General features: G+C 57.5%; 47 protein-coding genes, 1 tRNA gene and 1 pseudogene. 26 read left to right on the plus strand and 23 right to left on the minus strand.

Annotated features, from left to right (window positions below; genetic code table 11):
- The 6 genes from ACIOWE_RS23340 to ACIOWE_RS23365 all read left to right on the plus strand — a co-directional run.
- Positions 1-647, plus strand: a 647-nt coding sequence (locus ACIOWE_RS23340) for an ATP-binding cassette domain-containing protein (protein ID WP_401396367.1), incomplete at its 5' end; no start/stop codon positions are given.
- 13 nt (positions 648-660) lie between these two features.
- Entirely contained in the window at positions 661-1,407 is a 747-nt protein-coding gene (locus tag ACIOWE_RS23345) for an ABC transporter substrate-binding protein (protein ID WP_401396370.1), read from the plus strand.
- Positions 1,408-1,485: 78 nt separating this feature from the next.
- Positions 1,486-2,178 (plus strand): ABC transporter permease, encoded by a 693-nt coding sequence (locus ACIOWE_RS23350; protein WP_166218433.1) that lies wholly within the window; start codon positions 1,486-1,488, stop codon positions 2,176-2,178.
- Positions 2,178-2,867, plus strand: a complete 690-nt coding sequence (locus ACIOWE_RS23355) for an ABC transporter permease (RefSeq protein ID WP_401396373.1) — start codon at positions 2,178-2,180, stop codon at positions 2,865-2,867. The genes ACIOWE_RS23350 and ACIOWE_RS23355 overlap by 1 nt, the downstream gene beginning before the upstream one ends.
- Positions 2,848-4,083, plus strand: coding sequence for a methyltransferase (locus ACIOWE_RS23360; protein ID WP_401396376.1), 1,236 nt, complete (start codon positions 2,848-2,850; stop codon positions 4,081-4,083). Before ACIOWE_RS23355 ends, ACIOWE_RS23360 begins: the two co-directional genes overlap by 20 nt.
- A 419-nt stretch (positions 4,084-4,502) precedes the next feature.
- Positions 4,503-4,578, plus strand: a tRNA-Thr gene (locus tag ACIOWE_RS23365).
- 581 nt (positions 4,579-5,159) lie between these two features.
- Here the strand turns inward: ACIOWE_RS23365 and ACIOWE_RS23370 are convergent.
- From ACIOWE_RS23370 to ACIOWE_RS23380, 3 genes and pseudogenes are all read right to left on the minus strand, one after another.
- Positions 5,160-5,333 (minus strand): annotated as a pseudogene (locus tag ACIOWE_RS23370) (transcriptional regulator); the annotation flags it as partial.
- A 284-nt stretch (positions 5,334-5,617) separates the two neighbouring features.
- The gene (locus tag ACIOWE_RS23375; RefSeq protein WP_016986316.1) at positions 5,618-5,902 is read right to left on the minus strand and encodes a DNA-binding transcriptional regulator; all 285 of its coding nucleotides are present in this window, start codon (positions 5,900-5,902) and stop codon (positions 5,618-5,620) included.
- A complete protein-coding gene (locus ACIOWE_RS23380; protein WP_401396380.1) occupies positions 5,892-6,209 on the minus strand; it encodes a transcriptional regulator in 318 nt (105 codons plus the stop codon). Before ACIOWE_RS23380 ends, ACIOWE_RS23375 begins: the two co-directional genes overlap by 11 nt.
- Before the next feature lie 487 nt (positions 6,210-6,696).
- On the opposite strand from ACIOWE_RS23380, the gene ACIOWE_RS23385 reads away from it, so the two are divergent.
- Entirely contained in the window at positions 6,697-6,972 is a 276-nt protein-coding gene (locus tag ACIOWE_RS23385) for a DUF3077 domain-containing protein (protein WP_401396383.1), read from the plus strand.
- Positions 6,973-7,023: 51 nt separating this feature from the next.
- Here ACIOWE_RS23385 and ACIOWE_RS23390 read toward each other — a convergent pair whose 3' ends face one another.
- Complete coding sequence (locus tag ACIOWE_RS23390) at positions 7,024-7,704, minus strand: RES family NAD+ phosphorylase (protein WP_401396386.1); 681 nt, start codon at positions 7,702-7,704, stop codon at positions 7,024-7,026.
- A complete protein-coding gene (locus tag ACIOWE_RS23395; RefSeq protein ID WP_401396389.1) occupies positions 7,701-8,111 on the minus strand; it encodes an antitoxin Xre-like helix-turn-helix domain-containing protein in 411 nt (136 codons plus the stop codon). Before ACIOWE_RS23395 ends, ACIOWE_RS23390 begins: the two co-directional genes overlap by 4 nt.
- A gap of 333 nt (positions 8,112-8,444) precedes the next feature.
- On the opposite strand from ACIOWE_RS23395, the gene ACIOWE_RS23400 reads away from it, so the two are divergent.
- Positions 8,445-9,371 (plus strand): LysR family transcriptional regulator, encoded by a 927-nt coding sequence (locus tag ACIOWE_RS23400; RefSeq protein WP_201235955.1) that lies wholly within the window; start codon positions 8,445-8,447, stop codon positions 9,369-9,371.
- Here the strand turns inward: ACIOWE_RS23400 and ACIOWE_RS23405 are convergent.
- The 6 genes from ACIOWE_RS23405 to ACIOWE_RS23430 form a co-directional block, all read right to left on the minus strand.
- Entirely contained in the window at positions 9,288-9,605 is a 318-nt protein-coding gene (locus ACIOWE_RS23405; protein WP_007952614.1) for an AzlD domain-containing protein, read from the minus strand. The genes ACIOWE_RS23400 and ACIOWE_RS23405 overlap by 84 nt on opposite strands.
- Entirely contained in the window at positions 9,584-10,300 is a 717-nt protein-coding gene (locus tag ACIOWE_RS23410) for an AzlC family ABC transporter permease (RefSeq protein ID WP_103304170.1), read from the minus strand. The genes ACIOWE_RS23405 and ACIOWE_RS23410 overlap by 22 nt, the downstream gene beginning before the upstream one ends.
- Positions 10,297-10,674 (minus strand): GNAT family N-acetyltransferase, encoded by a 378-nt coding sequence (locus ACIOWE_RS23415; protein ID WP_016986309.1) that lies wholly within the window; start codon positions 10,672-10,674, stop codon positions 10,297-10,299. Before ACIOWE_RS23415 ends, ACIOWE_RS23410 begins: the two co-directional genes overlap by 4 nt.
- Positions 10,675-10,753: 79 nt before the next feature.
- The gene (locus ACIOWE_RS23420; RefSeq protein ID WP_166218415.1) at positions 10,754-11,500 is read right to left on the minus strand and encodes a 2OG-Fe dioxygenase family protein; all 747 of its coding nucleotides are present in this window, start codon (positions 11,498-11,500) and stop codon (positions 10,754-10,756) included.
- Positions 11,501-11,732: 232 nt separating this feature from the next.
- Positions 11,733-13,019, minus strand: a complete 1,287-nt coding sequence (locus tag ACIOWE_RS23425) for an OprD family porin (RefSeq protein ID WP_401396393.1) — start codon at positions 13,017-13,019, stop codon at positions 11,733-11,735.
- A 297-nt stretch (positions 13,020-13,316) separates the two neighbouring features.
- A complete protein-coding gene (locus ACIOWE_RS23430; RefSeq protein WP_401396396.1) occupies positions 13,317-13,985 on the minus strand; it encodes a DsbA family protein in 669 nt (222 codons plus the stop codon).
- Positions 13,986-14,241: 256 nt separating this feature from the next.
- Between ACIOWE_RS23430 and ACIOWE_RS23435 the strand changes: the two genes are divergently transcribed.
- Positions 14,242-16,341, plus strand: coding sequence for a TonB-dependent receptor (locus tag ACIOWE_RS23435; protein WP_401396399.1), 2,100 nt, complete (start codon positions 14,242-14,244; stop codon positions 16,339-16,341).
- A gap of 185 nt (positions 16,342-16,526) precedes the next feature.
- Here the strand turns inward: ACIOWE_RS23435 and ACIOWE_RS23440 are convergent, their stop codons facing one another.
- The 4 genes from ACIOWE_RS23440 to ACIOWE_RS23455 form a co-directional block, all read right to left on the minus strand.
- Entirely contained in the window at positions 16,527-16,739 is a 213-nt protein-coding gene (locus ACIOWE_RS23440) for a hypothetical protein (RefSeq protein WP_103304166.1), read from the minus strand.
- A gap of 245 nt (positions 16,740-16,984) precedes the next feature.
- A complete protein-coding gene (gene aguA / locus ACIOWE_RS23445) occupies positions 16,985-18,091 on the minus strand; it encodes an agmatine deiminase (RefSeq protein ID WP_401396402.1) in 1,107 nt (368 codons plus the stop codon).
- Positions 18,092-18,096: 5 nt separating this feature from the next.
- Entirely contained in the window at positions 18,097-18,975 is an 879-nt protein-coding gene (gene aguB, locus ACIOWE_RS23450) for an N-carbamoylputrescine amidase (RefSeq protein ID WP_401396405.1), read from the minus strand.
- A gap of 285 nt (positions 18,976-19,260) precedes the next feature.
- A complete protein-coding gene (locus ACIOWE_RS23455) occupies positions 19,261-22,173 on the minus strand; it encodes an aminotransferase (protein WP_401396408.1) in 2,913 nt (970 codons plus the stop codon).
- A 147-nt stretch (positions 22,174-22,320) separates the two neighbouring features.
- On the opposite strand from ACIOWE_RS23455, the gene rfbC reads away from it, so the two are divergent.
- The 4 genes from rfbC to ACIOWE_RS23475 are packed head-to-tail and all read left to right on the plus strand — an operon-like array spanning position 22,321 to position 26,542.
- A complete protein-coding gene (gene rfbC, locus ACIOWE_RS23460) occupies positions 22,321-22,866 on the plus strand; it encodes a dTDP-4-dehydrorhamnose 3,5-epimerase (RefSeq protein WP_127925462.1) in 546 nt (181 codons plus the stop codon).
- 39 nt (positions 22,867-22,905) lie between these two features.
- Entirely contained in the window at positions 22,906-24,714 is a 1,809-nt protein-coding gene (locus ACIOWE_RS23465; RefSeq protein ID WP_401396412.1) for an ATP-binding protein, read from the plus strand.
- Entirely contained in the window at positions 24,711-26,090 is a 1,380-nt protein-coding gene (locus ACIOWE_RS23470; protein WP_401396415.1) for a sigma-54-dependent transcriptional regulator, read from the plus strand. Before ACIOWE_RS23465 ends, ACIOWE_RS23470 begins: the two co-directional genes overlap by 4 nt.
- Entirely contained in the window at positions 26,087-26,542 is a 456-nt protein-coding gene (locus ACIOWE_RS23475; protein WP_401396418.1) for a YiiD C-terminal domain-containing protein, read from the plus strand. The genes ACIOWE_RS23470 and ACIOWE_RS23475 overlap by 4 nt, the downstream gene beginning before the upstream one ends.
- Before the next feature lie 88 nt (positions 26,543-26,630).
- On the opposite strand, the gene cysQ is transcribed toward ACIOWE_RS23475, so the two are convergent.
- Both cysQ and nudE read right to left on the minus strand, forming a co-directional pair.
- Complete coding sequence (gene cysQ / locus ACIOWE_RS23480; RefSeq protein ID WP_401396421.1) at positions 26,631-27,458, minus strand: 3'(2'),5'-bisphosphate nucleotidase CysQ; 828 nt, start codon at positions 27,456-27,458, stop codon at positions 26,631-26,633.
- 7 nt (positions 27,459-27,465) lie between these two features.
- Entirely contained in the window at positions 27,466-28,035 is a 570-nt protein-coding gene (nudE, locus tag ACIOWE_RS23485; RefSeq protein WP_401396423.1) for an ADP compounds hydrolase NudE, read from the minus strand.
- Positions 28,036-28,123: 88 nt separating this feature from the next.
- Here nudE and yrfG point away from each other — a divergent pair, with 88 nt between their 5' ends.
- A complete protein-coding gene (gene yrfG, locus ACIOWE_RS23490) occupies positions 28,124-28,786 on the plus strand; it encodes a GMP/IMP nucleotidase (RefSeq protein ID WP_201235967.1) in 663 nt (220 codons plus the stop codon).
- A gap of 154 nt (positions 28,787-28,940) precedes the next feature.
- On the opposite strand, the gene lysM is transcribed toward yrfG, so the two are convergent.
- Positions 28,941-29,381 carry a peptidoglycan-binding protein LysM gene (lysM, locus tag ACIOWE_RS23495; RefSeq protein WP_401396428.1) on the minus strand — a complete coding sequence of 147 codons (441 nt, stop codon included), beginning with the start codon at positions 29,379-29,381 and terminating at the stop codon, positions 28,941-28,943.
- 135 nt (positions 29,382-29,516) lie between these two features.
- Here lysM and ACIOWE_RS23500 point away from each other — a divergent pair, with 135 nt between their 5' ends.
- The 4 genes from ACIOWE_RS23500 to ACIOWE_RS23515 all read left to right on the plus strand — a co-directional run bounded on the left by ACIOWE_RS23500 (position 29,517) and on the right by ACIOWE_RS23515 (position 34,509).
- The gene (locus ACIOWE_RS23500) at positions 29,517-30,404 is read left to right on the plus strand and encodes a LysR family transcriptional regulator (protein ID WP_401396431.1); all 888 of its coding nucleotides are present in this window, start codon (positions 29,517-29,519) and stop codon (positions 30,402-30,404) included.
- Positions 30,405-30,496: 92 nt separating this feature from the next.
- The gene (gene fdhD, locus ACIOWE_RS23505) at positions 30,497-31,336 is read left to right on the plus strand and encodes a formate dehydrogenase accessory sulfurtransferase FdhD (RefSeq protein WP_401396433.1); all 840 of its coding nucleotides are present in this window, start codon (positions 30,497-30,499) and stop codon (positions 31,334-31,336) included.
- On the plus strand, positions 31,333-33,681 hold the full coding sequence (locus ACIOWE_RS23510) for an FdhF/YdeP family oxidoreductase (RefSeq protein WP_401396436.1): 2,349 nt from the start codon (positions 31,333-31,335) through the stop codon (positions 33,679-33,681). Before fdhD ends, ACIOWE_RS23510 begins: the two co-directional genes overlap by 4 nt.
- 345 nt (positions 33,682-34,026) lie before the next feature.
- On the plus strand, positions 34,027-34,509 hold the full coding sequence (locus tag ACIOWE_RS23515; protein ID WP_401396439.1) for a glycine zipper domain-containing protein: 483 nt from the start codon (positions 34,027-34,029) through the stop codon (positions 34,507-34,509).
- Between the two features lie 54 nt (positions 34,510-34,563).
- Here ACIOWE_RS23515 and ACIOWE_RS23520 read toward each other — a convergent pair whose 3' ends face one another.
- The 4 genes from ACIOWE_RS23520 to ACIOWE_RS23535 form a co-directional block, all read right to left on the minus strand.
- A complete protein-coding gene (locus ACIOWE_RS23520) occupies positions 34,564-34,983 on the minus strand; it encodes an acyl-CoA thioesterase (RefSeq protein ID WP_401396472.1) in 420 nt (139 codons plus the stop codon).
- Positions 34,984-35,138: 155 nt separating this feature from the next.
- On the minus strand, positions 35,139-36,362 hold the full coding sequence (locus ACIOWE_RS23525; RefSeq protein WP_401396441.1) for a 3-hydroxyacyl-CoA dehydrogenase NAD-binding domain-containing protein: 1,224 nt from the start codon (positions 36,360-36,362) through the stop codon (positions 35,139-35,141).
- Between the two features lie 107 nt (positions 36,363-36,469).
- Entirely contained in the window at positions 36,470-38,398 is a 1,929-nt protein-coding gene (locus ACIOWE_RS23530; protein WP_401396444.1) for an ATP-dependent DNA helicase RecQ, read from the minus strand.
- A 179-nt stretch (positions 38,399-38,577) separates the two neighbouring features.
- Positions 38,578-39,081, minus strand: coding sequence for a polysaccharide deacetylase (locus ACIOWE_RS23535; RefSeq protein WP_401396447.1), 504 nt, complete (start codon positions 39,079-39,081; stop codon positions 38,578-38,580).
- A 291-nt stretch (positions 39,082-39,372) separates the two neighbouring features.
- Between ACIOWE_RS23535 and ACIOWE_RS23540 the strand changes: the two genes are divergently transcribed.
- The 8 genes from ACIOWE_RS23540 to ACIOWE_RS23575 all read left to right on the plus strand — a co-directional run bounded on the left by ACIOWE_RS23540 (position 39,373) and on the right by ACIOWE_RS23575 (position 44,693).
- Positions 39,373-39,660 (plus strand): hypothetical protein, encoded by a 288-nt coding sequence (locus ACIOWE_RS23540; RefSeq protein WP_401396450.1) that lies wholly within the window; start codon positions 39,373-39,375, stop codon positions 39,658-39,660.
- 97 nt (positions 39,661-39,757) lie between these two features.
- Positions 39,758-40,900: a hypothetical protein gene (locus ACIOWE_RS23545; protein ID WP_401396453.1), complete on the plus strand. Its 1,143-nt coding sequence runs from the start codon at positions 39,758-39,760 to the stop codon at positions 40,898-40,900.
- Positions 40,901-40,945: 45 nt separating this feature from the next.
- Complete coding sequence (locus ACIOWE_RS23550) at positions 40,946-41,128, plus strand: hypothetical protein (RefSeq protein ID WP_401396456.1); 183 nt, start codon at positions 40,946-40,948, stop codon at positions 41,126-41,128.
- 319 nt (positions 41,129-41,447) lie between these two features.
- Positions 41,448-41,747 (plus strand): hypothetical protein, encoded by a 300-nt coding sequence (locus ACIOWE_RS23555; protein WP_401396458.1) that lies wholly within the window; start codon positions 41,448-41,450, stop codon positions 41,745-41,747.
- A gap of 177 nt (positions 41,748-41,924) precedes the next feature.
- Positions 41,925-42,086: a YhfG family protein gene (locus ACIOWE_RS23560; RefSeq protein WP_401396474.1), complete on the plus strand. Its 162-nt coding sequence runs from the start codon at positions 41,925-41,927 to the stop codon at positions 42,084-42,086.
- A 171-nt stretch (positions 42,087-42,257) separates the two neighbouring features.
- Positions 42,258-42,752 carry a helix-turn-helix domain-containing protein gene (locus tag ACIOWE_RS23565; RefSeq protein ID WP_401396461.1) on the plus strand — a complete coding sequence of 165 codons (495 nt, stop codon included), beginning with the start codon at positions 42,258-42,260 and terminating at the stop codon, positions 42,750-42,752.
- 156 nt (positions 42,753-42,908) lie between these two features.
- Positions 42,909-43,562 carry a hypothetical protein gene (locus ACIOWE_RS23570; RefSeq protein WP_401396464.1) on the plus strand — a complete coding sequence of 218 codons (654 nt, stop codon included), beginning with the start codon at positions 42,909-42,911 and terminating at the stop codon, positions 43,560-43,562.
- On the plus strand, positions 43,563-44,693 hold the full coding sequence (locus tag ACIOWE_RS23575; RefSeq protein WP_401396467.1) for a DUF262 domain-containing protein: 1,131 nt from the start codon (positions 43,563-43,565) through the stop codon (positions 44,691-44,693).
- Positions 44,694-44,757: 64 nt separating this feature from the next.
- On the opposite strand, the gene ACIOWE_RS23580 is transcribed toward ACIOWE_RS23575, so the two are convergent.
- Positions 44,758-45,220, minus strand: a 463-nt coding sequence (locus ACIOWE_RS23580) for a phosphoenolpyruvate carboxykinase (ATP) (protein ID WP_401396469.1), incomplete at its 5' end; no start/stop codon positions are given.

The following is a 45,220-nucleotide window of genomic DNA, read 5'->3' on the forward strand; positions in this document are numbered from 1 at the left end:
GTTCCGGCACGTCCACGGTCCTGCGGTGCATCAACCTGTGGGAAAACCCGCACCAGGGCCAGATCCTGGTCGCCGGGGAAGAACTCAAGCTCAAGGCCGCCAAAAATGGCGAACTGGTTGCCGCTGACGGCAAGCAGATCAATCGCCTGCGCTCCGAGATTGGTTTTGTGTTTCAAAACTTTAATCTGTGGCCGCACATGAGCGTCCTCGACAACATCATCGAAGCGCCGCGTCGCGTACTCGGCCAGAGCAAGGCCGAAGCCATTGAAGTCGCCGAAGCGCTGCTGGCCAAGGTCGGTATCGCCGACAAGCGTCACGCCTACCCGGCGCAATTGTCCGGTGGCCAGCAACAACGTGCGGCGATTGCCCGCACGCTGGCGATGCAACCGAAAGTAATCCTGTTCGACGAGCCCACCTCCGCGCTTGACCCGGAAATGGTTCAGGAAGTACTTAGTGTCATCCGCGCATTGGCCGAAGAAGGCCGCACCATGCTGCTCGTGACCCACGAAATGGGCTTCGCCCGTCAGGTCTCCAGCGAAGTGGTGTTCCTTCACCAGGGGCTGGTAGAAGAGCAAGGATCGCCACAGCAGGTGTTCGAAAACCCGCTTTCGGCGCGCTGCAAACAATTCATGTCCAGCAACCGCTAACGGAGCAACATGCATGCAGAACTATAAAAAGGTCTTCCTGGCTGCGGCCGTCACCCTGGCGTTCAGCGCCGGTGCCATGGCCGAAACCCTGAAGATGGGCATCGAAGCGGCTTACCCGCCGTTCAACAACAAAGATGCCAGCGGCAACGTTGTCGGCTTCGACAAAGACATCGGCGACGCGCTGTGCGCCAAGATGAAAGTCGAGTGCAGCGTAGTGACCTCCGATTGGGACGGCATCATTCCCGCCCTGAACGCCAAGAAGTTCGACTTCCTGATCTCCTCGATGTCGATCACCGACGAACGCAAGGGCGCGGTGGACTTCACCGACCCGTACTACTCCAACAAGCTGCAATTCATCGCGCCGAAAGATAAAGAGTTCAAGACCGACAAGGACTCCCTCAAAGGCAAAGTGATCGGCGCCCAGCGCGCAACCCTGGCCGGTACCTTCATGGAAGACAACATGCCGGGCGTTGAAGTGAAGCTCTACGACACCCAGGAAAACGCTTATCTCGACCTGACTTCCGGTCGTCTGGACGGCATCCTCGCGGACAAATACGTCAACTACGAGTGGCTGAAAAGCGACGCCGGCAAAGCCTACGAATTCAAGGGCGACCCGGTGGAAGAAAGCGACAAGATCGGTATCGCTGTACGCAAAGGCGACCCGATCCGCGCGAAGCTGAACGCCGCGCTGAAGGAAATCGTCGCTGACGGTACCTACAAGAAGATCAACGACAAGTACTTCCCGTTCAGCATCTACTGATTCTGACCTGCCGGATCGGCGCCGCTCTCCAGCGGTGCCGATCCCCGGCCTTGCCTGCCGCGATTTGAAAAGAAATCCATGATTATCGACCTCTACGGATTCGGCCCGGCGCTCGCCGCCGGCGCGCTGATGACCGTCAAACTGGCACTCTCGGCCCTGTGCCTGGGGCTAGTGCTCGGTCTGCTCGGCGCCTTGGCCAAGACTTCCCCGTACAAGCCGCTGCAATGGCTTGGCGGCTTTTATTCAACCCTGGTGCGTGGCATCCCGGAATTGCTCTGGGTGCTGTTGATCTACTTCGGTACGGTCAACCTGATGCGCGCGCTCGGTGAGTTCTTCGGCAATCCCGATCTGGAACTCAGTGCCTTTGCCGCCGGTGTCATCGCACTGGGCCTGTGCTTCGGCGCCTACGCCACGGAAGTGTTTCGTGGCGCGATCCTCGCCATTCCCAAAGGCCATCGTGAGGCCGGTGTGGCCCTGGGCCTGTCGAAATGGCGGATCTTCACCAGACTCATCATGCCGCAGATGTGGCGAATCGCCCTGCCGGGCCTTGGCAACCTGTTCATGATCCTGATGAAGGACACGGCACTGGTGTCAGTGATCGGTCTGGAAGAAATCATGCGTCACGCACAAATCGGTGTGACTGTGTCGAAACAGCCGTTCACCTTCTATATGGTCGCCGCGCTCATGTACCTCGGCCTGACCGTGCTGGCCATGACTGGCATGCATTTCCTGGAAAAACGCGCCGCCCGCGGCTTTGCGAGGAGCGCTTAATGAACTGGGAAGTCATCATCAAGTGGCTGCCGAAACTGGCGCAGGGCGCGACCCTGACTCTGGAACTGGTGGCCATTGCCGTGATCGCAGGTCTGCTGCTGGCGATTCCGCTGGGCATCGCCCGCTCTTCGAAGCTGTGGTACGTGCACGCTTTGCCCTACGCATACATCTTCTTTTTCCGTGGCACGCCGTTGCTGGTTCAACTGTTTTTGGTCTACTACGGCCTGGCACAGTTCGACGTGGTCAGGAACAGCTCGATGTGGCCGTACCTGCGCGATCCGTTCTGGTGCGCCACCGCGACCATGACCCTGCACACGGCGGCTTACATCGCCGAAATTCTGCGCGGTGCGATCCAGGCCATTCCACCGGGCGAAATCGAAGCCGCGCGGGCCTTGGGCATGTCCAAACCAAAAGCGATGTTCTACATCATCCTGCCGCGTGCCGCGCGCATCGGCCTGCCGGCCTACAGCAACGAAGTGATCCTGATGCTCAAGGCCAGCGCCCTGGCCAGCACGGTGACGCTGCTGGAACTGACCGGCATGGCCCGCACGATCATCGCCCGCACCTACCTGCCAGTAGAGATCTTCTTCGCGGCCGGTGTGTTCTATCTGCTGATGTCCTACGTGCTGGTGCGCGGCTTCAAGCTGCTGGAGCGCTGGCTGCGCGTCGATGCCTGCCAAGGGCGTTGATTCTTCCCACGTGCTGACGGGCGAGGACCTACTCGCCCGCTTCACCGCGCTGGATGCTTTTCTGACAAAGCATCAGGCGCTGTGGAAACCCCGTCCCTTCACTCATCTTTCGCTTGCTTGGGAAGCGTCCTACCCGGAGTTGGCCTCATGGCTACGGGGGCGATCGCTTGAGGATGCAGAAAACGCGCATAACCAACCTGCCGGCCTTGCCGATGCACCGGAGCCGTTTGCTTCATTGGCGGCGTTGTCGGCTGAGCTGAGCGCGGTAGGTGAGTTGCCAGGGCATGCGCTGGAAGCGGCAGGTCATCGCTTGAATGTCGATGTGCCGGGGCGCAAGTGGCAGCAGATCGAGGCGTTCGCCAGTCGTTTGTCCTTTGCATCGCAACCGACGCATTGGCTCGACTGGTGTTCCGGCAAGGGCCATTTGGGCCGACGTCTGTTGGGCGCCGGGCAACAATTGACCTGCGTTGAATACGATCCGGCGCTGGTTGTCAGTGGTCAGGCGTTGAATCAACGTCATCATCTGCATGCCTTGCATGTCGAGCAGGATGTGCTGGCGGCGAATGCTTCAGATGTATTGAGTGGCAACCACACGCCTGTCGCCCTCCATGCCTGTGGCGATTTGCATGTGCGACTGATGCAACTGGCCAGTGCTGCCGGCTGCCAACAACTGGCGATCGCCCCGTGCTGTTACAACCGCACAAGTCGCACGGAATATCAGGCGTTATCTGCCGCCGGACTGGAATCGCTCCTACGATTGTCTCTAGAAGATCTGGCGCTACCGATGAGCGAAACCGTCACCGCCGGTGCACGGGTCCGACGCCAGCGCGACACCTCGATGGCCCGACGCCTCGCTTTCGACTTGTTGCAACGAAGACTGCGCGGTATCGACGAATACCTGCCAACACCCTCGCTACCCAGCGCCTGGCTGGACAAACCGTTCGCCGATTACTGCCATGATCTGGCTGCCCTCAAAGAGTTATCCACAATAGGCTCGCAAGATTGGCCGGCGCTCGAAGCTGCCGGATGGCAGCGGTTGTCCGAAGTTCGCAACCTGGAATTACTGCGAGGATTGTTCCGACGACCGCTGGAGCTTTGGCTGAATCTGGATCGAGCACTTTTCCTCGTCGAACAGGGATACGTCGTACGCCTGGGTACCTTCTGCGATGCGCCGCTCACGCCACGTAATTTCATGTTGTTGGCCGAACGCGTTTAAAACCTGAACAGCCTGTGGATAACTCTGTTGATGGAATTCCCATGGATCCAATATCCATGCCTGTTTCGAGGCTTTAACACTGTTGGTCATTTTTTGTTCACATAGATAAAAAACCTGTAAAACAGGGATTTGCGAACAAAATGAGAACGCCTCCACAAAATCATGCCAATGTGCACAATCCAGTCGATCCGTTGTGCATAAGCTTCCAATCAAAACGACATAAACCGGCAAGTCACGACGAATTTTTTCAAGAAAAACGCAGCCTCCACCCTCCTGCGCCAAACCGTTCAGGCTCCTGTTTTCAAGGGCCGAACGGCAGGAACAGCGCCTTCGTCGAACCTGATCGAGCACTCGCGTAAAAATAGTCTGAATTCAGGGGTTTACAGAACCAACCCAGTCGCTATAATCGTCGCCCACACGCCGGTATAGCTCAGTTGGTAGAGCAACTGACTTGTAATCAGTAGGTCCCGGGTTCGACTCCTGGTGCCGGCACCATACAAAACGAAGCCCCTGCAGAAATGCAGGGGCTTCGTTGTTTCTGGCGTTGGAATATAAAAGCGCAACAGTTGAGTGGTCATGACTTTGACCCTTAGGTTATGAGCGCTCACCCTACCTAAAAGATCTTTGCTGTGGATCGGCAATCCACACAAGACCACCTGACTTCATCATTACAAAAGGCCTGCCCATAGAGCAAAGCCAACAATCTTCAGACATGCCATTCAGCACCTTGTCAGCAGTTGAGATATCGAACTCCCCCACCGACAAAATTCAAATAAACGAGCGCTGCAGGCCCGTCACAAATTGATACGCGAAGTTGATTTTGACGCAGAGCTATGCGCCTAAACTCGCCGCCGACAACATGGAACAGGGAGTCAACTGATGTCCACATGCAAAAACACCTTGGAAATCTGCGAAGCATTTGAGGAGGCCGGAAACGCACTCTCGTTATTCATCGATCTGTGCACATCGGATGTTCAACTCACCCAACGCAGCATATTGGCCTTGTCGGCTTATGGCAGAACCTCCATGAACACCTATGAGGAGGCCGAAAGTTGGTTGCGCAGTCAAGACGAGGCACGTGCCACTACGGAGCTCAGGTTGGCGAAAACGCTTTGAGAAGCGCCGGCCTTCCTTGGTTCTTCAGTGGCCGACGAGAGCGGCACCCGCGTTACGCGCGCGGCCTTTCCAGCCTTCATCTGACGCACAGATTCCAGCAAGTCCGTCTGAAATCGCTCTAGTTCATCTGCCATGCCTTTCTTCGCCTTCAGCTACTTTCTCCAACGCTCGCTTGCTGAATTTATGCAGCTTGAACCGAAAGCGAGATCCGTCTTCCAAGTTGCTGCAACGCACGCTCAACATTCTCGATTTTGGAGAACAGAATTGGGGGACAGGCCACGTTTTTTAATTAATAGAGAGTCAGCCTGAATTCTTTTTTACGATTTTAGTGCCTATGCCATACAAACGAAGCCCCTGCAGAAATGTAGGGGCTTCGTTGTTTCCGTAGCAGAAGTCAGCCCAAAGGCTTGTAGCGGAATCAAGCAGGATGCAAATCCCGCAACGCCTCTGGATGCTGACTGGCAACCCGCAAGAGAGTTTGCGCTGCACCCGTCGGCTGCCGGCGACCCTGCTCCCAATCCTGCAAAGTCCGCAGACTCACACCGATCAATTTGGCAAACGCACTTTGAGAAACGCCTACCTTGGCGCGTGCTTCTGCTGCCGCAGAGAGCGGCACCTGCGTTACGCGCGCGGCCTTTCCGGCCTTCATCTGACGTACAGATTCCAGCAAGTCCTGCTGGAATTGCTCCAGTTCATCGACCATCGCTGATTTCCTCCTTCAGTTGCTTAAGGAAGGCTACGGGCAAGTTGTCGAGCTTTGCCTTGGTGTAGGCAATGAGCAACCAAATCGAGCCTTCAACAAGCGTGTTGTAATAAATGACACGTGTACCGCCCCGCTTACCCATGCCGCTGCGAGTCCACCGCACCTTACGCAAACCTCCACTGCCAGGCACGACATCACCAGCCAGAGGATTTGCAGCAAGCCAATTTATGAATTCATGGCGCTCACCATCGACCCATATGGCGTCTGCATAGCGCTTGAACATTTCCGTTTCGATGATTGTATACATGAACCGAACTATACGGCTACGCCGTATAAACAAACCATAAACGCTTATGGGGGCAGATCGACGAAATGCATGGCGGGAAGAATTGTGAAATCTGTTGTAACGAGAAGCCACTACTAGCCACCGTTGCTCATTCGCTTCTCGCAAAGCTACCGTTTAGCTCGTCGCTGCCAATTCAGCGACCGGGCCTGAGAACCCGCGTAAGATACAGGCGCACCAGCGCCCCAACCCACGATTGCCGGCGCTTTTTTTGTGTCCGCATTCACGTGTAATGGCGGCTGTGCGTGGGAGACCTCCGGGTCTGCCGGGTTCCTGTATCTCCGGTTTCTCAGCCTGCGCATAGCTGCCACCCTTTCGCCTGAGAACGAATTGGCAGCTCTCATTTGATACAGGGAGTTCACAAATGAATGCCATTGATCCATCCGTAATCCGCCGCGCAGCTGCACCGGTCACCTCACTCCACTTCCTCACATACGGCAGGTGAAGCGAAATGACCGACTACCTCGATTTGAAAACCCCAGGCCTTACGCACTTTTCCTTCCAGGCCAATCAAGCGATGTTCCGCACCAATCGCGGTGTTCCAGTGATAGCCGCCCTCTCACACGCCTCACACTTGCTTCACATCTCCAAGCTACTGACTGCCGACTCCACAGTCTCCCGCGACCCTGACCTTCACGCTTATGCCTCCCAGTATCTACAGGAGTTAAGCAAGGCACTGATCGACGATGTGGTGAAAGTGCTGGATGCGCCAACAGGAAGCCATTGACGTAAACCGCCAATACGAAGCCTTCGCCTTACGGCGGGGGCTTTTTGCGATTCAAACCTGACTGATCTCAAACACAAACGAAATCCTGCGCTGGCTCGCACTCCACACATAACGCAGATGCTTGCCCTGCTTCGGAATCGATACCGCCGGCGGCCGGAACGCGGCGACACATTCATGCCCCGGCAGGCGGACGCTGTTGTAGAGCAGGCCCCAGGATTCAGACTCGCGCAGTTGTCGGGCAAATGCTTGAGATGGGGCATAGGCCTGCGGATTGGGTTGATGTAAATCGGGAAAGTCGTGACGAACATCATGCAGCGGCTTAACTACGCGATTGACGTAGGTACGCATGGTCAATTCAAGATCCGCTTCGTTGGTGGCCGCGAGAAAGCGTTCCTGGTGGTAGCACGTCTCGGCAATGGCGGCCGCTTGGCTACTCGCGGCGTAATAAACACCGAAGGTGCCGTCGCAAAAGCGGCTGGTTTTACCGATGTGGGTAAACGCAGCCATTACCGGAGTCGAACCCGGGCCGGAGAGTCGATCTTCGGGACGCACTCGAGCGAGGACGCCGGCCTGTTCGATCAGGCGATCATTGGTCAGCGCCTCGATGGCGTAGGCGACTTCCAGATCCTCGGGGTCGAGCACGTCTTCGAACAGCGCAATGGGCGGGAAGCTGCTGTTGACGATCCGGTAAGCCTTGGACCATTGCGGCTCGGCCAGCGGCGGGGCCTTCAACCGCGCACCCCGTCGAGGTAGCGGCGCACATCGGCGATATCGACCACGCGCCCGGCCAGCATGTAATCCAGCGCTGTTTGGCCATTGAACGGCGCCGCCGTGTTCGGACTGCTGACCCACGTATAAGCGCGCTCGCGACTGTTGCTGAAGATAATGCTCAACGCCTTGTGAATCCCCATTAGATAGGAGATGCGTTCAAGGGTGTCATGCGGCAGGCGAATGTTCGGCGGCAGATGTTTGTACTTGTAGAACGTTGTGTTGCCGACGCCCCCTAGCAGCGTGCGTTGCTGCTCGGCGTTGCAGCCCCAACGCTCCATGAGGTTGAAGAAGAACTTCAGTGCAACACGCCCGGCTTCGGGGACATCGAGTTGTTCACGCGGGCTAAGGGCTGGGGATGAGGTAGGCACGGTGGCCTCCTGTGCTGAGTGACATACTTTCAAGCCTAGTACAAATACGAATACTTGTTTTCTTTTAATCCGCTTGCGAACCAGCTTGCCCCCTAAACAAGAATGTTAAAAACACAGAAAATTGTTATTTTCCGTGCGTATTTTTTGACCCCAATCACCCCCACGTCACCAAAAAACCCGATCCTGTGTCAGCCTCCAACCATCGGCGGGGACATCAATTCGCTACTAAACCCGCGACAACTATGCTCAGGTGCAGGAATATAGCCGGCATATGGCGCCGTATCGGCAGTCTCGTAAACAACAATACCCAGCCCACTTCAGAGGGCATTACCCATGGATAGCAGAACCTTACGCAACCTCATGCGCATCGTGCAGACCGGCTCGTTGTCGGCCGCAGCCGAGCATTCGTGCCTGACCGTGCAGGCCCTGGCCGCGCAGTTGAACAAGGTCGAAGAGCAGTTCGGTTTCCGCTTGTTTCGTCGTTCCAACAAAGGGTTGACGCTGACGCCGCAAGGCACCGAGCTCACCCCGTATATGGACCGAGTGCTGATTGCCACACGACAGATGGAAGAGAAAGTCGAGGCGCTGAAAGTGCCAGGGCAACGCACTTTGAAGGTCGCGTTGAACAACACGTTATCGCCCGACTTCAATCGGCGAATGATCGGACGCCTGATCGAGGTGTTTCCCGATTATCAGATGGAATTCAGCTACGCCGAGTCGATGGAAAACCTCAGCAAGCTGAAGAACGAAGACTTTGACCTCGCGGTGCTGATCGGCCCACAGCGGCCGGGCTTGCCGAGCATTGTCCTGCCGGATGTGCAGGTGCAGGTGGTCGGCGCGCATTGCGGCCAGGAGAACGACCCGCTGACGTTGTTGGGCAACAAGTTTCAGGTACGTCCTGCGGAAGATTGTCCGTATTCCCACAGCTTTTTGCGTTTTCTCGACGCCGGGCTGGGCAATCACGAGAACGGCCAGCGCATGGTCTATTCGTGCAGCGAAACCCTGACGCTGTCACTCATCACACAGATGGACGCGGTCGGCATGGTCTCTCGCGAGGCCGCGCAAAAGAACGGCCTGACGATTTTCCCCGGCTTCGAGGATTTCCTCGAAGTGCGCCTGGCGGTGAACAATCCTGATTTATCGAATCAGGCGCTGAGCGACGTCGTCGATCTGCCGTTACATGAACGAGCCGAGCGCAATGTACGCAGCCGTCCCAACCGCCACACTGAGAAAGAGGTTTTTGCTGAAATACGCACATAACAACGTCGGAATCGCTGCATAGAATTCCGGGCGATCGAGCTGTATGTGCTGATCCTTGATCAACAAGGGAGTCAGGCTGATCGCAGCGACGATCGCCACCGGCAAGTACTCCAGCGCCCGCGCCACGAATGGCGGCCAGTGCTCGGTGTTGACTTGCAGTGGCAAGGCGCGTGGCAGGAAGGTCACGGCCATCATCAGCGCGACCACCAGAATCAGGAACGTTTGGTCAGGCATACACCCACTCCGCAGCCCACAAACGTGGCGATAAACACATTAAACGGCGAGCTGCCGACCAGGCTCAACGCGCCCATGCAAATCACTGCTGCAGCGGCTGCAATCAGTTTGTTGCGGGTATTACACAGCGACACCAGCACATAGAGCATCATCGCCGTCAGCGCGTAATCGAGCTGGTATTTGATCAAGTGCGCGGCGTACTGCGCGCAGACAGCGCCGAGCAGGCCGCCAAGCACCCATGACGTGTGGCAGAAAAGGTTGAAGCCAATCAGATAACGCACGTTTACCGGTGCGCCGGTGCCGAGTTTTACGCTGTGGAAAGCGAAGGATTCGTCGGTCAGACCGCCGGCGTAACACCAGCGCTCCATGCGACTGAGGCCCAAGGCGCGCAGGGCTTTGGCCATGTACACCGACATCAGCATGTGCCGCGCATTGATCAGGAAAGTGGTCAACACGATGGTGGTCAGCGACGCGCCACTGGAGATCAACGCCAGTGCCGCAAATTGTGAAGCGCCGGCGTACACGAACAGACACATCGCCACGGGCAACCACATGGGCAGCCCGGCGTTGACGGCCATCAACCCGAATACAAATGACACCGTGAAGTACCCGGCCACCACCGGGCTGGCTTCGGCAAACGTGCGCGATGGCTGATGGTTGACCATCAGCGGCGCACTGCCGGACGTTTCATTCATAGATCCCTCTCAAATGTCCGTTCGCCATGAGGCTCGCAAAAACCCTGGGCAGCCCAGAATCGTTTGCCCGCGAGGTTAGCATCGTCGACGAACAGAAACATCCGCAACACACCCACCCTTTTCATGTCCGACGACGCTGCTTCAACCAGACGTTGACCGACGCCCTGGCTGCGATAGCGCGGGCTGACGGCCAGATGGTTGATCGTGCCACGGCTGCCGAGCATGCCGCCGAGCACCGCGCCGACAATTTCGCCGGCCACGTCGAACGCCAGATAGGCGGTAGTGGTTTTCTGGATCAGCACGCCGCGCAGGCACTTGGCGTCTTGCCATTCGCAGAACGACACTTCGTCGAACTGGCGAAAAAAACGCTCCATGCGCTGCGCATCCTTGGCCGTGGCGCGGCGCAGCACCACCGGCGTCGAGCACTCGACGCCGTCGATTGGGGTGATCTGATTAGCGAACAATGTCGAAAGCGGTCCCGGGCCGCGAGAAGGAAATCGCCAGAATCTGCCGGTACGCCATGGCATGGGTGTGAGTATTACGCGCCGGAGTCACGTAGTGGCGCATGTCGCGATCGAGGAAGTACGTGGTATCGAGGATTTCCTGGTAGGTGGTCGACGCCAGTTGATGCTCGTGGATGTCGTACAAACGACTCTCGGCACCCTCGACATTGTTGCGGCCCCAGAAGTGCACACCGCTGAACGGATAGCCGTCGCAGTGAATCCCTTCCGGGGTGATTTCAAGTTGTTTGCCGGGTTTGATCTCGATGCGGATCTGATGAATCTGGCATTGCCAGATTTCATCGTGCAGCTCTTCCGGCAAGACGCTTTTGTACACTTCAAAATCGGTATCGATCAGGCTGCGCATGACTGGCGATTCGATGACTTCATCGGAGAAGTCCTGGAAGTGCCGTACAAGGCCGCCCACATAGGCGTTGTTTTCTTTGGACTGCACGTACGCGCGATGCTCAAGTTGTTTCAGTTCGCGTGTCTTGGGGTTGTACTCAAAGTCGCTGTAACGACGGTAACGCATGCCGGCTTCGGCCTGACCGTAGTAGCTGTCAGGCTCCATGTTTTCCCAACTTTTGGTCAGTCTGACGAAGTCGGCAAAATGACCGTAGAGATTGAAGTCACCACCCTGGACGTTGACATATTTGTCGCGCCGTAGCGATTCGCCCACTTCTCTGTTCAAAACGATCATTACCAAATTCTCCGCTGCGTTGAGCGGCCTAATCTATTAGGTGGAGAATTTGCGTCCATGAGAAAGAATTTCAGGCATTTAAAGCCCTGTTTGAAACGGCGTTTGAAGCACCCTGAAAACAACTTTTACATGACAAAAACACGGGTTTTTTCTGGTTTTCATCGAAAAACCGTCGAAAAAAAACCCCGAGCCGGTCGGGGTTTTTCTCATGTTTCTTACACTTGATCAGGCATCAGAAGATGTTGATCGGGTAATCCACGAACACACGCAGCTCGTTGCCGCTGCTGTTGTAGTCGGCGGATTTCTGCGAAACGCGCAGAATCGAGCTACGCAACTTCACGCTGAGGTCTTTGGCCGGACCACTTTGCACAACGTATTTGATCTGGTTGAAGATCTCACGCTCGGTACCACCGGTGGTGGTCGCGGTGGTGATATTGTCGCCACGCACGTAAGCGACGTTGTAGCTCAGACCCGGTACGCCGAATGCGCCGAAGTCCAGACCGTAGCCCAGCTGCCAGCTGCGCTCGTCTTCAGCGTTGAAGTCCGACCAGTAGGAGTTGGCCAGGTAGATGGTGTTGCCACCGTCGCCGACACGACCCTGGTCTTTCTGGTAGCCGCCGTAGGCGTAGCCCAGGTTGCTATCGCCAGTGGAACGCTGATGCGCCACGGTGAACGAGTGCGGGCCGGTCGCGAACGTCGCTGCCAGGCTCCAGATCTTGTTGTCGTCACCGGTAGCACCAGTCTGACGGACGTAGGAGTCGTCCAGCTTGGTGCGATAGCCGTTGAAGTCCAGAGTCAGGGATTGATCCTTGTTGATCGGGAACACGTAGTTAGCGTTCACGTATTGCTTCTTCAGCACGTCTTCAACATCGGAAGCGTACAGCGCAGCCTTGAACTGTTCGGTGAACTGGTAGCTACCGCCCAACACGTTGATCGACTTGAGACCACCACTGTCACGGCCTTCAGCGCTCTTGCGCGATTCAGCGGTGAAGCGACCGGCGTTCAGCTCCAGGCCTTTGATCTCTTTGGAAGTGATCAAAGTACCGGTGTAGCTTTCTGGCAGCAGGCGCGAGTTGTCGTAGTTCAGCACCGGCAGTGCCGGCATCTGGTCGCCGTAGGTCAGCGTGGTGCTGGACAGACGGAATTTGACCGCCGCGCCACCCTTGGACAGGTCGTTGGCCGGGTGGCCACTGTCGCCCTTCTTGAAGAAGTCGATACCTTGGGCGCCGCTACGATCTTCGCTGCGCTCCAGGTTCAGTGCGTACAGACCGAAGGCATCCACACCGACACCCACGGTGCCCTGGGTGAAACCGGACGAGAACGTACCGATGGCCGCTTGGCCCCACTCGGATTTATCTTTGTTGCCGTCTTTGTAATCACGATTGATGTAGGCATTGCGCAGCAGCACTTTCAGGCTGCTGTCTTCTTGAAACCCCTTGGACTCGGCCTGGTCGTTAGCCATGGCCGAAGTGGCGCTCAACATCCCCAATGCGATCAGACTGATCCGCTTGTTCAACATTTTGTTTTCCTTATTACGGGTTGAAACGCGCTGTGTCGAACGGCTGAAACGGCGCTTATTGCACTCTTTTATTCACCCCGAAACAAAAAGACCCGCACACGACAATGTCATGGCGGGCCTGCTCCTTATTTTGAGTCATGGCGGTTGGCCACAGGCGTTGGGCCGAATCGTAGCTGCGCCCTGAACTATGTGTCAATTTCAAGAATCGTCTTTAAATAGGCAAAAATCGTCTAAGAAACGTAAATTTTGCGCTGACTCCTTGCTCTGAAATGCCGCCAGCCAGTGAATCAAGGCGTATCACGCACAGCCATCAAGACCGCAGAAAGCTGATGATTCACCTGCCTCTTCGACCTCAACGGTTTGTCCTAACCACTCGGCGAAGGCTTGTGGCTTGCCCAGCCAGGGGCTGATATCGATCAACGTGAACTGGCCGTCCCGTTCTAGCGCGAACGTCGGAAATCCCTGGCCGCCAAGCTGAGCCAGCAGTGCACGACTGGCTTTTATATGTTGTTCGGTATCCACGGATTTGAACGCCGTGTGAAACGCTTCACCGGCATAGCCCATCTGACCGGCGAGTTCGAGAAGTACGGATTCATCGGCAAGCCGCCGCCCTTCCAGGTAATGCGCCGTCTGCAAACGTCCGAGCAGTTCAAGACCCCGACCGTCGACTGCCTCTGCCGCCATGACGGCGGCGATCGGTGGCGTCGAATCGAAAACCGCCGTGTCATCGCGCAGCAAGCCTTCGAAGTAGGCCTCGCCAAAGGGTTGTCCGGTGTATTCGGCAATACGTCGATCATGGGGCATGACGTAATTGCGCAATTGCGGCGAGACGCGCTGGCGGTTGGCGCCACTCATCATCCCGCCCGCATGCGCGATCACTCGCAGTACTGGCTGTGCCGCCTGGACCAAGGGTTTGGCGCCGTAGCACCAGCCGCACAGCGGATCGTAAATGTAGTGAAGGATCATCAGTAAGCTCCGGCAGGAAAGTGGGAAACATCGATGCCGGCAGATTAGTCCTCAACTTGTTGCGGAAAAACGCCGGAATGGCTTTCAGTCTGTTTCGGGAATCGGACGAATTGTCCGAACGGTCAGATTGTGTCCGGTAAGACACAAATTGAAACAATCGAGCGAAGGAACTTTTCACGAATAATTAACAGAAGTAAATGCAAAGCATTACCATTCGCGCCCTCGACTTCCTCCACCCTTTCGGATGCGCTTTTCAATGCCTGCCCCGTTCCGTCTTACGCCCGTCACCCTTGGGCTTTCTGCCTTTCTGTCCAGTGGTTTTGCCTATTCGGCGACTGAGTTGCCAGCCACCGCCATCAGCGCCCAAGCACAAGAGGAGGCCGATGACCCGCGCGTAAAAGTCAGCAACACCGCAACCCGCACATCGACTCCGGTGCGCTATGTGCCGCAGGCCATTGATTCGATCAAGACGTCGAACGTTGCCAACTACGGCACCAACGACATCGGCGATGCTTTGAGCGGCATGCCCAACGTCAGCAGCAGCGCCGACACCCGCTTCGACAGCTTGCGCATCCGCGGCTTCGATGCCAGTAACGACTTCTATCTGGACGGCATCCGCGACGACAGCCAATACAAGCGCGACCTGCACAACATCGAACGCGTTGAAGTGCTCAAAGGTCCGGCCGCCGTGTTGTACGGTCGTGGCAGTCAGGGCGGGATCGTCAACCGCGTCAGCAAGGCGCCTGAAGCGGGCCGCCGTTCAACCATCGAAGCCCAGGGCGGCAGCGAAGACTTGCGCAGTCTGTACGCCGACCTCAGCACCGACCCGAGCGAAAACATCAGCCTGCGCCTGAACATGGGCAACATGGATGAAAACAGCTTCCGCGACGGCGTCAGCGGCAACCGCCAACTGTTCGCACCGTCGATGAGCTGGCAACTGACACCCGACCTGAACTGGCTGGTGCAGTACGAATACAGCCGCTACAACCGCACGCCGGATCGCGGCATTCCGGGGGTTAACGGACGGCCGGCCGATGTCGGCCGCGACACAACCTATGGCAACGATCACGACTTCATCGACGACAAGTCGCAATCGCTGCGTTCGAAACTCACCTACGAAATCAACGATAACTGGCAACTGCGCCAGACCCTCGGTGTGTTCAAGCTCGACAGCGATTTCGATAACACCTACCTGACCGGTTACACCCCGTCGACCAACAAGGTGACACGCCAGCACTGGCAGCAGGATCTGACCACCCGCAACGTCTACAACAACCTTGAGCTGGAAGGCGGTTTCGACACGTTTGGCCTGGAGCATCGCCTGTTGACCGGTGTCGAGATCGGTAGCCAGCGCCGCGATCCGAAGTTGTATAACGCCGCGACCGGCAAGACTCCGGGGGCGCAGCCTGTGCCGTCACTTGACCTGTTCAACCCCAACCGCGAGCTGCGCCACACGGGCAGCATGCAAGTATTCAGTGACAGCCACACCGAAGTCGAAAGCCGTGCGGTGTACGTGCAGGATCAACTGCGCCTGAACGATCAATGGCAGTTGCTCGGCGGCCTGCGCTACGACACGTTTGATATCGAGTCGACCAATAAGCTCAAGAACATTTCCGAAGACCGCGACAGCCACAGCACCAGTCCACGCGTGGGCCTGGTCTGGACGCCACTGCAAAATCACTCGTTCTACGCTTCCTGGTCGAAGACCTTCTCGCCGGTGGGCGGCGGTTTGATCGGCATCACCCCGGGTGCGGCCGGCAACACCAACGACCTGAGCCCCGAGCTGACCAAGCAAAAAGAAATCGGCGTGAAGAGTGACTGGCTCAATGACCGTTTGAGCACCACGCTGGCGATCTATGACCTCGAGCTCTACAACCGCCGCACCAGCGATCCAAATGATCCGACGCTGACGGTGATGTCCGGCCTGCAACGTTCACGCGGGATCGAACTGACCGCCACCGGTAACATCGTCGGTAACTGGTACATGCGCGGTGGTATCGGCATGCAGGATGCGAAAATTGAAAAGGACAACAACGGTCTGGAAGGCAAACGCATCAACAACGTCGCCAAGCACAACGGCAGCCTGTTCCTGACCTGGAAACCGGAAATGGGCTGGTACGGTGAGACCGGTTTGACCCTGGTCGGCCAACGTTATGCCGATAACGCCAATACCACGGTACTGCCGGGTTATGGCCGTTGGGATGCGCTGGTCGGTTATCGCTTCAAGGACTGGGATCTGCGCACGGCACTCAACAACATCACCGATCGCGAGTATTACGCGTCGGCAACCAGCCAATATCAAATCCAGCCGGGCGCACCGCGCAGCGTGGTGATGACCGGTACCTACAGTTTCTGATTTCACACAAATCCTGTGGGAGCGAGCCTGCTCGCGAAAGCGTCGGGTCAGTCGGCATCGTCGTTACCTGACCCGGCACATTCGCGAGCAGGCTCGCTCCCACATTGAATGGTGTGTACAAAATAACCGTGCATAAAAAAGCGCCGCCATCCCGGCAGCGCTTTCAGTAATCCCTGTTGTTTTTCTTATCCTTCCATCACAGCCCATAACGCTTCCAGTTCGGCCTCGCTGAACAGGCCAGCGGGGTAGCGCTCGATCATCATCCGGCGCGGATCAGCTTCCCTGATCTGACGCGTTCCATTGGACTTCAAAAAGTGCGCGACAATCTGGAGCGATTCGCCGTTTACGGCCATGGGATGCAACGTCCGCTCGCTGACTACGTTCACTTCGGCGTTCATTTCAGCGCTCTCTCCCCGTTCGTGAGCGGCTACGTTATCCAAGGTTTATGACAGAACTGTTGAAGTTCCTCCCTCTCCCTAGTGCCCCTGGACCGATACAAGAGCTATGCCAAGGTTTCCGATTTGTCGACAAGCGGATACAACGAAGCCCGCAGTCCTTGCGGGCTGCGGGCTTGATCACTTACATAGCGAGCTAATTATTGCCCTGCTGATTTGTTAATCAACTCAAGCTGTTACGACTCAACTCACTCTTTGTGCGGCGCTGGCTGCTGTTGGGTCAGGCAGTGAATATTGCCGCCACCCAGTAACAGTTCACGGCCCGGCACCATCACCACTTCGTGTTGCGGGAACAGGTTCTGCAGGATTTCCCGGGCCGGAGCATCCATCGGATCATCAAAGCTCGGGGCGATGATGCCGCCGTTGACGATCAGGAAGTTCACGTAGGAACCGGCCAGGCGCACGGACGGATTACGCTCCTGCGTACCGTCCACCGGATCAACACCGGCGCACTCTTCTTCAGTGGCGAACAGCGGCCCCGGAATCGGCATCTTGTGCACCGTGAATGGGCGGCCCTTGGCGTCAGTGCTGCTTTCCAGCACTTTCATCGCCGCCTGGCAGCGCGGGTAATTCGGATCCTGTGGATCATCGGTCCACGCCAGCAACACTTCGCCCGGACGCACGTAGCAGCAGAAGTTATCCACATGACCGTCGGTTTCGTCGTTGAACAAACCGTCCGGCAGCCAGATGATTTTATCCACAGACAGATTGGCGCTGAGCACCGCTTCGATTTCTTCGCGGCCCAGGTGCGGGTTGCGATTGCGGTTGAGCAGGCATTCTTCGGTGGTAATCAGCGTGCCTTCGCCGTCGACGTGAATCGAGCCGCCCTCAAGCACAAAACCTTCGGTGCGATAACGCGGGCTGCGCTCGATTTCGAGGATCTTGCCGCCGACCTGCGAATCACGATTCCACGGCGAATAGAGACCGCCGTCGAAACCGCCCCAGGCGTTGAAGTCCCAGTTCACACCGCGCACTTCGCCGCTGTTGTTGATGACGAAGGTCGGGCCGCTGTCGCGTACCCAGGCGTCATCGCTGGACATTTCGACCACGCGAATATTCGGCACGTCGAGACGTGCGCGGGCGTTTTCGTACTGGCCGGCGGACACCGCCACGGTCACCGGTTCGAAACGAGCGATGGCCTTGGCCACTGCCGCGTGGGCGGCTTGCGCCGGCTTGCCGCCCAGACGCCAGTTGTCCGGGCGCTCGGGCCAGATCATCCAGGTCTGGGTTTGTGCGGCCCACTCGGCCGGCATGTAGAAGCCGTCGGCGCGCGGGGTACTTTTCAATGTGGTCATCGGGATCAGGACTCCAGGGAACCGTCGAGGGTTTTCAACGCGCCGTACAGGTTCGGCCGGCGGTCACGGAATGAACCCCACGCGCTGCGAATATGTTCGAGCTCGTCGAGGTTGAAAGTGTGCACAAGAATACCTTCTTCGGTTTTATTCAGCTCCTGCACTTTTTCACCGAACTGGTTGGCGATGAACGACGAGCCGTAGAACGTGATGTCGTAGCCGTCCTGTTCTTCGTTGCCGATGCGGTTGCTGGCGATCAACGGCATCAGGTTGGCGCCGGCATGGCCCTGCTGCACGCGCTGCCAGTGATCGCGCGACGAGATGGTCTTGTCGTGCGGCTCGCTGCCGATTGCAGTTGGATAGAACAGGATTTCCGCACCTTGCAGCGCCATCGCACGCGCCGCTTCCGGGAACCACTGATCCCAGCAGATGCCGACGCCGATTTTCGCGTAACGGGTGTTCCACACTTTGAAACCGGTGTCGCCCGGGTTGAAGTAGTACTTCTCGTGGTAGCCCGGGCCATCCGGAATGTGGCTTTTACGATAAATCCCGAGGTTGCTGCCATCGGCATCGATGATCGCGATGCTGTTGAAACGCGCACGGCCGGCCAGTTCGTAGAAGCTGATCGGCAGCACCACTTGCAGCTCTTTGGCGATTTTCTGGAAATGCTTGATCGCGACGTTTTCTTCCACCGTCGTCGCCAGTTGCAGATAGTCCGGGTTCGGCTTCTGGCAGAAGTACGGCGCCTCGAACAACTCCTGGATCAGGATGATCTGCGCACCTTTGGCGGCGGCTTCACGCACCAGCCTTTCTGCGATTTCGAGGTTGGCTTGCAGATTCCAGGAACAGGCCATCTGAGTGGCGGCGACGGTAACGATACGGCTCATGAATCATCTCCGGGCAAGTGCTTTGACGGTCGAGAATTCGACCGAAAAGAAAAAACGCGCGCACCGGACAGATATCGCCATGCCGGAGCAATGGCGACTTTATAGCCGATAAATATCGGCTTTAGAAGCTACTATTCAACCCTCCATCTAAAAATATTCAAAAATAACCGATATAAATCTGCCTTATGTAGGAGCTGCCGAAGGCTGCGATCTTTTGATTTTGCCTTTGAAAAGCCAGATCAAAAGATCGCAGCCTTCGGCAGCTCCTACAAGGGGAGCGGCGATTTACAGGCCTTCGGTGAGCACCCGGTCAAGCATGTCGACAAAGAAGTCCACGCTGCGGCGCGACGTCACCATCGGCGGTTTGATCTTGAGAATGTTCAAGTCATCACCGGTCGGCTGCATGAAGATCCCCAGCTCCCGCAGGCGATCGCAGAGCAACGCAGTCTCCTCGGTCGCCGGCTCCAGCGTCTGGCGATGGCGGATCAATTCAAGCCCGAGATAGAACCCGGAACCGTGCACCGCGCCCACCAGCGGATGTTTATCGATCAACGCTTCGAGTCGCGCCTTGAAGTGGCCACCGACCACTTGCGCGTTTTCCCAGAGCTTTTCTTCTTCCATGACATCCAGCACCGCCATGCCAATCTGGCAGCTCACCGGACTGCCGCCAGCCGAGGAGAAGAAATAGCCTTCCGCCTCCAGCGCTTCGGCGATGTCCCGGCGGGTGATGACCGCCCCCAGTGGCTGGCCGTTACCCATGCCTTTGGCCATGGTGATGATGTCCGGGACCACGCCTTGCTCTTCGAAGCCCCAGAAAAAATGGCCCATGCGCCCGTAACCGACCTGCACTTCATCGGCAATACACACGCCGCCCTGCGCGCGGACCTTCGCATAGACCGCTTGCAGATAACCCGGAGGCAGCGAGATACCACCGGCATTGCCGTACACCGGTTCGCAGATGAACCCGGCCAGTTGACGTTTCTGTTCGGCGATTTTCTCCAGATGATGCTCGACGCTGCGCACATACTCCGGCGCCGAATCGAGGCCACGGAATTCACCGCGATAGATATTCGGTGCGGTCACCGGATGCACCCAGTCCGGGCGACTTTCGAGGGCTTTCGGGTTGTCGGCAATCGACGTCGATACCGCATCGGCGCCGACCGTCCAGCCGTGATAGGCCTCCAGCACGCTGATCATGTCGCGCCCGCCGCTGTAGGCCCACGCCAGACGAATCGCCAGATCATTGGCCTCGCTGCCGCTGTTGACCAGAAACACCCGGTCCATGCCTTGCGGTGCAAGCTTCAGCAAACGCTCGGAAAACTCGGCGACCGCCGCATAGTTGAACCGCGAGTTGGTGTTGAGCAGTGACCACTGGCGGGTCGCGACCGCTGCCATACGCGGGTGGCCGTGACCGAGCACCGCGACGTTGTTGAGCATGTCGAGATAGGAGCGGCCCTGCATGTCGATCAGGTGATTGCGCCAGCCGCGCTCGATGCGCGGCGGGTCGACGTAATAGTGTTTTTGCGTGCGGGCGAAACTGGCATCGCGGCGTTCGAGCAGGGTTTTCGCGTCCAGCTCCGGCTCGGCATCGCAGGCCAGCCCTAACAACGCGGCGGGCGATGGGCACAGTGCCTGCCACGCCGGGGCATGGGAAGGCGTGCAGAACAGCGGCGCGTGCAGTTGCGCGCCTCGGCTCAACTGCACGATCAATGGCCCGCTGACCGTGCCCAGCACCTGACCTTTGACCAGTGCCGCGCCGCTGTGCAGCGAAGGCGCCACGCCCCACAGACGCACACTGAGCTGCGGGCCATCGAGTTGCAGCACGCCGTCCGCCGCTTGATGCAGCACACCGGCAAACGGCGCTTCGACCGCTGTGCCGGTGGGCACGCGCAATTCAACGTGCAACGGGAAGGTCTCCGGTTCCTCGGCGCTGTCCGGCCGGGTGCGTGACAAACGGTACTGACCGTAACGGCTCGCCGCCAGGCCATGGGCCGCCGCCGCTTCGGTCAGCAGACGCTGATCAATGCCTGCCTGTTCCCAGTTGCCAGCCTCGAAATGTGGACTCAGAACGCCAAGGTCGATCAGCGCAAATTCGCGCCCGACCAGACTCGGGAGTAGCGGTGCAAAACCTTCGCCGTTGATCGCCGACAAGGTTTGCCCCACCGCCGTCAGGATCGCCGCTTCCATCAGCGCCAACGGCACCGATGTCGCGACACGGAAAATCTCCCACTCGTGAGTGAGATTGTCGCGGCTATAGGCATTGCCTGGGTCGATGCTGACCTGCTGCTCACCACTGAGCACCAGCACCGCTGCACGCGCGACGATCAATGGCCACACCGCTTGCAGTTCTTCGCGTTGCAGCGGATTGACCGAGTGATAAGCCTGAACCGCCGGCAAAATCACGAATGGATCACCGCCGGCGTGATGCAGCAATGCCGCGCAAGTCACTGACAGATCGGTGATGCGCCACGTGCGTATCAGATCGCCAAAATCGATGACACCCTGCAATTGCCAGTGACGCTGGGCGTCGCGCTGCCAGACTACGTTGTCATCGGTGATATCCATGTGGATGGCCTGCACCGGCAGTTTGTCGAGCAAGGGCTGCAAGCGACGCTCGGCCTGTTCAGCGACATCGGCAATCAGCGCGCGTTGCTGTTCATCCTTGATCACCGGCAGCAGATGACTGATCAATGCACTGGCATGGCGTGCGTCCCACTGCAACGTGCGCTCAAGACCCGGATGGTCGAACCCGGCCAGCGCCAGATCCATCTCGCCACAGAGCCGGCCAAACCCGGCCACTACTGTGTGGCCCAAATGATCGAGATGGGTCAGCGACTGGCCTTCGATGTAATCCAGCAGCCGCACATGCACCGCTTCACCGTCGACTTCCAGCGACAGCAAATCCTCGCCGTTATTGGCCGCAATCACCCGTGGCACATTTACCTGAGAATGTTCGGCCAGATATTTCAGCCCGGCGTGCTGGGCCTGCAATTCAACGAGGTCGTAATCGCCACGACAGATTTTCAGGACAAATCGCCCGCGCGCACTGTCGACGCGGTAGTTGAGATCCTGCTGGCTACCAAGCGCCTGCAACGTGCCGCTGAGCCCGTAATGTTCGGCGAGCCATTGCAGGGCCTGGGCCTGCGATACCTGCGGACTGGGCAAACTGGCGCGATGAATCAACGTGGCGAGCGGCATGAAACGACCCCTGAAATTTTATTAGGCGCTTATATCGCCATTGCTTCAGAGGATGCGCAACCCCTGATCGTGGTTATTCGAGCGCTCGCATCCGCTGGCACTTTGCGCAAGAATGGCAGCCATTCAAACCTGTCTATGGAAATCCTCATGAATGTAATCACCACCGATTTGCCCGGTGTTCTGATCATCGAACCGAAGGTGTTTGGTGACGAGCGCGGTTTCTTCTACGAGAGTTTCAACGCCAAGTCCTTCCAGGACGCCACCGGCCTGGATACGCAATTCGTTCAGGACAACCATTCGCGCTCGCAAAAAGGCGTGCTGCGTGGCCTGCATTACCAACTGCAAAACACCCAGGGCAAACTGGTACGTGTGACTGTCGGTGAAGTGCTCGATGTGGCCGTGGACATCCGCCGCAGCTCGCCGCACTTCGGCAAGTCGGTGGCCGTGCGTCTGTCGGCGGAAAACCATCGTCAACTGTGGGTGCCGGAAGGTTTCGCCCACGGCTTCGTGGTGTTGAGCGAGTTCGCTGAATTCCTCTACAAGACCACCAACTACTACGACCCTTCGTCCGAGCGCAGCATTCGCTGGGACGACCCTGCTTTGGGTATCGACTGGCAGTTGGACGAAGCGCCGAAGCTGTCGGCCAAGGATCAGGCAGCGGCGTTGCTGAAGGACGCTGACGTCTTCGCCTGAGCCTAGGCATAATGCGCCTGTCCCCACAGGCGCACGCTCATGAAACCATCTCTCCCCCGCAGACCTCGCTGGCGCAGCCTCGCCCTGCTGGCCCTGTGTCTGGCGCCGCTGCTGTGGCCACTGGAACATCTGGCCGAGCGCTATTACCGCAGCGAACTGGCCGGGCAGAACCGCCAGACCCTCGACCTGTACGTCGCCAACCTGCTGGGCACCCTGCACCGCTATGAAGTTTTGCCGCAGATCCTCGGCGACTTGCCGGCCCTGCGTGCGGTACTCGGCGCGCCGGACGATGGCGTCACCCAAGGCAATGCCAACCGTTTGCTGAAAAATATCAGTGCGCAGACCGGCGCCGAAGTCATGTACCTGATGGACACCACCGGGCAAACCCTGGCGGCGTCGAACTGGGACAAACACGACAGCTTCGTCGGCCGCAATTTCTCGTTCCGCCCGTATTTCAGCGAAGCCATGGCCGGGCGCCTTGGACGATTCTTCGGTCTTGGCACGACGTCTGCCAAACGCGGTTACTTCTTCGCCGCCGCCGTGCGCAACGGCGAAAAAATCATCGGTGTGCTGGTGATCAAGGTCGACCTCGACCACACCGAAAGTCTGTGGGGCAAAACCCCGGAACAACTGCTGGTGACCGACCATAACGGCGTGGTCATCCTCACCTCACGTCCGGAATGGCGCTTCCGCTCGACACGCGTCTTGAGTGACGCCGAGCGCTCGGCGATCACGGCGATTCAGCCTTACCCGACCCGCGAACCGCGTCCACTGAATCTCAGCCCCGATGCCTGGCTGACCCAGACCCACGACATCGCCGAAACCGGCTGGAGCGTCAGCATCCTTGCCCCGCGTACGCTCATCGACCGGCCAGTGCGCACCGTGGTGGCGATCGGCGGCGCGACGCTGTTGGTGGTGATGCTGTTGCTTGGTCTGATGATGCAGCGCCGCCGCCACTATCTGGAACGCATTGCCTTCGAAGCCAAGGCGCGCCGTGAACTCGAAGGTCGCGTCGCCGAACGCACCAGCGACCTGGAAGGTCTCAACCGTCGTCTGAAACAGGAAGTGCTGGAACGCGAACAGGCCCAACAGGAACTGGTGCGCGCCCAGGATGATCTGGTGCAGGCCGGCAAACTCTCAGCACTGGGCACGATGTCGGCGAGCATCAGTCACGAACTCAATCAGCCGCTGGCGGCGATCCGCAGTTACGCGGAAAACGCCGAAGTGCTGCTCGATCATCAGCGCACCGACGACGCGCGAGGCAACCTCAAACTGATCAGCGAACTGACCGGGCGCATGGCCTCGATCATCGCCCATCTGCGCGCCTTCGCCCGCCGCGATCGCCACGCGCCGGAAAGCGTCGCCCTGCAACCGGCGCTGGACGATGCACTGGCCTTGCTGGCCAAACGTCGCCGCAGCATGGAGGTCGAGCTGATCCGCGATCTGCCCGCCGCCACGTTGTGGGTCGAGGCCGGCGAAACCCGTTTGCGCCAGGTGCTCGGCAACCTGCTGGCCAACGCCCTCGACGCCCTCACTGAAAAAGGCCCGCCGCGCAAATTGTGGCTGAGTGCCGAATCCACCGCCGAGGGCGTCAATCTGTACATTCGCGACAACGGCCCGGGGTTCTGCATGGAAGCCCTCGGCCGCGCCAGCGAGCCTTTCTATACAACCAAGACCCGCACGCAAGGCCTGGGTCTGGGATTGGCAATCTGTGAAACGCTGATGCGCGCCTTCGGTGGTGAACTGTCGTTCGCCAACCACAAGCAGGGCGGCGCCTTGATTACCCTGCGGCTGCGCGCCGGTGCGCCCGGGGTCAGCCTGCAACCGTCCGAGGATCGAAGTGCATGACCATCGACAATCGCATTCAGGTGGTGTTGATCGACGACGATCCGCACCTGCGTCAGGCCCTCGGCCAGACACTGGATCTGGCCGGCCTGAAAATTCTTCAGCTGTCCGAAGCCAAAGGCCTGGCCGCGCAACTGGAGCGTGACTGGCCCGGCGTGGTGGTCAGTGACATTCGCATGCCGGGAATGGACGGCCTCGAATTATTGAGCGAGTTGCACGCCCAGGACCCCGAACTGCCGGTGCTGCTGATCACTGGCCACGGCGACGTGCCGCTGGCCGTCCAGGCGATGCGCGCAGGCGCCTACGACTTTCTTGAAAAACCCTTCGCCAGCGACGCTCTACTCGACAGCGTGCGCCGCGCCTTGGCCCTGCGCCGCTTGGTGCTGGACAACCGTAGCCTGCGTCTGGCCCTCAGCGACCGCAATGAACTGAGCGCGCGATTGGTCGGCCAATCGGCGCCGATGCTGCGACTGCGTGAGCAGATCGGTGCGTTGGCGGCGACCAAGGCTGACGTGCTGATTCTCGGCGAAACCGGCGCCGGCAAAGAGGTGGTCGCCCGTGCATTGCACGACTTGTCGAGCCGCCGCAACGGCCCGTTCGTGGCGATCAACGCCGGTGCGCTGGCTGAATCGGTGGTGGAAAGCGAACTGTTCGGCCACGAACCCGGTGCGTTCACCGGCGCGCAAAAACGCCGGATCGGCAAGTTTGAATTCGCCAATGGCGGGACGCTGTTCCTCGATGAAATCGAGAGCATGAGCATGGACGTGCAGGTGAAGTTGCTGCGCATGTTGCAGGAACGTGTGGTTGAGCGGCTGGGCGGGAATCAATTGATCCCGCTAGACATCCGCGTCATCGCTGCGACCAAGGAAGACTTGCGCCAGGCCGCCGATCAGGGCCGTTTCCGCGCCGACTTGTATTACCGCCTCAATGTTGCGCCGCTGCGCATTCCACCGCTGCGCGAACGTGGCGAAGATGCGCTGGTGCTGTTCCAGCACTACGCCGATGAAGCCAGCGCCCGTCACGGTTTGCCACCCCACGAATTGCAACCGGCACAACGCGCCTTGCTGCTGCGCCACACCTGGCCGGGCAACGTCCGCGAATTGCAGAACGCCGCCGAGCGTTTCGCCCTCGGCCTGGAACTGGCGCTGGACAACAGTGGAGCCGACGGCGCTGCTACCGTGGAAGTCATCGGCGGCGGGCTCAGCGAGCAAGTGGAAAACTTCGAGAAGTCGTTGATTGCCGCCGAGCTGGCGCGCTCACACAGCTCCGTGCGCAGCCTCGCCGAAGCGCTGGGCATTCCGCGCAAGACCTTGCACGACAAGTTGCGCAAGCATGGCCTCAACTTTGGCGACAGCAGCCATGGGGAAGAGAACGAATGACCGATCACAGGCATTATCTGGAGTCTGTTCTCCATCACGACATCCCCCTGACCCGGGACATGGGCCTGAAAGTCCTCGACTGGCGGGAGCAGCAGTTGAGTCTGCACTTGCCGCTGGATCCCAACGTCAATCACAAAAGCACCATGTTCGGCGGCAGCCTCTACTGCGGCGCGGTGCTGGCCGGTTGGGGCTGGTTGCATCTGCGCCTGAGAGAAGAGGGCATTACCGACGGGCACATCGTCATTCAGGAAGGGCAGATCAGTTATCCACTGCCGGTGACGGGAGATGCCACGGCGATTTGCTCGGCACCAAGTGCGGCGACGTGGAAAAAATTTCTGGCGATGTACCAGCGCTATGGGCGGGCGCGGCTGACGCTGAATACGCGGATTGTGAATGCGGGCAGTGATGAGGATGCAGTGAGGTTTAGCGGGCAGTACGTTTTGCACCGCTGAAGATCAAGAACCCCTCATCGGAACGCCGCCCGCCTATCCCTCTCCTAGGGGAGAGGGCTGGGGTGAGGGGCATTCTGGATCAGGCCACTTACCCTCGGGCCAACGCCAACAATCTCGCCCGCCACGCAGCCTTCGCCGGTAGCGCCAGAAAGAACTCGTTCCGCAGTGATTCCCGCGCTGGATAACAGAACGCATTACCGCGCAAATCCAACACTTCACCGCCCGCGCCTTCCAGCACGCCTTGGGCAGCCGCCGTGTCCCACTGCGAAGTCGGCGCCAGTCGCGGATAGCAATCCGCCGCGCCCTCAGCCACCAGACAAAACTTCAACGAACTGCCGATATTCGCCAATTGCAGCTCACCCAGATTCGCACTCAATCCAGCCAGCAGGCTTTCCTGCTCGGGACTGGAATGTCGACGGCTGGCGACCACGGTGAACGCGTCACCCGGGCCTGGCACATCACGCACTTGAATCGAAACCGGCGTGCCGCCCTTGTCGCAACGCCAGGCACCGAGCCCGCTACCACCGACATAGAAACGACCACTGGTCGGCATCGACACCACGCCAAACACCACACGGCCGTTTTCAATCAGCGCGATATTGACGGTGAACTCTTCGCTGCCGCTGATGAACTCCTTGGTGCCATCCAGCGGATCCACCAGCCACCAGCGCTGCCAACCGGCCCGCACGCTTTGCGGAATGTTGGCGTCCTCTTCGGACAGGATCGGAATGCTCGGATCAAGCGCCGTCAGTCCGGCAACGATCAGGTGGTGCGCTGCCAGGTCGGCGGCGGTCACCGGCGAGTCATCGGACTTGGCCGTGACTTCAACGCCAGAGCGCCAGAACGGCAAAATCGCCTCGCCCGCTCGCAATGCCAGCTCAACCACGGGGGCCATCAACGGGTTGGGGAAATTCATCAAGTGCTCACTCATAATTGAAAACACCGCGCTGACTCAGCAGGTCGCGGGTCAAATAAAGGGCCGCCAAGGCGCGACCTTCGGAAAACTGCGGATTCAGCGCCAGCGCCGACAACTCGCGCAGATTGACCTTGTCGACACGCATCGGCTCGGGCTCGTCGCCCTCCAGACGCTCCTCGTACAAATCGGTGGCCAGTACCACTTGAATCTTCTGGCTCATGTAACCGGGCGACAACGACAGCTCGGTCAGATGCTCCAGTTGCCGCGCGCCGAAACCGGCTTCTTCCTTGAGCTCACGCTCAGCCGCCGCCAGTACATCCTCACCCGGCTCGATCAGGCCTTTGGGCAAGGACAATTCGTATTCGTCAGTGCCGCCGCAATACTCCTCGACCAACACTGCATGCTCGGCATCGAGCATCGCCACGATCATCACCGCGCCGTAGCCCGCACCTTTGCCGACCAGACGCTCGTAGGTGCGCTCAACGCCATTGGAAAAACGCAGCTTCAGTTCTTCGACGCAGAACAGGCGACTGGTGGCGACGATCTCGCGGGCGAGTACAGTGGGTTTTTGGCGCATGCAAAGCTCCTTGGCGTGAACGCGCTACTATAACGCGGCTTTCCCGATTGTTTATGTCGGATATCTTTCTACCGTTCGAGACGTTGCCATGCCTTCATTACCCTGGTCCGACATCGATACCGTTCTGCTGGACATGGACGGCACGCTGCTGGATCTGCACTTCGACAACCATTTCTGGCTCGAACACCTGCCCCAGCGCTACGCCGAGCTGCACGGGGTAAGCCGGGCCATGGCGGAGATGGAGTTGCAGCCGCTGTTCGAGCGCCATGCCGGACAATTGCAGTGGTACTGCCTGGACTTCTGGAGCACAGAGTTGAAGCTGTCGGTGCGTGAACTGAAACAGGAAACCGCGCACCTGATCGCCTTGCGCCCGGATGCGGATACGTTCCTTGAGGCACTCAAACGGGCCGGCAAACGGGTGATCATGATCACCAATGCGCACCGTGATTCGTTGTCATTGAAACTGGAACGGATTGAACTGGCGCCCTATTTCGAGCGTTTGATCAGCTCGCATGATTACGGTTTCCCAAAGGAGAACCCGCAATTCTGGGATGCCCTGCAAGCGGATATCGATTTTGATCCGGCACGCAGCCTCTTCATCGACGACACCTTGCCGATCCTGCGCAGTGCGCGGGATTTCGGTGTGGCGCATTTGCTCGCCGTCAAAGAGCCCGATAGCCGCAAAGGCCCGAAAGATACCGCCGAATTTGACGCAGTCGAGGATTACCGCGAGCTCATCTCAGGCCTGTAGACGTTCCATTGTGGCGAGGGAGCTTGCTCCCGCTGGAGGCCGAAGGACTCCCATCCTCAACTGACGCGTGAATCCGGATATCTCGCGTTCAATGGTTTTGGGGCCGCTTCGCGGCCCAGCGGGAGCAAGCTCCCTCGCCACATTTTGCTGTGCGTTATTCAGGGATACGCAGTGTCTGCCCCGGATAGATCTTGTTCACGTCCTTGAGCATCGGTTTGTTCGCCTCGAAGATCTTGTTGTACTGGTTGGCATTGCCATACACAGCCAGAGAAATCGCACTAAGGGTGTCGCCTTTTTTCACCACGACAAAGCGTGCGGCAGCCACCACTGGCCCGGTTACGGTGATTTGGTCGTCAACGCTGCCAACGCCCTCGATGTTGCCCACCGCCAGCAGAATCTTCTCTTTCTCTTCCTGACTCGCTACCTCACCGGTGACCGTCACCTTGTCGCCGTCCACGGTCGCCTGAACGTTCGGATTGCCCAGTCCGACCTTGCTGATGTGGTCCTTCAACTGCTCGCTGGCATTGGCATTGCCCGGGGTCAGTAGATCGATCAGCTTCTCACCGGCTTCTTTCACAAAGCTCAAAAGACTCATAGCGCACACTCCTTGATTTGGGTTCCAGACGTCCAAGCCTAGACCACACCGGACAAACCCGGTTCCAAGCCGACCAATGACCCTGCCACCCCGCGAGCGTTAGAATCGCCCTCCCGCCAACACCCCGGAGCGAAGATGGACATCAAGCAGCTGAAATTCCTCATCGCCCTCGACGAAACCCGCCACTTCGGCCAGGCCGCCGCACGTTGCCACATCACCCAGCCGACCCTGTCGATGCGCCTGCGCAGCCTTGAAGAAGAACTCGATCTGCCGCTGGTCAACCGCGGTCAGCGCTTCGAAGGCTTTACCGCGCCCGGCGAACGGGTGCTGGCGTGGGCGCGCACGGTGCTGGCGGCTTATGACGGGTTACACGCCGAAGCGGCAGCGTGTCGCGGCAACCTCATCGGCACACTGCGGCTTGGGGTCGTGCCGCTGTCGAGTTTCGATCCGTTACCGCTGATGCAACGCCTGCACGCCGCGCATCCGAATCTGCGCTTCGACCTTTCGGCGCTGAGTTCCGAACAGATCCTTGAGCATCTGGCAAACAACCGCATCGACCTCGGTGTGTCCTATCTGGATCGTCTGGATCACGAGCGGTTCGAATCCATGGCCTTCAGCGAAACCCGCATGGGCCTGCTCTACGATCAGCGCTCCTTCACCTTCGGCGAAGCGCCGTTGAGCTGGCAGTCGCTGATCGAGCTGCCGCTGGGCATGCTCACCAGCGGCATGCATTTTCGCCAATCCATCGACCATAACTTCCACAGTCGTGGCCTGACCCCGCAGCCATTGCTGCAAACCGATGCCGTCCATCAATTGTTACAAGCCGTGCATGGGGGCTTTTGCTGCGCGATCATGCCGCTGGACGGCGGACTGGAAAAACTTACCGATCACCTGCGCCTGCAACCTATCGAAAACGCGCAAACCCTTGCGCCACTGGGGCTGATCATGCGTCGCAGTGCCCCGCGTTCGGCACTGGCCGAAGCCTGTTTCGCGCTGTATCAGGAATCACCAACCGCCCCTTGATCGACGGTATCTATCAATGGATCGACAGTAGCGATTAGACGCGACAACTTGCCGCGCCTAGTCTTAACGTTGATCAATCCGTTGGTGATGCCATGAACGCCAAGCGCCCAGCCTGCGCGGCGCCTGCACTCGAAACGCCCGCGCCCGCCGCCAGCCAGACCTACAGTTACAGCGATCTACCCCGTGGGGAATCGGCCAGCACCGCGCTGGCCGAGGAAGTCGCATTGGCGATCGCCTACAACGGCATCAGTCAGGCAGTCATGCTGGTGACGCCGACTGACCTTGAAGACTTCATCGTCGGCTTCAGCCTGGGCAGCGGCATCATCGAGGACGCCAGCGACATTTATGACCTGCAACTGAGCGGTGCAGGGTCGGCGCAATACGCACAAGTGACCATCGCCAATCGCGCTTTCTGGAATCTCAAGACCCAGCGTCGGCAACTGGCCGGCACCAGCGGTTGCGGCCTGTGCGGCGTCGAAGCCGTGGAACAGGCGTTGCCGGATCTCAAGGTACTGCCCGGTGCGCCATTGCCACCGATCGACTGGCTCGACGGTCTGCGCCAGCGCATCGGCGCGTTCCAGCCACTCGGTCAGCATTGCGGTGCGGTGCATGCGGCGGTGTTCATGAATGCCAGCGGTGAATTGCTGCTGGGGCGCGAAGACATCGGCCGGCATAACGCCCTCGACAAACTGATCGGTGGGCTGATCCGCCAGAAGATATCCACAGATGGCGGCCTGGCGATTGTCACCAGTCGTTGCAGTCTCGAATTGATCCAGAAAGTCTTGCGCGCCGGCATCCAGACCCTGGTCAGCCTGTCCGCACCGACGGGCCTTGCCGTGCAATGGGCACGGCGCCACAACCTCAATCTCATCCACCTGCCGCAGAAAAATGCGCCGCGGGTGTATAGCCCCGCGATGGAGAATCAAGCGTGAGCCAACATCATCAAGCCGACCAGAAACCTGTCCCGCGCTACAAGCCCTATAAAGGCGCAGCCGGCGGCTGGGGCGCCCTGATCAGCGTGGCTCAGGCCTGGTTGACCAGCGACAACGCGCTGAAAAACTTGCGCATGATGCTCAAGACCAACCAGAACGGCGGCTTCGACTGCCCGGGTTGTGCGTGGGGCGATTCGCCGGAAAGCGGCATGGTCAAGTTCTGCGAGAACGGCGCCAAAGCGGTGAACTGGGAAGCGACCAAACGTCGTGTGGACGCCAAGTTCTTCGCCAAACACAGCGTGACCTCCTTGCTGGAGCAGAGTGACTACTGGCTCGAATATCAGGGTCGCCTGACCGAGCCGATGGTCTACGACGCCGAAACCGATCGCTACAAAGCGATCAGTTGGGACGATGCTTACGCGCTGATCGGCAAACACCTGCAAGGCTTGTCGAGTCCGGATCAGGCCGAGTTCTACACCTCGGGCCGCGCCAGCAACGAAGCGGCGTACCTGTATCAGCTGTTCGTGCGCGCCTACGGCACCAACAACTTCCCCGATTGCTCGAACATGTGCCACGAGGCCAGTGGTGTCGCACTGGCGCAAAGTGTCGGCGTCGGCAAAGGCACCGTGACCTTCGACGATTTCGAACACGCTGACGCGATTTTCGTCTGGGGCCAGAACCCTGGCACCAACCACCCGCGCATGCTTGAACCGCTGCGTGAAGCGGTGAAACGCGGCGCTCAGGTGGTCTGCGTCAACCCGCTGAAAGAGCGCGGCCTGGAGCGTTTCCAGCATCCGCAACACCCGATCGAAATGCTCACCAACGGCGACAAACCCACCAACACCGCCTACTTCCGTCCGGCACTCGGCGGCGACATGGCCGTACTGCGCGGCATGGCCAAGTTCCTCCTGCAGTGGGAGCGCGACGCGCAGAAGGCCGGTGCGCCAGCGGTGTTCGATCACGACTTCCTGAATGCTCACAGCGCCAATGTGCTGGAGTACCTCGGTGTCGTCGACGACACGCCGTGGGAACAGATTGTCGCGCAGTCCGGCCTGACCCTCGTGGAGATCGAGCAAGCCGCGCGGATGTACGCCAAAGGCAAGAACGTGATCATGTGCTGGGCGATGGGCATCACTCAGCACCGCCATTCGGTGCCGACCATCCAGGAAATCGCCAACCTGATGCTGCTGCGCGGCAACATCGGCAAGCCGGGCGCCGGCCTGTGCCCGGTGCGCGGCCACAGTAACGTGCAGGGCGACCGCACGATGGGCATCAACGAACGTCCGCCCGTGGCGTTCCTCGATTCGCTTGAACGGCGCTTCCAGTTCAAGGTGCCACGTCACAACGGTCACAACGTGGTCGAGGCAATCCACGCGATGGCCGAGGGCCGCGCCAAAGTCTTTATCGGTCTGGGCGGCAACTTTGCCCAAGCCACGCCAGACAGCCCACGCACGTTCGAGGCGCTGAGCAATTGCGACCTGACCGTGCAGATCAGCACCAAACTCAACCGCAGCCACTTGGCTCACGGCAAAGACGCGTTGATCCTGCCGTGCCTGGGTCGTACCGACATCGACATCCAGACCGAAGGCCCGCAAGCGGTCACCGTGGAAGACTCGTTCAGCATGGTCCACGCCTCCAATGGTCAGTTGCAGCCGCTGTCGAACCAGATGCGTTCGGAGCCGTCGATCATCGCCGGCATCGCTGCCGCTACTCTGGGCAGCAAACCGGTGGACTGGAACTGGCTGGTGGCCGATTACGGGCGTATCCGCGAACTGATTGCCGACACCATCCCGAACTTCAAGGAGTTCAACGAGAAGATCAAGAACCCGGGCGGTTTCTACCTCGGCAACAGCGCTGGTGCGCGCAAGTGGAATACGCCGTCAGGCCGCGCCAATTTCCGCGCGAACCTGTTGCCGAAAGACCTGGTGCACGAACGCACCCGCGCCACCGGGCAGTTGCCGGATCTGATCCTGCAATCGATGCGCTCCCACGATCAGTACAACACCACGATTTACGGCCTCGACGACCGTTATCGTGGGGTCAAAGGTCAGCGTGACGTGTTGTTCGCCAACGAGGCCGATATCATTCGCCTGGGCTTCCGGCCGGGGCAGAAGGCTGACATCGTGTCGATCTGGGACGATGGTCGCGAGCGTCGCGTGAAGGGCTTCACGCTGTTGGCGTTTGATATCCCTGCCGGGCAGGCTGCTGCGTATTACCCGGAAGTGAATCCGCTGGTGCCGCTGGAAAGCACTGGGGATGGCAGTCATACGCCGACCTCCAAATTCATTGCGATCCGCCTGGAAGCGGCGAGTGAGACCGGGTTGATCATGGCCAAGTCCGCTTAATGCGGCGACCGACCCATTGCTATCGCGAGCAGGCTCACTCCTACAGTTGACCGTGTTCTATCTGCAGGAATGCGATCACTGTAGGAGTGAGCCTGCTCGCGATAGCGGTAGTCGATCCTAATAATTTATCGCTGCCCTGCACTTTTCAAACGTGCACAAAAAAGGCCGCTTTTTCACAAAAGCGGCCTGTCCGAAGTAGCTAAAGACCGGCGAAAAACCGTTAAGTTCCGTAGATAAAACAGTAACTTGCAGAATTGTATACAAGTCGTGTTATTCGTCGGATTTCGATTGTCACGCCTATTCCCGAGCCTCAGGATCGCGCCGTCATCCCTTTGAGGCTCCTCTATGAAGTTCTCCTCGATTCTCTTGTTGTCCCTTGGCCTGGTCAGTGGTTTCGCTTCTGCTGGCGGCACCACCGAAGCAGGTGTGGGCGGCGCATTGGGCGGGGTTCTTGGCTCGGTCGTCGGTCAGTCTTTAGGCGGCAGCACAGGTTCAACCATTGGCGCAGCCCTGGGCGGCGCGGGTGGTAGCGCAGTTGGCGCCAACAAACACAGCCGTGGCGAAGCGGCCATTGGCGGTGCACTGGGCGCAGCCGGCGGTAACGTGGTCGGCCGCAGCATGGGCGGCACCACCGGCAGCCTGATCGGTGCCGCAGCAGGTGGCGGCGCCGGTGGTGCGCTGGGCAACTACATGGGTAACAAGAGCAATGAAGACGACCGTCGTTATGATCGCGGTCGTGATGATCGTCGCTACTACCGCGACGACCACCGTGGTCGCGGTCACGCCTACGGCCATCGCAAGCATCACAAGTACTATCGCCACCGTTAAGGCGAATGCTTGATCAAAAATCGCAGCCATCGGGCTGCGATTTTTTTGCCTTTTTCACACCACCAATCGTTCCAGCGCTGCGCGTAACCCGGCAGGAATCGGCACCGGTTGATTGCTCGCCCGATCCACGAACACATGGACGAAACGCCCGGCCGCACAAGCTTCGCTTTCGCCAACCTTGAACACCGCCAGTTCGTATTGCACCGAACTGTTGCCCAACTTGCCGACCCGCAGGCCGATTTCGATCAAGTCCGGGAATGCGATCGAGGCAAAGTAATCGCACGCCGAACTGACCACGAATCCCACCACCTCGCCGTCATGGATATCCAGACCGCCCACCTGAATCAGGTAAGTGTTCACGGCCGTGTCGAAGAAGCTGTAATAGGTGACGTTGTTGACGTGACCGTAGGCGTCGTTGTCGTGCCAGCGTGTAGTGATGGGCTGGAAGTGCGGGTAGTCGGAGCGTTGAGGCATCTGGCTGGACATGGATCAGCGATTCCTGAAGGTATTTTGGCCAGTCTAATTTAAACCGGGGCGAGACCTTCGCGAGCAGGCTCGCTCCCACATTGGAATGCGCTCCCCTGTGGGAGCGAGCCTGCTCGCGAAGACATCAGCACCGCCGCCAGAACTTAACGACCTGCAAACCCCTTGCCCTGCGCCGCCAGCTCACCAATCAACCGTGCCGGTTTCCACTGATCGCCCTGCCGCGTTTCCAGCGCCAACAAACGCTGATGGATATCGGCCAACCCTTGCTGATCCGCCCACGCCATCGGCCCGCCCTTGTCCGCCGGGAAGCCATAGCCGTTCAGGTACACCAGATCGATGTCATGGGCCGACTCGGCAATGCTTTCCTGCAGAATTTTCGCGCCTTCATTGACCAGAGCCAGCAGACAACGCTCGAGAATTTCTTCAGGGCCAATCTCGCGACGCTGGAAGCCCAGATCCTCACTGACCCGCAATACCAACGCATCGACCTCAGGATCATGCTCAGCCTGACGACTGCCCGGCTCATAGTGGTAATAACCATTGCCCGATTTCTGACCAAACCGGCCCATCTCGCACAAACGGTTATCCACTTGGACCTCCGGCGCATCCTGACCCTTGCCGGCCAGCTCACGCGCACGCCACTCCAGATCAATGCCGACCACGTCGTACATGCGAAATGGCCCCATGGCAAAACCGAAAACCTGCAACGCAGCATCGACCTGCTGTGGATAAGCGCCTTCAAGCAGCATCTTGCGCGCCTCCAGTACATACGGATGCAGCATGCGGTTGCCGATAAAACCGTGGCAGTTGCCCGACACCACACTGACCTTGCCCATGCGCTTGCCCAGCGCCAAAGCAGCTTGTAATACCGCTGGCGAAGTCCGCGCACCACGAACGATTTCGAGCAGCTTCATGATGTGCGCCGGGCTGAAGAAATGCAGGCCCAGCACTTGCTCCGGACGCTGGGTAGCCGCCGCGATTGCATCGATATCCAGCGCCGAGGTGTTGCTCGCCAACAACGCTTCAGGTTTCAGCAAACCATCCAGTTCACGGAAGATTTTCTGCTTGAGTTCAAGGTTTTCGTACACCGCCTCGATGACCAGATCGACATTGCGGATCGCCGCGTAATCCGGCGCTGCGCTGACCCGGGCAAGACGCGCATCGGCCTCGGCCTGATCGATGCGACCCTGGCGTACGTTGTGTGCATACGTATCGGCCACGGTCGCGAGCGCCTGCTCCAGCATCTGTGGATTGTTATCCACCCATTGCACCGTCACGCCGGCATTGGCCAGGCACATGACAATGCCCCGCCCCATGGTGCCCGCACCGATCACCGCCGCTTGCTGAATATCGAATGTCTGGCTCATGTTGTTCTCTTGTTGGCGATCCAAAGACTGGTCTCACCATAGTCAGCCATCGACGGTTTTTGAAGTTTATTACCGTGATGATCGACATTCAGCGCATGGATGCAACCTCAGAGGTGTTCCTGAGCCCACCCACGCACCTCGGCATACGGATACTCCTCCAACGTCGCATACCCGGAAATCGCGCGCGCCTTGAGTTTGGTAAACAGCGGCACACTGATCCCGCACAGAAACCGCGTCAGTCGCTCCGCCGTCGGCACGCTGCCCGTATGTTGCTCATGCCTGTGGATAAAATCACTGCACAGCGCTTCGAAGTTTTTATCCACAAGCGCCGGTAGTTCCGGAGGTGCAGGCAAACGAGCAATCTGTCCGTGACACACTGAACAATGCCCACAACGCTCTGGTGCATCGTGATCGCCGAAATACTCCGCCAGTCGATAACCCAGGCAGCGTTCGGTGGCGAACACCTCAAGCATCGCGTGAATACGCGCGACTTCGGTTTGTTCGTGCCGAGTGAAGTAGTCGTGCAAATCGCCACTCAACACATCACTGTCAAAGTCGCTGTGTAGCATGCTGTAGACCTCGGTCATCTGCTTGCTTTCAAGCTCGACCCAGCCCTTCTCCTGAAAGTAATCCAGCGCCTTCACCACCCGATTGCGCTCAGCCGAATATTGCGTGTACATCGCCTCGAAACTCACCGTGGCCCAGGTACGCGCGCGGCTCGACGTCTGGATGATCGCTGCAACGAAATCCCTGCGCTCACCCTCGAAACGCTCGAGCAATGCCTCGGGCTCGAGCAAATACTTGAAGCGGTATTCGGCGTAATACGCATAACGCGGTGCAATCAAACCACGCAGCTCCAATTGCACCAGCAAGGTCTTCAGCGGCAACGCGCGAATGTTGCTCTGATCCGCCAGCGGGCCGAGCAGAAACTCCCATTGCCCTTCCGGTGCCGAGGCCTTCAACTCATCGAGTACATAACCAATGCCGGCACGTTCCGGCGTGTCACCGTAGACGAAGTTTTCCAGCACGTTGAGGCTGTCACGATTGGCCAGTACCAGGCAGTCCGACGGTTTACCATCACGCCCCGCACGGCCGATTTCCTGGCTGTAGTTTTCGATGGATTTGGGCAGATCGAAGTGCACCACATTGCGGATGTCACTCTTGTCGATGCCCATGCCGAAGGCGATGGTCGCAACGATGCAATTGGACTGCCCGGCCATGAAACGCTTCTGGATGCCCTCGCGTTTATCGTGGGGCAAACCGGCGTGATAGGCCTCGGCCTGAATGCCATTGCGCTCAAGGTGTTCGGCGATGTGCTCGGCGGTTTTCTGCAAAGTCACGTAGACGATGCTCGGCTGCCCCGGCCGCTCGGCCATCCACTCCACCAGCCGCCGACGCTTGTCCTGACCGCGCACCGGTTCTACCAGCAGATTGAGGTTGGGCCGATAGAAACCGGTGGTCACCACATCCTCGGCGGCGATGGCGAATTTCGCCTGCATGTCGGCAATGACTTGCGGGGTTGCGGTGGCGGTCAGCAGCAAGGCCTGCGGGATGTTGAACTGACGTTGGTAGTCCGGCAACTTGAGGTAGTCGGGGCGGAAATTGTGGCCCCACTCCGAGATGCAATGCGCCTCATCCACCACCAGCAACGAGATCGGCACCTGCTGCAAGAAATTGCGGAAGCGTTCGTTTTTCAGACGCTCCACCGAGATCATCAGAATTTTCAATTCGCCAGAACGGGCGCGGGCCATCACATCATTGGCATCATCGCGGCTCTGCGCCGAATCGATGCTGCCGGCCGAAATGCCGTGGCGTTGCAGAAAGGCCAATTGATCCTGCATCAACGCCAATAACGGCGAGACCACCAGCGTCAGGTTCGGCAGCATCAGCGCCGATAGTTGATAGCAGAGGGACTTGCCGGAACCGGTGGGAAAAATCGCGGCTGCCGAGCGCCCGGCCAGCACCGCACTGATCGCAGTTTCTTGTCCGGGACGAAACTGTGGATAACCAAAAACCTGTTCCAGGGTGTTGTGCATTCGCTGTCACTCCTTTGACTGCTGCCATGCCAACAGCCTAGCGGGCGATCGCAGCGAGTCGAGAAAAGGTCGGGGCCAAATCGATTCGGAATGATACAGCGATTACTTGAGCGCCACGGCCCCTGTGGGAGCGAGCCTGCTCCCGAAGAGGCCGCTCAGAACAACACAACACTTGAGATTCAGGGACGCAACACCGCCACCCGTAGTTGCTCATTCAACATCTGTTCATGCACACCCTGGCTCTTGCTCGCCCACAATGCATGGGCCGGGCTGATGTCGCCAGTAAACGCCGCCGCCAATTGCCGCAGGTCGGCAACGCTGCGCACCTGGGGGCAAAAGGGTTGTTCGCCACAGTCCTGACTGGCGTTGCGATAAGTGCTCAGCAAGTGATCCCACAGCCCTTCGCGCACTTGTCTGATCGACTTGAGCTGCACTTGCGGCACACCCAACCGCTGCTTAAGCCCCGACTCGTCCAGCGCTTCGCTGGCGAGCAGGGCCTTGCCGAACATCAGTACTTCGGCGCGCGAGGCCGTGTCGACGTTAGCCGGGCTGGTGAGCGCATCCGGCCAACCGGTTCGATCCAGATGATCGAGCACCAGCGCGTTATCCAGGTCAACCGCCATTGCCACACGGCAACCACTGGCCCACAGCAACACAATCGAGGCCATTCGTAGCCATTGCATACCTAATTCCCTTTAAGCGCGTATAGGAAGTTTGGAAACGTCCCACAGATTCTGGCGCGCACCATACAGAGGTTTGTTCAGAAGCGCCTGACAAACCCGTAGGAAATTTCCCAGCTAAGGGTTTTGCCTTGAAAAACCCATCAAAACACGTAGGGCAAATACCCGAACCCCGGAAAAACCCCTACGAACTCTGTCCATTCCGGCTGTCTTGTCCCACAGATCGACGCCCTCCTATAGTGACCAGCGCGACTGAATCGCTCCGTAGCGACTTCTCAAAGGACAGGCTCATCCATGAACTCACTGCATCCGCCCCTCAACCGCTACCGCCGTTTGAAAACCAGTTACAGCGAAAATCCGGTGCTGGTCATCGACACGGACGCCTGCCATGAAGACTTGCTGGATGCCGCCCAGCAGCGACTGTGCGCCGCCAGCAATCTATTGGAAACTCTTTACTGTTTGTGTTTCCAACAAGCCGACGTCAAAGACATCCCGAACATCGTTCATGCGCTTTACTTGTTGACTCAAGACGGTTGCGAACTACTGGAAGTTGCCAAACTTAAAATAGCCCAGCGCAATTAAAACCAACAACCAACAAATTCCGAAACAACCCACTTCTTTAACTTTCAAAACAACAACACTAAGTTGATTGCTCTTTCATTAAACAAGAGCAATAGATATGACTGTTTTAACTATCTTTTTTTGCGGCACGGGCTCCAACAAGTTTGACACCACCCACGCAAACTTCTGGAACGGCGAATTGATTTCCACCCTGGCCGCAAACCATTCCGGTCGCGAGTTTGCCGAGTGGATCGTCGTCGACGGCCCTGGCAGCGGTAACCTGCAAGCCGATGACCTGTTTACCAAAACCAAGGAGTACGGCCTCAGCGGATCGTTGTTTGGCAAGGGCTGGGAAGAAAACGTGCAACACGCGCTGAATATCATCAAAGGCAAATGCGACTGGCAACGCGAGCAACTGACCGAAGCCGAATACAACCGCCTCAAGGCCGCCGGCATTCCTATTGAAGATGTCAAAGCCGAAGGCTCCTGGTTCTGGCGCAAGTACAACTATGGTGACCGCAGCGTTACTCAACAAACATTGCAGGAAAGCATTATCAAGACGTTCCGCAAAGACGGTGTTATTCCCACCCGAGTCAATCTGGTGGGCTGGAGCCGAGGCGGTATAAGTTGCCACATGCTGGCCAATGCAATGTTAAAGGACAGCCAACTTAACAATATTCCAGTGAACATCTTTGCCCTGGACCCCGTTCCGGGACTCGGCAACTTCCAGGAAGAACGAGTCAAACTCGGCAGCAACGTCAAAGAGTACATCGCCTTCTACGCCCGCGATGAACGCTCCAAAGGTTTCAGTTGCGTCATCCCGCAAACCGCCACCGGCACCAAAACCTGCGTCTATCCCATGGCCGGCCGTCACGCGACCATGGCGGGCAATGCCACCGCCGACGGCGGCGTCCCTGCCAGCGCCAGTGATCTGAAAACCCTGGTGGAACCTGGCCGCGTCGTCCGCCACTTCGCCGAAACCTGCCTCAAGCGCTGGGGCGTGCAACTGAACAAAACCCTGAACCTGACCCAGACCGACCTGAAGACCCTCACCGACGGCATCGTCCGCGATGAAGCCCGGTACAAACGGATGCACAACATCTCCTACACCTACTTCACCGAACTGGATAAAGGCGAACGCTACGTGTCTTTGGGCAGCAAAGGCGTACCGTTCTCGGCGGTGAAAGGCTCGATCTACACTCCTGCGACGGGGCTGACGACCAGCGTGCTGGATGTGGCGGCGTATCGGGTTATTGGTTGAGACGGGCGGCGACCGATAGGTTTTTAACCAACAAGGAATAGAACGATGAACATTACGAGCGGTGAATCGGAACAGGCTAGCGACGAGGAAACCTACGAGGCATGGTTCGTCCGGCAGGTCCAAGCCAGCATTGATGATCCTCGGCCAAGCATTTCCGATGAAGTAAGCAGGAAACTGATGGCAGATAAACGCGCTCGTTTAAAACGCCTGAAGGATCAACGGCAATGACCTATCGAATCTACGTCCCGTTCCTACAAGGTCAGACTCCTTGTCTTCTATCGCTGCCGTGTAGCTCATCTCTATAGTTGTGACTGCCGCTGCCAAATCAGCGGCTCGGGCTTGGTCACCCGATTGGATCGTGTATACGCATGCGCTGTATGCTGCCGGCACTCATTTGCCTGCAGTTTATGGTGACTGTGTTTGGGACACCTTCGGGTGTGCCGGGTATGTGCACGATCCTCACCGGTTGACCAACCCGAACACAGTCGCCTCCTGTCGCTTGGTCACGATGTGGTGGCTTCACCTGAAGCATTTGAGGATCAAAAAAATGAAATCATGGAATCAATTCCCCGCCGATCGCTACCGTCCCCTCGAATCCAACCTCACCGACACCAAACCCCTGATCATCGACACACAGGCCAACCCGCAAGACATCCTCGAATGCGCCGTCCAGCGCCTGCGCGCCTCCGCCGATCTGCTACGCACCCTCTACTGCCTCAGCTTCAAACAAGCCGACGTCGAAGACATCCCCCACATCACCCACGCCCTCTATCTGCTGACGCAGGATGGCTGTGACCTGCTGCAAGTCGCGCAGCAGCAGATGCTCAATTGGAAGGCTCCAGCCTGAAATTGAGTGATCGTATCGCTCTTATGCACTCTGTGAGAGCGATCAAAAAAACGGTAATCAAACATGGGAGCAACCATGAGCAAATTCTTTGATGAGCTGATGGAAAGCGTTATCGAAATGGACAAGATCTTACGCAAAAAGCATCGCGATTCAGACTCGAATGCTGACACGAACGTATTGACGTTTCAGCAAAAGCAGGCCCATTACGACAAGGTTCGCCGCTCAAACTATTTGGCTAGCCTACGTATTGAAGGTTTTGAAATCACCCCTGCCGATGCTGAAAAGCCACTTTCCTCACGTATGGAGGTTCTCGAAAAGTACCGGCAAAAACCGGATTGACTCGAGGAAGCGCTAACGTTTAAGTGGCATTATTCTAGCTATATGAACCTAAAACAGATGGAATAATGCCACTTAACTTCGTTTTTCATGGATCTTACGGCAAACAGCGCCCTTCAGCTTAAGTGCTATTATTCTGGCAGTTAAGGTTTAAAAATGAAGGAATACTGCCACATGGCCAAGAAAACAGCGCCGCTCTTGCCCTCCACTGCTCGGCTTTTGGTCGACCTCGGTGAACGACTGAAGCTGGCTCGCCTACGCCGCAAATTGACGGCCAAGCAGGTCGCCGAAAGATCAGGCATGTCGCTGACAACCTTGCGCAATCTGGAGTCAGGGGGATCAGGAGTAACCATCGGGGCCTACCTGTCGGTCATGCAGGTGCTGGGGCTGGAAAAGGACCTTAGCAAACTGGCTGCAGCCGATGAAATGGGTCGCCAATTGCAGGATGCGCAGTTAATGCCTGCAACACGATCCGCAGCCAAAAAGCCCCAGCGAGTACGAGCAGCCAGTGCGGCAAAAAAGGGCGCATCCGAACACGTCGGGACTTCAAATGTTATCGATGCCGCCACTACCACGAAAATTCCGGCTGACTTCCCATTCAACACACACTCACTCTCCAGCCTTTTGAACAAGAAGAAAAAGGCCGGCCCCCCAACAGGTGAAGAATGACGCTGATTGCTGTTTATGCAGACTGGGAATCAAAAAAAATATATAGGTGAAAATTACACGGACACTGGCCAGTAGCCTTCTCACGGTATAGTCTGAAGACTCACGCATAAAATTTAAACTTCCAGTGTCACGACATAAAACTGGAGAGCAATAAGCATGCTATCAGCGAAACTAAAACAGGACTTGATAGATGAAAAAGATATGGAAGTCATATTCCAGCAGCACATTATTGAAGGCGACAGCTATTTTTTCAACTCCCTTATCAATGCACCAGAAAAAGAATACGAACTTAGAAAAGAACTTTCACGAGAGCTGAAAATCAACATACGTGATACAGTTCTTGTAGGTTCCGCGAAAATTGGATTCTCAATAAAAACCAGACAATTCTTAGAGTTTGATGAGAAATTCAAAGCTAGCAAAATGAGAAAAGATCGATCGGATATAGACATAGCTATAGTTTCACAAGCCTTATTCGATGAACTATCCGAAAAATTATACAAATTTACTAGACATTACGATAAATCCTGGATTGCAGAAAACTGGCAGGTTAACAACTACTATTCAACCCACAACCCAGAAAAACCTAAACTCCATGATAGTTTTTTCTATTACTATGCGAAAGGCTGGTATCGCCCAGATATGTTACCAGCCAACTTTGATCCCCCGTGGAAAGAAACGCTGGGACGGTGGCGCGCTTCGTTGAATCGCAAGATTTCGATCGGGCTTTATCGAGATTGGAAATATCTCAAAAATTATCAAACCGACCATCTTGAAACTATACAAAGCAAAATTAAGAAATTGGAGATATAAATGAGCGCTCGCCTCGCAGACAGCATTCCAGCAAACAATGTCAAGATAATTGAACTCTACAACAAGCTTCGTTCAAAAAGTCTTGATGTAAGGCCAGACTTTCAAAGAAAGCTAGTCTGGAAGAAAATCCACAAGTTCAAATTCATTGAAACCATATTACTTAACTATCCATTTCCTGAAATATATATAGCTCCAGGCGAACTAGACTCTGAAAGCATCACTCTAACTGAAAAAGTTGTCGATGGACAACAAAGACTTTCCGCAATCAAGGATTACATCGAAGGAACTGACGTTTTTGCTGAAAGTAAAATTACTATAAAAAAATTCAACGAGTTATCGCCCACAGAAAAAGCCGCGTTCTTAAACTACGAAGTATCTGTTCGATATTTAAAAAACTCTTCTGAAGAACAGACTAAAGAAATTTTTCAGAGAATAAATAAAACTGACTACGCTCTCAACAAGATAGAGCGCTTCAATGCTCAGTGGGGAGATAGTGAATTTGTCTGCTTTGCCAAGCAGTTATTAGACAAAGACTATGACAACTCTGAAACCACATATAAATTAAGCCCAGAAAATATCGAAGAAATACAGAAGTTCTTTTTCGGAAAAGAACCAATATTTTCTGACTCCAATACGTCACGAATGACTGACCTCCAATATTTCCTAGTAATTTTAGCAACGATTGTTGGCGAGGAGTATTTCCAAAGAAACAATAATGTTGAGGAGCTAGTTGAAGCTTTCAATGATAACTTCAGTCTAGCGGAGGAAATTGAACCTCAGCTCACTGCAGTTGTTCGTTTCATAAGAGAACTGGATCTACCAAAAAGTACAACCTGGTTAAACAAAACTAATTTATTCACCCTCATCATCGAGCTATATAAATATGATTTAGACCAAATTGATGCGAATGCGCTACGGGAAGAACTATTATCCGTGGACCATAAGTATCGATACTTCCTCCTAGACGAAGGAGACAAAGTTGCCCTAACTGCAGCTGGAAAAGGGTTCATTATTGATCCGGAGACGAGCTTGTTCTTTCAAAACTCTAGAGTTGCCGTAAACGACAAAGGCCCTAGAGTACAACGAGCTAATTTCGTAGAAAAAATAATTGAAACCGCATTCATCAAATAATATTTCATCACCCACAAAAAAGCCGCCTTCAAGAGGCGGCTTTTTCACTCACCAGAACTAAGTCTTACAACTTCGGCCCAGCAGCCTTGATCGCGTCGCTCACTTCGAACTTCTTGAAGTTCTCGATGAACAGACCGGCCAATGCCTTGGCAGCCTCGTCGTACGCAGCCTTGTCAGCCCAGGTGTTGCGTGGGTTGAGCAGGTTGGTTTCAACGCCCGGTACGGCCAGTGGCACGTCGAGGTTGATGGTGTCGAGGTGTTCGGTGGCAGCACCGATCAGCGCGCCGCTCTGGATCGCTGCGATCACCGCGCGGGTGGTCGGGATGTTGAAGCGTTTGCCGACACCGTAGCCGCCGCCGGTCCAGCCGGTGTTGACCAGGTAGACCTTGGAGCCGAAACCGCGGATGCGCTTGATCAGCAGCTCTGCGTATTCGCCAGCCGGACGCGGGAAGAACGGGGCGCCGCCGGTGGGGGTGTGGGTCGACTTGATGCGGCTGCCCGCAGCGAGTGCAGTCGTGCGCACCAGC

The sequence above is a fragment of the Pseudomonas sp. NPDC087598 genome, assembly GCF_044743525.1.
In the GTDB taxonomy this organism is placed as follows: Bacteria; Pseudomonadota; Gammaproteobacteria; order Pseudomonadales; family Pseudomonadaceae; genus Aquipseudomonas.

Bases quoted from the DNA above. Each gene is read 5' to 3' on its own strand.
- ACIOWE_RS23345 (WP_401396370.1), top strand. From the start codon at position 661: ATGCAGAACTATAAAAAGGTCTTCCTGGCTGCGGCCGTCACCCTGGCG.
- ACIOWE_RS23350 (WP_166218433.1), top strand. From the start codon at position 1,486: ATGATTATCGACCTCTACGGATTCGGCCCGGCGCTCGCCGCCGGCGCG.
- ACIOWE_RS23355 (WP_401396373.1), top strand. From the start codon at position 2,178: ATGAACTGGGAAGTCATCATCAAGTGGCTGCCGAAACTGGCGCAGGGC.
- ACIOWE_RS23360 (WP_401396376.1), top strand. From the start codon at position 2,848: ATGCCTGCCAAGGGCGTTGATTCTTCCCACGTGCTGACGGGCGAGGAC.
- ACIOWE_RS23375 (WP_016986316.1), bottom strand. From the start codon at position 5,902: ATGGTCGATGAACTGGAGCAATTCCAGCAGGACTTGCTGGAATCTGTA.
- ACIOWE_RS23380 (WP_401396380.1), bottom strand. From the start codon at position 6,209: ATGTATACAATCATCGAAACGGAAATGTTCAAGCGCTATGCAGACGCC.
- ACIOWE_RS23385 (WP_401396383.1), top strand. From the start codon at position 6,697: ATGACCGACTACCTCGATTTGAAAACCCCAGGCCTTACGCACTTTTCC.
- ACIOWE_RS23400 (WP_201235955.1), top strand. From the start codon at position 8,445: ATGGATAGCAGAACCTTACGCAACCTCATGCGCATCGTGCAGACCGGC.
- ACIOWE_RS23405 (WP_007952614.1), bottom strand. From the start codon at position 9,605: ATGCCTGACCAAACGTTCCTGATTCTGGTGGTCGCGCTGATGATGGCC.
- ACIOWE_RS23410 (WP_103304170.1), bottom strand. From the start codon at position 10,300: ATGAATGAAACGTCCGGCAGTGCGCCGCTGATGGTCAACCATCAGCCA.
- ACIOWE_RS23415 (WP_016986309.1), bottom strand. From the start codon at position 10,674: ATGGAGCGTTTTTTTCGCCAGTTCGACGAAGTGTCGTTCTGCGAATGG.
- ACIOWE_RS23420 (WP_166218415.1), bottom strand. From the start codon at position 11,500: ATGATCGTTTTGAACAGAGAAGTGGGCGAATCGCTACGGCGCGACAAA.
- ACIOWE_RS23425 (WP_401396393.1), bottom strand. From the start codon at position 13,019: ATGTTGAACAAGCGGATCAGTCTGATCGCATTGGGGATGTTGAGCGCC.
- ACIOWE_RS23430 (WP_401396396.1), bottom strand. From the start codon at position 13,985: ATGATCCTTCACTACATTTACGATCCGCTGTGCGGCTGGTGCTACGGC.
- ACIOWE_RS23435 (WP_401396399.1), top strand. From the start codon at position 14,242: ATGCCTGCCCCGTTCCGTCTTACGCCCGTCACCCTTGGGCTTTCTGCC.
- ACIOWE_RS23440 (WP_103304166.1), bottom strand. From the start codon at position 16,739: ATGAACGCCGAAGTGAACGTAGTCAGCGAGCGGACGTTGCATCCCATG.
- aguA (WP_401396402.1), bottom strand. From the start codon at position 18,091: ATGACCACATTGAAAAGTACCCCGCGCGCCGACGGCTTCTACATGCCG.
- aguB (WP_401396405.1), bottom strand. From the start codon at position 18,975: ATGAGCCGTATCGTTACCGTCGCCGCCACTCAGATGGCCTGTTCCTGG.
- ACIOWE_RS23455 (WP_401396408.1), bottom strand. From the start codon at position 22,173: ATGCCGCTCGCCACGTTGATTCATCGCGCCAGTTTGCCCAGTCCGCAG.
- rfbC (WP_127925462.1), top strand. From the start codon at position 22,321: ATGAATGTAATCACCACCGATTTGCCCGGTGTTCTGATCATCGAACCG.
- ACIOWE_RS23465 (WP_401396412.1), top strand. From the start codon at position 22,906: ATGAAACCATCTCTCCCCCGCAGACCTCGCTGGCGCAGCCTCGCCCTG.
- ACIOWE_RS23470 (WP_401396415.1), top strand. From the start codon at position 24,711: ATGACCATCGACAATCGCATTCAGGTGGTGTTGATCGACGACGATCCG.
- ACIOWE_RS23475 (WP_401396418.1), top strand. From the start codon at position 26,087: ATGACCGATCACAGGCATTATCTGGAGTCTGTTCTCCATCACGACATC.
- cysQ (WP_401396421.1), bottom strand. From the start codon at position 27,458: ATGAATTTCCCCAACCCGTTGATGGCCCCCGTGGTTGAGCTGGCATTG.
- nudE (WP_401396423.1), bottom strand. From the start codon at position 28,035: ATGCGCCAAAAACCCACTGTACTCGCCCGCGAGATCGTCGCCACCAGT.
- yrfG (WP_201235967.1), top strand. From the start codon at position 28,124: ATGCCTTCATTACCCTGGTCCGACATCGATACCGTTCTGCTGGACATG.
- lysM (WP_401396428.1), bottom strand. From the start codon at position 29,381: ATGAGTCTTTTGAGCTTTGTGAAAGAAGCCGGTGAGAAGCTGATCGAT.
- ACIOWE_RS23500 (WP_401396431.1), top strand. From the start codon at position 29,517: ATGGACATCAAGCAGCTGAAATTCCTCATCGCCCTCGACGAAACCCGC.
- fdhD (WP_401396433.1), top strand. From the start codon at position 30,497: ATGAACGCCAAGCGCCCAGCCTGCGCGGCGCCTGCACTCGAAACGCCC.
- ACIOWE_RS23515 (WP_401396439.1), top strand. From the start codon at position 34,027: ATGAAGTTCTCCTCGATTCTCTTGTTGTCCCTTGGCCTGGTCAGTGGT.
- ACIOWE_RS23520 (WP_401396472.1), bottom strand. From the start codon at position 34,983: ATGCCTCAACGCTCCGACTACCCGCACTTCCAGCCCATCACTACACGC.
- ACIOWE_RS23525 (WP_401396441.1), bottom strand. From the start codon at position 36,362: ATGAGCCAGACATTCGATATTCAGCAAGCGGCGGTGATCGGTGCGGGC.
- ACIOWE_RS23530 (WP_401396444.1), bottom strand. From the start codon at position 38,398: ATGCACAACACCCTGGAACAGGTTTTTGGTTATCCACAGTTTCGTCCC.
- ACIOWE_RS23535 (WP_401396447.1), bottom strand. From the start codon at position 39,081: ATGCAATGGCTACGAATGGCCTCGATTGTGTTGCTGTGGGCCAGTGGT.
- ACIOWE_RS23540 (WP_401396450.1), top strand. From the start codon at position 39,373: ATGAACTCACTGCATCCGCCCCTCAACCGCTACCGCCGTTTGAAAACC.
- ACIOWE_RS23545 (WP_401396453.1), top strand. From the start codon at position 39,758: ATGACTGTTTTAACTATCTTTTTTTGCGGCACGGGCTCCAACAAGTTT.
- ACIOWE_RS23550 (WP_401396456.1), top strand. From the start codon at position 40,946: ATGAACATTACGAGCGGTGAATCGGAACAGGCTAGCGACGAGGAAACC.
- ACIOWE_RS23555 (WP_401396458.1), top strand. From the start codon at position 41,448: ATGAAATCATGGAATCAATTCCCCGCCGATCGCTACCGTCCCCTCGAA.
- ACIOWE_RS23565 (WP_401396461.1), top strand. From the start codon at position 42,258: ATGGCCAAGAAAACAGCGCCGCTCTTGCCCTCCACTGCTCGGCTTTTG.
- ACIOWE_RS23570 (WP_401396464.1), top strand. From the start codon at position 42,909: ATGCTATCAGCGAAACTAAAACAGGACTTGATAGATGAAAAAGATATG.
- ACIOWE_RS23575 (WP_401396467.1), top strand. From the start codon at position 43,563: ATGAGCGCTCGCCTCGCAGACAGCATTCCAGCAAACAATGTCAAGATA.